The following is a 57,671-nucleotide window of genomic DNA, read 5'->3' as shown; positions in this document are numbered from 1 at the left end:
CTGCTGCAGCTTGATGGCCTCGATGATGCGCTTCTCCCGCTTGTCCGGATACTGAGCCTCGGAATGCTCCGACTCCGCGGTGTTGACCGGATCGCCATGGAACATCCTGCCCTTTCCCGCGAAAAAGCGCTGCTGGAAGCAGGACTGCGCGCAATCGAACGATTCGCGCAGCTCCTCGTAGGTCTGTGCGGCCGTTCCGATGCCGACGGTGACGGACACGCGGAGCGTGCTTAGCATCTCGCCCTGCAGCTCCTCCAGCATGCCCACGACATGGAGGGGAAGCCGGCTCTGTTTCATGGGGAGAATGATCGCAATGGTCCCGTCCCCTACCGTTGCCACGCTCGCTCCCTCCGGCTCCAGCATCTGCTGGGCCGCCTGAGCGACGGCCGCGGAGGAATAGGACTGCAGGTCCTCGTCCTCTCCCCCGGGCGAGCCGTCTAAGCTGTCGAGCAGAAGGACGACCGCCAGGAAATAGGGCCCCTTGCCTTCGCGGGCCAAACGGCGGAATGCCGTCTCGTCGCCGCCTTTCAGCAGCTGCAGCACATGCGCCTGCCGAGCGACGGAAGCCTCGGACTCCATCGACTTCATTTTCTCCGTCATTTCGGCGTAAGTGGTATCCAATATGGCAAATTCGTTGATTTGCCGCCGGTTTTCCTTCATTTTCGGTATGGTGCTCATTTTCTCCAGCAGGTGACGAATCGGGTTGTACGCATGATGCGTCAGCCAGATCGACAAGAACATGCTGACGACGAAACAAGCCAAAGCGAGAACCAGCGCCGACGTTCGGAGGGCCTGCATGTTGAACAGCAGATTTTGATATTGGCTTACGCTGATATACGTCCAATTCATATCCTTGGATTTGACGTAGGTAACGAGGCTCTTGCGGCCGTCGATGGAGCGAGTGAAGTAACCGCTTTCCGCTTCCGATTCCAGAATGGACTGGACATAGGACTCCTGCGATACATTCTCCATGAACCGGGACCGATCCGAATGGGTGATGATGGTTCCCTTGTCGTCAATGACGTGCAGCGAATCCACCGCTTCGTTGCGGTAGCCTCCGATCAGATCCTGGATGGTGTCGGTGCTCATGTTGATTACGATTGCGCCTTTGGAGCTTAGCGGCGAATAATAGCTCGGAAGGAGAACGAAAGTAAGGACGTCTTCGCTCCGGTTGGCCGAAGCGGAAGTGGCGGTAGATATCTTGCGAGGGAACAGGTGAAAATAAGATGTATTCTTGCTGTTGATCTCCTCCAACAGCTCCTTCTCCTGCTCCTTGGTAATCCCCTTCGTATTCAGATACGTATTATTCGAGCCGTTATAGATCCCGATCGAATGGATGAACGGATAGGTGGACTGTACTCGGTTAAGAGTGCCGAATACCCCATACTGTTTCACCGGATCGGCCTCTTTGTCCAAAAGGGCGTTCACGATCTCCTTGTCGCTGAGCAGCAGGTTGCCCACGTTATATACCTGGTCGCGGATGACGCTGGATACGGCGCTGTTCTGCTTCAGCATCGATTCGGATATTTTCCCTACCTCCTTCGCGGTGCTCCAGGAGAACATCATGTACAGGACGACGGTTACGAGGGCAATCATGGCTGCCGTAAGCAAAATAAAGCTGAGAAACATATTTCGGTACACCGCATAACGGAATAATCGCTGCCGGATCATATTCTCCCTCCCTGCCATTGGATCTGTATAGTTAAGTGAAATCTTCATAATTCACGAAAATCACTAACATAATATGTAATCTATATGTTAATTTAATGGTGTTTCCCTAACGATCCGATCACTTGGAACGGTTTCATATTTCACTCTCATCTTACATTTGCTCAGGGCATTCATCAATATGAAAACGCATTCTTTATTTTCCTCCCCTAACTTTCCTTCATAGGCTTCATCAGCTAAACCCCTTATAAAACAAGGCTTTTCCGGTCATTATTCAATCCTGTCGACACTGTCCGAAATACTCAAATTCGAAGTTTTTACCGTTTTTTAAAGCAGACGCTCCCCCCTTCAATCCGCTCAAACTCCATTTTCATAGTTTACTGCACGCGGCAACTCTCTTTACACTCGAATCAGAACTGCCAGGCTTGCAGCCCCCATCATTTACGAAAGGACGTGCCTACTCATGAAAAAAAGCCGCTTCGGCTTCCTGCGCGAAATCCGCTCGAACGGATCCGCCTACCTGCTCGTCGTACCGGCTGCCATCTATACGCTGGTCTTCGGTTATTTCACGCTTCCGTACATGCTCATTGCGTTTCAGAAATTCAACTTCAAGACGGGACTCTTCAATTCCGCCTGGGTCGGCTTTGACAATTTCAAGTTCTTCTTCTCTTCGCCCCGGGCTTGGGAGGTCACCTTCAACACCTTGAAGCTCAATTTTCTATTTATCATCGTTGGCACGCTCGCAGCCATGGCGCTGGCCATACTGTTCAACGAGCTCCGCAGCCGCTGGTTCTCGAGGGTGACCCAATCCACGATTTTGTTCCCGCATTTCTTGTCCTGGGTTATCGTGAGTTACATCATCTACAGCTTGCTGTCGACCGACTACGGTATCCTGAACCGGATCCTGGCGTTCTTCCATGTCGACCCCGTCAACTGGTACGCCTCCCCGCAATACTGGACGTGGATTCTAACGACCGCGGCCGTCTGGAAGGACCTCGGGATGAATCTCGTCATCTATTTGGCGGCCATTACCGGGATTGATGACAGTTATTACGAAGCCGGGCGGATCGACGGCGCTACCCGGTGGCAGCTCATCCGCCATATCACCATTCCGCTCATGCTGCCGACCATTTCCATCCTGACTCTGCTTGCCTTGGGCAAAATCATGTACGGCAGTTTCGACATGATCTATGCCATCGTGAAGGACAACGGGCTGCTGTATCCGACCGTCGACGTCATCGATACGTATGTGTTCCGTTCCCTCCGCACCATCGGGAATCCGGCACAAGCCATGGCCGTTGGACTGTATCAATCCGTGGTCGGCTTTATTCTCGTATGGGGCAGCAATAAAATCGTGAAGAAGGTGAATCCGGACCATGCCTTGTTCTAAAGCAAGCCCGGAATCATTCGGAAGGGAGCGAAACCTAGATGACGTCCAGACCTAAATTTTTCGACGCCGTGAATGCCGCGCTGATCGGCATCATCTCCATTCTCTGCATCCTGCCGATGCTGCTTGTGCTCATGGTGTCCTTTACCGACGAAGCCAGCATTAAACAATTCGGCTACCAGCTGTTTCCGAGCGAGCTGTCGCTGGATGCCTACAAGCTGCTCCTGTTCGGCAGCACGCCGCTGTACCGGAGTTACATGATCTCGATCATCGTGACGGTCGTCGGCACGATCCTTGCGGTCACCATCACGTCCATGGCCGGATATACGCTTGCCGCCAAGCATATCCGTTACCGCAACGGGCTCGGATTGTTCTTTTTCATTACAATGGTGTTTAACACAGGCCTGGTGCCATGGTATCTGATCAACCTGAATCTCGGCATGAACAACACCATCTGGGCCCTGATCATTCCGTCCCTGGTGTTCAACCCGTTCAACCTGTTTCTTGTGCGCAACTACATGTCCCAAATTCCGCCTTCCCTGACGGAGGCGGCCAAGATCGACGGCGCGAGCGACTTCTATATCGCGTTCCGGATCTACTTCCCGCTGTGCATGCCCGTTCTGGCCACGATAACGCTCTTCTACGGCATTGCCTACTGGAACAACTGGTTCAACGCTATCATGCTGGTTGACAACGAGAAGTTGTATCCCCTGCAATATCTGCTGTTTAAGCTCAACTCCGAAATCAGCATGATCCAGCAGATGCAGAGCAGCGGCGCCATCCTCGGCAGCCAGACGCTCCCTCAGGAATCGGTGAAGATGGCCACCGCCATTCTGACGATCGGGCCGGTGGTGCTGTTCTATCCGTTCCTGCAGCGGTATTTTATAAAAGGGCTGTTGATTGGCTCCTTGAAAGAGTAAGAGATTTCTCCACATGCCCCATGGTCTCAAGACATGAGACGGGTATCAGAATCTACTAAATTCAAAAAGGCTAACCGCTCTCCCGGTTAGCCTCTTTTTTATATGATGGATGTCTTTATGGATGTAACGTCTGCCGCTTCGGATGGAACATCGTCAACGGGGTTCGTTTGTGTAACCCTGATATTCTGCATGGGGCCAGTGACGGTAATCCGGTCTTTGAAGAACAGGATGAATGCTAAAACGCCCGGCTTTTGACTTCTCCTTGATAAGCCAATGCATCCTCGGCCCTTAACCGCTGAACGTCGCTCAGCTCCGACAACTCGGCCCATTTATACTCCGAATGCTCCGAACTAAGGATAATTTCCTCATGAAGAGGGATCGAACAGCGGAATATGCCGACCTGCACGTTGATATGACTGTGATAATAAAATCCGGTCAAGACCGCATCCTGCAGGGTGAGGCCCAGTTCTTCGCGGCATTCGCGAAATATCGCTTCATGGATCGTTTCGCCGGGGTCGACCCCGCCTCCGGGCAAACTCCATCCTTTGTTCCCGTAGGTCCGTTTTAATAAGAGCAGCTTGCCGTCGGCGTTCGATATGATGGCATGCACACCGAATCTGTACGTGTCATGAAAGCCCATTATTCATCCTCCTATCTCGGCATTAATATGCATTATCCAAGCAAGATTACTGCCTCTCCCCAATGTCATTACCGCACTTCGGACAATATTGGTACGTTTCATGTTTGATGGCTCTCCCGCAATATGGGCAGAAATTGAAATCGCCATCCTGTTTAAAACCTTCGTTGACGCTTTGCCTTGCATTCGCTTGAAGGTAAGGATCTAATGGATCCGGTTCGTCGTCGGTAATATCATAGACGGACATGCGGTTAGCTCCCGTAGCATTTTTAAGATGAAAAATCCCCTGCACAACCGCGACACCGACAAAGACGACCCCGAACAGGACAAAAAAGACGGGGGCTCCCATATTTGCTGCCGAAATCGTCCAGAATACCCCAAATACGCCAATTGCAGCACTGCCAACCGCTCCCATAGCCGAGGGTCCCCGACCTGGTTTGATGCTTCTCATGTAAGGCTCCTCTCGAAAGTGATAATGACCAAAATAAATACATGCTTGCTTGGTTCCCGATTGATCTTGTAGTCGTTTACGTATGAAACAATAGAGGTTTAATCATCCGGAACAACTGGTGCGAATCTACTTTCTCATAATTCCATAGCATGACAATCCGTAGATCTTGAACTGGATAGTGCCAAATTTCGGATCGAAATCCCGGAGTTCCTCCGGCAATTAACCGAAAGTCAGCCCCCAGGAACCATCCATATCCATAGTTTAAGTTCGGATCAAATGTTGTCGTATAGTACGGTGCAAACATTTTATCCATCGTTTCCGGCTGAAGGATTTCACCTTTGAAAAGGGCTTCACACCACGTATTCAGGTCTTGCACCGTGGAGTACAGCTCGCCTGGAGCTTGAACCGTGCTAAGCCTGTCATTGTCAGCGTTTATCAGCTGATTATTTTCCCATGCGTGTCCGTATGCTCTGCCTGAATTGATCTGACGAGGACAATCAACCCCTGTCGATCCCATGTGCAAAGGCGAGAAGAACCAGGAATTCAAAATTTCCTCATACTTCATCTCCGTCACGGCCTCTAGTATATACGCCAGCATGATAAACCCGGTGCTGCTGTATTCCCAACGCTCACCCGGAATGAAATTCTGTTTCAGTCCGACGAGGTAGGGTATAAACGCTTTCTTCTCCATACTTAATTTGCTCATCTCATATGTAAGATCAGGTACGGCATAAATATCATGCAGCCCTGATGAATGGCTCAATAAATGATGGATTGTGATCTTCGGATGGAGAGCCTTAAATGCGTCAACATAAGTACCCGGATGATCATCAAGACTAATCAGCCCTTGTTCATAGAGTTTGAGTGTGGCAGCTGCGATGAACATCTTGGTGACTGAGGCAATGTGAAATTTCGTATCCTTGTTATTGGAGACGCCAAGCTGAATACTGGCTTGCCCGTAGGATTTACTGAATAAGGTTTTGCCTTCTTTGGAAATATGAATGTTCCCGGATAAATAATGATCTTGTTGATAACGATCAATGAGTTCCTCTAATTGCTGCTCCATTCTAACCCTCCCCTTAAAACCGGTACGCATTCTGTAACCTGTCATGATGCAGCGCGGTCTAGAGATATTCGCCGAAAAAAAACTGCAGCGCTTCAGTGGAATATCCGTCGCTTCCCTGCCACTCCGACATCGAGAAGAAATCGTCGTCCCTTCTCGGACGCGTTCGGGGCGTATCCTCCGGATCCAGCACGCCGGCATATCCCAGTACTTCCATGAGCACGTCTCGTTCATGCTTGCTTGAAGGCAGAACATCCTTCAAACGCTTCTCAAGATGACGCGGGCTTTCTGTTTCGGCACATCCGTTGACGGCTGCAATCAGCTTCCTCAGAATGGCGATATCCTCCTCGTCCACCGTCAGGCCCTCCTCATGGCTCAACAGCTCCAGATCAAGCCAGCAGTAGAGCAGCTGATTCAAGCGGATGCCTCCCCATTTGACCCGTTCGAAATTCAGCACGTTCAGATCAGCATTCACGTAATCCCGGTCGGACTGCAGCCCGGCATGATTACAATCTCCGCAGCTGCTATAATTCGGCATGGCCGAGCGTCGTTCTTCGTACTGATGAAGAGGCAGGCGCGAGGTCAGCACCCAACTGGAAAGCGCGCTTCGCAGATGCACTTGTCTCGTGGACAGGCTGTGCAGAAATGCTGCGGCAACCCTTTCTTTAGTAACCGTCTTATGTAAGCGATGAAGCCGCTGGATCAGCTCATCATGTCCGATCGTGATGGGGTCGAACATCAGCCTCATGCTCTTCGCGTAATCAAAATCCTCCCCAACGAACGGCAAAGGACTGCTTTTCCAACCGCTGGATGACCAGAACGTTTGAAGTAAAACCTTTTTTGCCTTTTTGTCCACAGCTTCTCTCACTTCCCATTATTTTCTTGTCCCTATCATAACAAAATCCCCCTCTAATGCGAAGACGAGCGTAACTAACTGAAGCCATTGAAACTATGAAACTACGAGTTATGTCATGTAATGAATCATGATGATGAATTTATTCTTAAATATTTCTCTGAATAATCATTATAATGATATAATGTTTCAGATAACCCTATCGTTTTTGATCAAGTCGGATGTACGCATGACATGAAAAGAATGCAATGGAGGATGCACCCAAATGACCATTCACAAGCTCAAATCATTCATCGTATCCACCTTCACTTTCCGAATAAATTGGAATCACTTTAAGTCGAAGCTGCTCCTAAGATACGTTCTGTCTTATATTCTGATCTTCCTGATTCCCCTGACGGGAGTAACGATATTTGTTTATGATAGCGCTGTCAGCGGGCTTCGTACCGAGATTGAACAATCCAACATCAATCAATTGAACCAGGTGAAAATGACCATCGACTCCCGTATCGCGGAGCTTCGGGAGCTTTCCGGCCGAATCGCTTACGACAGACGCTTAACCCCTTATATGGTCCGTGATGATTATTACAGAGTGGAAGCCATACAAGCTTTGGCCAACTATAAGGCAAACAGCAGCATCATTGAAGACATCTTCATATACTATCATAACGACCCGGTTATCTATTCTTACCGCGGCCTGACGAATGTTAACGTTACGTTCGATTCCTTTTATCGTTATGAGAACTGGAGTCTGAAGGATATCATCGTTGCTCTGAACGAAACGAATCAGATGGTAATACGGCCTGCCGAGAATGTTACGATCAACGGCTCCAGGCAGGAGGCAATGCTGACCGTAATCGTACCTATTAAGCCCAATGCCCCGTATCCGTACGGAAGCGTCGTATATATGGTGAAAGAGTCCAATCTTACCGGGGTCATGGATTCCATTCTTAGCGATTTCACTGGGAGCAGCTACATTTTCAATCAACATGACGAAGTGCTTACAGCGAGCAATCATGGCGTAACCCTGTCTCAAGAGAACCTCGGGTCATTGGCTGCGCTTGATGCCGGCATACACAATCTTTCCCTGAATAATGACAAGTACTCCGTCGTATCCGTCAAATCCGGGGAGAATGGCTGGAACTACATGACCATCATGCCAAGCTACCAGTTCTTCAGCCGGGTCGCTCATGTACAGACGCTCATTCTGCTGGTGTTTGGCATCGCCGTAATTACCGGAGTGCTCGCCGCTTTTGTACTGGCTAGACGCCAATATCACCCGATTAAGGACTTGATGGAATTCGCCAAGCTCAGAGTCAACGATACCCCAGAGCCCAAAACGCGCAGTGAATGGGATTGGATTCGTCAGACCCTTCACGATTACAGTGCCCGAATCGATATGCAGGAGCCCTTCGTGCGCAATCAATGCATGCTGCTTCTACTAAAACACGGCAAGCCGGATGATCCCGAAATCGAGCGAATGATCGCCGGGGCGGGACTGGAGCTTCCTCAAGATCAAGTCATGTATTTCTGTGTAATTCTGTCCTGGGAAGAAACCGATGAGACCGAGGATGTCCAAAATGATCGTCAACAGATGCAAGCTTTGCTCAGCCATGTTGAACTAACAGAGCTTCATGCGAATATCCACGGCGTCGAATTCTCAGCCGATAATCAGTTCGCGCTGATCGTATCGCTTCCTGACCCAGGTCAAGATTCGCTGAAGATCCGGATGGAGCAGATCATTCGTGCGCTTCAGGGATTGATCGCCGAGAACACTCGGCTCGATCCGAGCATGGGCATAGGTACGCCTTACCGGGATTTGGGGCAGCTGAACCAATCCTTCATCGAAGCCGCAACCGCTCTTGAGCATCGAATGGTTGGCAGCAGCCGGATCACCTATTTCGCCCAGCTGGCAGAGCAGAATCATCCTGTTGCCAAAGGCGTGTGGCTTCCAAGAAAGTCGCTGCTCAAGCTGGAGCAAAGCTTAAAGCAAGGCAACGAGTCGGTGGCCGTGCAGATGATCGCCGAGATGATGGAGACCATTCGGGGCGAACCGCTGCAGATTCACCTGCTGCGCTGCATTTGCTTCGATCTGCTGAACGCGCTGCTTCGGTCCGCCTCCGAGGTCGGAATGAACGAAGCATTCAGCAGCATCTCGGACTATACGTCGTTTGAGACGCTGGAGGAATTTGAGGACAAGCTGTTGTCGCTGACGACCGAGATTTGCGAGAAGGTTGAGCGTAACCATGAGCAAGCAGCGCCTAAACTGATCGATGATATCGTACATTATGTAAATCAGCAGTTTGCCGACTACACGCTCAGCCTGGAGCATGTGGCCCTTAAATTTTCCGTCTCTACCTCTTACTTAAGCCGCAGCTTTAAAGAAAAGACCGGGATCAGCTTCTCGCAGTATATTTGGAAGAGGCGTATGGAAGAAGTCATTCGGCTGCTTGTGACGACAAGCGCTCCTCTGAAGGAAATCATCGAACAGGTGGGCTATCTGGATGCACCCAATTTCATCCGCAAATTCAAGAAAGAAACCGGACTGACACCCGGTCAGTACCGCAAACAACATTGCTCGAGCAGTCTGGATATATAAAAAAGAGGGCCCTTTTACGAGACATTGTCTCGAAAGGGCCCGGATGCTTCTATTTCACTTACTGCGGTTCGTTCAGGATATGCTCTACCAGCTCATCGACCGGCACGGTAGCCAGTGCAATGGCAGTGTCGGTCACACCATAATAGATATAGAGCAGGCCGTCTTTGACCACGTTTCCTGTCGGGAACACCACATTCGGAATTTGATAACCGAATTTCTCATAATAGGCCTCCGGTTCCATAATGAAATTCTTCGTTCTTGCTATGACCTTCTCAGGGTTGTTCAGGTCAAGAAGCATCGCCCCGATTCGGTAAACGACCTGATCATCAACGCCGTGGTAAAGGACCAGCCAGCCTTTATCGGTTCGCACAGGCGGGGTTGCTCCGCCGATTTTCCTGGATTCCCAGGCCGGGTTCTCAGCCTTGGCCAGAAGCTTCGGCTCTTCCCAATGAACCAGATCCTCGGAGTACGTAATCCATATCGCCGCGCTGTCCGTTCCGTGAGCTGCACCCACGTATTCCTCCGGACGGCGCAGCAATACATACCTTCCGTTAATCTTCTCAGGGAACAAAATGTTGTCACGGTCATTGATGTCGAGCGGTGTCGTATCGGCAACGAATTCCCAGTCGATCAGATTGTCCGACTTCACAATCGAAGAGCGGGTGAGCCAGTGGCCTTCCTCCTCCCCCCAGCCGTCCGGATATTTCGGAATTGAACGCTCCGGTATGCCCGCTCCTGTCGGATAGTAACTCATGGCGCACGGCCTAAGGGCATAGTTTAAATAGTACGTGCCGTCTATTTTGACAATCCGCGGGTCCTGGACGCTTCCATATGGGAAGCCCAGCATGTCTGGCGTCACGATCGGCTCGTCTGTCACGTGCGTAAAATTCACTCCGTCCTCACTCTCCAGCAGTCCCAAAACATTCTTGCAAGGCGTTAGGGAGCCTGCGGTACGTTCGATCATGTAAAACTTGCCGTTGTCTATAATAACCGCAGGATTGAATACAGTAACTTTACGCCATTCGTATTTTCCCGGAACGACGATCGGATTGTTTGGATGTCTCGTTATTTTCATAGGCTAGGCCTCCACACTTGTATGGTATTCAGAATCTATCAAGGCCCTCTTGAATTCATAGGTGGGCCTGAAAGAGAAATCGACTTCTCCCAGGCCACCTTTTCTTTGAAAACCTCTGTCATCTCGTATATCTTATCTTGATGGCTAATTTCTGCTAGACGCAATCTGCGTTTAGTTCGACTTCCAACGGTCATATGCACCTTGGTAGATTTCAACGACCCGGTCGGCACCCATTTTCTTCATCGTGTTCAGGTAGTTATCCCAATTGGACAATGGTTCTGCTCCCGTAACGAATTTCGCCTCCATCTGTTGTACATACGTGCTCAGATCCGAGTTCAGGCTGTTGATCTCGGTTTGCTCTTCAACGGTCAGGAACAAGGCAGGGAACGGCGGTCTTGCTCCGCGGTCAAGCAGCTTTTCCTTCGTTTCCTTTTCAACCCACTGATCAAAGTCGGTCTTCAATCCTTTATTAATATCGTCCGTATTGATGGTAGGAGCCGGAATGCCGTAGTTTGGCGTCAAAGTCGCACGGTAATCCTCCATCTCCATGCCGTCCGGCACAGGCAAATAGCGCTTCACCCGGTTGGCTTCATCCGTGTACTCCCACAGCTTGCCTTCTGGTCCTTTGTTGAAAAAGAGCGATCCTTCATAAGAATAAAGGTAGTCCACCCAACGCATCGAGGCTTCAGGGGCAGGATTGGTCACCGTGATGGCAAAAGCCCCTGTCGTGATCCCTCTGTTCTTGGCGATAGCCGGCTTGTCTACCAGATCGCTTTTTACCGGAGCGAACATCGGATCCTTGGTGGACGGTTCTCCCCCTTTGGTCATGTAGGCATGCCAGTCGGAGAACAGGGCCACCTGATTGTTCTGTGCCTTGGCCTTTTTCTGTTCTGCGGTTTGCGAATAGCTTTCGTGGTCAAGCAGATCCTCTTTCCATAGACGATTCATATAAACCAGATACTCTCGGAAGCCCTCTTCTATCGGGGTATAATGAACAACATCCTCATCGTCCACATAAATTTCGTCTTCATAGATGCCGAAAGCGCCAAGCAGCCAAGTACGAATATCCCGAGCATTAGTTGTAGCTGTCGAAACGGAAGAGATCGGGATTTCATCGGCGACTCCATTGCCGTTCGGATCCTCTTCTTTTACACGCTTCAGGAAGGCATAGAGCTCCTCGGTCGTCTCCGGAAGCTTGTCGATATTCAGGGCCTCCAGGAAATCACCGTTGTACCACAGCGGGTTGCGATACCAGTGCTGGCTTAAATCGATCGCTGGCAAGGAATAGATATGTCCATCCGGAGCTGTAATGGATTTACGGATCTCCGGAATTTCGTCCATCAGCGCCTTGAAGTTCGGAGCATATTCCTCGATGAGCTCCTCAAGCGGGATCAGAATTCCCTGCTCTCCATAGTTCATCTGTTCAGCCGCCGTCAAGCCTGCAGCATAGAAGACATCCGGGTAATCGCCGCTGGCAAATACGAGGTTCTTCTTCGTATCAAAACTATCCTTCGGAGCGTTCAAGTATCGGAATGAAATGCCCGTCTTTTCCTCCATCTGCTGCAGCACGATCATATCCTTCCAGTTCTGAACGCCGACATCAGGCGCCATCATGGTCAGCGTAATCGGTTCATTCATAATCGGGAAGCCTTCCTTATTCACGGCGGCTGCTTCTGTTGACTTTGTTCCGGCAGATTTCGTATCGCTGCCCGAACCGCATCCGGCGAGCAGGGACAGGGCTGTTATCCCCGTCAGCACCAGCTTCCAAGTTTTGCTTCTCATCTTCATCCATGTTTCCTCCCTTTGCATACTCAAGCTCATATTTTATAAAACGCTTTCATCATCCTTTTACAGAACCAATCATGACCCCTTGGACAAAGTATCGCTGTAAAAAAGGATAGAGCGCGACAATCGGCAGCGTCGATACGACGATAACCCCGTATTTGATCAGCGATGCGGTTTCGGCTTTGGAACTCATTGCCCTGGCGGCATCCCCGCTGATTGCGGCGCCGGTCGTCTCCGCCGTCATTTCCTGAAGAACCAGAATCTGCCGTAGCACCATCTGCAGGGGATACTTGCTCTCATCGTTGAGATAGATCAGAGCCGGAAAATAGCTGTTCCAGTGACTGACCCCGTAAAACAAAGCCATAACTGCAATAATCGGCGCTGACAACGGCAGAATAATGCGGACGAACAGCTTCAGGTTGGTACAGCCGTCCATATAGGCCGCTTCCTGCAGTTCCTTCGGGATCGTCGTCTGGAAGAACGTCCGGGCAACGATGATATTCCATACCGATGCAGCTACGGGAAGAATGAGCGCCCCCATCGTGTTGATCAGCCCCAAATTCCGGACCACGAGATACGTTGGCACAAGCCCTCCGGTAAAGAACATCGTGAACAGGATAAATCCCAAGAACAATAGACGACCGACCAAATCCGACCTGCTGAGCGCATAGGCTGCAGGCAGTGTCACGGCCAGGTTCAACAGCGTTCCTATCCCAGTATAGACGATCGTGTTCAGATATCCGTTCCAAATCTTCGGGTTTTCGAACACCAGCTGGTATCCGGCCCAGGTAATTTCCTTGGGAAACAGCCACATCGCACCCGAATTCACCTGCTGCGGGCTGCTGATCGATGCGCTGAGAATATAAATGAGCGGATAAAGAACAACAATCAGAGCGATGGATAAATAGATATAGACGCTGCCCAGAAAAATTTTGTCCCACTTCGATTCCTTCATAGCGGTAACCAATGTACTTCCCTCCTTTCTACCATAGGCTGTTCTCGCTGGTGCGTCTGGCAATCCGGTTGACTGTTACCAGTAAAATAACGTTGATCACGGAGTTGAACAGGCCAACGGCTGTCGAGAAGCTGTACTGCGCGTCTACCAGACCGGTCCGGTAGACATAAGTTGAAATGACATCGGAAGACTCCATATTCAGGGAGTTCTGCAGCAGCAGTATTTTTTCGAAGCCAATCGTAAGAATGTTGCCCATGTTCAGAATCAGCAAAATGGTGATCGTTGGGAGTATGGCCGGCAGGTTGATGTGCAGCAATCGTTTGAAGCGACTGGCTCCGTCCACAATCGCGGCTTCATGCTGCTGGGGATCGACACCGGACAGCGCAGCCAGATAGATAATGGTCCCCCATCCGGTGCTTTGCCAGACTCCGGACAGAACGTATACGGTCTTGAACCAGGCCGGATCCGACAGAAAGTTCGGCGCATCGAAACCCATCCATTTGATGAATTGGACCAGTATGCCGGTGGACGGCGATAAGAAGGTAATAATCATACCGGCCATGACAACAACGGATATAAAATGAGGCGCATACGTAACGGTCTGAACCATTTTCTTGAAGGGACCCGTACGGATTTCGTTGAAAGCAAGCGCCAGGATGATCGGCAGCGGAAACCCGATGATCAGCTCGTAGAAGCTGAGGTTGAACGTATTCCAGAGCAGATCCCAGAAATAGTAGGAATGGAAGAAACGCTCGAAATGATCGAAGCCCACCCATGGGCTGTCCATGATTCCTCTGCTAGGGATAAAGTTCTTAAAGGCAATTTGGATACCGTACATGGGCGCATAGTGAAATACAAGGAAATACAGTGTGGCCGGCACCAAGAACAGATAAAGCTCCCAGTTCACCCTGATTCTTTTACCGAGAGACGTTGGGTTTACACCTGGATGAGGCGGCTTCGTTTCACGATGGATGGAACGTCTTCCGGATATCACAGCAAGTAGTCTTTTTCCCCTCATGCTTCCCCTCCTTTCTTACATATCGATTCATGTCAGGTTATCTGGCTCACTCACGTACATCACGTTTCAGTGGTTAACAGGTAACGCTTACATTCCAAAGTGTAGAGAAGACGGCATGACATCGTAAATGTGTAAGATGTGCATTGTCATCCGTCTGCCCCGCGCGATCCCGCTGCTATCATCATTTTTTCATCCGGATCACCGCGATCCCTGTTGAAGTACGATGCTGAGAATGTGTAACATATGAACCTGTTATCAGGTTTCATATGTTACACATTGTGCTCCATCAAGCTGTCCAAGTCAGGAGGAGAATCGTCATGAACCTGCCCTGCTAGACTAGTAGACAAGAGGAAAAAGTCATCCGCCAATACGACACGCCGAGAACGATTTCAGAAAAAATGAAACAACCGTTCCCCGGTGGAATACCGAGAAACGGTTGCTGCTTAAGGCTCTTTTTAGTTTTGTCTACTTGACAGGGGTATGACCAAGAATGCGGCTTATAAGTTTAAAATCTTGGCATATGGCAACTTACATTCCTTACCCTTCTACGATATCTGCCCGTAAATCAGCTGCAATTCCGATCATGAGGGGTACGATTTCTTGATGGGAGACGGCTATGTACAACTCCCCCATATAGTGTCTAAATGGAATAAGGGCTTCTCCATGTTTCCACATAAAGAAATCCCCTTCAACAGACATGGTGCTCTCCTCCCCTTTCACAGTCAGCACCGTCTGATAAGTGAAATCCGCCTTGGATGAAAAATAAGCTTTGCATTCCTCCAATGAAATCTCTTGATCACTAGTGTTTGCATTCATGGATCTTGTAATCCGAAAACGTTGATTCATAAATATCCTCCAAAAATAAAATGATGGGCTGGATCATTGAAAAAAACCATGCAGGGAGCGATTGTAAGTCAATAGCTATATCGATTGCCGTACAATGATGTGATAAGGAATCTCTACCTTATCCTTTGATTTTTTAATTGTAAGATCAAAGGCTTGTTCACCGACTTTCACCAACTGATGATCAACCGTAGATAGGCGTAACCCAATTCCAACAGGCTGATTCTCCTGGCCAATGATTGCCAGATCCTCTGGCACCCCCAGCTGTATGCTCCTTGCATACTGATAAATACCTGTCGCAACCTCATCGCCGTTCGCATAAACAGCGGTTGGTCTAAGATCCATATTAAGTAGTTGTCGTGCCGCTCTTACCCCGTCATCCATGCTGTAGCAATCCCTGATATGGTATGCTGACGGCAGATCGCCAAATATATACTGATACGCTTTTATCGTCAGCTGTGTACTATTGCTCTCTTCTCCTCTTGCTGTCGTAAAAGCGACTCGTGAATGCCCTTTATCCTTTAACAGCTGAAACGTGTCTACGTAAGATGCATATCGATCCATGTAGGCACAACCAATCTCAGGATGATCCGTAAACTCGCATGCGACGATCGTCCCGTACTTGGTATATGGCACAATGGCATCCCAAGTGTTTGAGCGAGAGGTAATGATGATGCCATCCAGTTGTTTATTTTTCAGCATATTTAAGCAGCTGAGCTCTTTATCCGGATCGTACTTTGTAGGCAGAACCATCACGGAATAATCACGCTCGACCGATCGATTAAGCACACCATGAAGCAGTTGATCAAAGGCTTGATTGTTGTTGTACGGCATGATCACACCGATACTTCTTGTTTCCTTACGAATTAAATCGACAGCTGAGCGATTTGGCGTATAGTCCATTTCATCAATCACACGCTGCACAGCTGCCCGCTTCGATTCAGATACATAAGGATGTTGATTCAGCACCCTTGATACTGTTGATACGGATACTCCTGCCCGCTTTGCAATATCATTAATATTTGCCATTGTCACCTTCTCCTATATCCCACACTTCATACTCTAGTCTTACACCAAATCAGTGCGTAAAACAACAATAAGCTTCCCACAAGTGTAATCACACTAATGAGGAGCTTATTTATTTCGACTCTGCAGCTGAAAGCAACCACTAATAATTCATTTATATTTCTCGTATACAATTGCCGTTATGGATAGTATGCTAACGATCCATTTCTTAGGCTATAATCTCTTGACCATTTATGCTATCCACTATCGAAATAAGTTAATAAAGAAAAGTCCCCGTAGATTTAGGGGACTTCCGTTTCACAATTACATATGAGTAGTACTGTAGTTGTGTGCTGTCATAATTAATGAGAATGCAGCCGTAAAAAAACTAATATTATCAAGGGGCGTTTTCATAATTATTGAGAAGGACTGTTAAGAAAACAAGAGTAATCAGTAGTAATTCATAATTAATGAGAATACCGCAATTGCGAGAATGTATATTTATGCATTATTTTGTATGTATGCAGAAATGATTTAATATCCATATGCGATTATGTGCAAAAAAACTCGATCAGTTATGATCGAGTTTTTTTGCTTAGCTTGTTTTTACAGTACTTTTTGAATCCTACTATATCTAGCAACTTTTGATGAAAACTCTATAATTCCAGTGCCTGCGCAAACAAATTTCACACTAATTTTCTCTGAGGTATCTTGAATATTCAAATAGCTCAAAACTGTGTCTACTAGATTTAATTTCCTGAACGTCATCGATTATCAAAAGGGAAATGTCTTTGTTACGTAGCACAATCTCTAAATAATCAAATAATTAGCGAAGTCGTGCATAGGGAACTCCTAATATTTGATGTATATATTGTAATATAGATTTGGGAAATTTTTAACGTTAGGTAAGGTAGACTCATATAGAAAGCTCTCGTAATATCATGACAGTTTCTCTTCAATACAAAGGTATTTCCCGTTTCCAGAAGCAGTTATAATAAAGCAAAGCGTTTTGTTACTATCTTGCTAGAAGTCCAAAAATAAGAGCCTGAGTTTCTCATAATTTGTATCATTCACTTTATTTACCTCAAAATAATCTCTAATATTTAGAAGTATCGTCAAAAAGGTCGACTTTTATACAGATGTCATTAACAATAGTAGTTGATTCTTGCTTAGTCGAAAATATTATACTTAAGCATGGAAGCTGTTGCAACAATCTGCCACTTCTTAATTCTTGTCTAATCGGTAATCGGCTCATGTTCTTGTCCTTTTCGGCAATCGTTACTAGTTCTTGACTTTGGCTTGGGGCAAGAACTTGTACCGAGAAAGATAAAAAAGCCGCTATATTAGCGACTTTCAATGGGACTATGTTCTTGTCCCTCGAAAAATTCCAATAAATATATATGGATCGTATGACCGGAATTGTTTCATTCATAGGTATAAATAATGAATGACGCGTTCCTTTTTACAAGCCCCAGATCCCAGTACCTGGTTTACGCATCGCCTTAACCCAATTTCGAAGAGTCTCACGATTGGCTTCGGCGACTGGATATTCTCGTGTCAAACATAATGTTTTCGATCCCGGTGAAAAGCTACTCGAGGTAACGATCAATCCTTTTTGGGCTTGTTCATGGAGCACATCAGCATATAGGGCTTTTACAATAGTTTGTTCGATCACACTCTTTTGTCTTTTACACTGAATGAGAATTGTTGGTGGGCCAGCAAGCTTAGGGTCTTCTGTCCAAACTCTAACATCAATACCACCATCTGCTCGTCCAGGACCAATTTCAACAAAGTATCCTTGTCTTTCAAAAAATTCAGCTGTTAGACCTTCAAATTTTCGCCAGTGAATACTTCCTATCTTTTCATCGAAATTTGCTCTTAAGTAATCAATATACCGCTGATCCATAAAAGTCCCGTGTTGTGTTTTTAAATTCTCGCTAACAAACAAATCATTCAGTTTAGCTACATCATTCCATTCGGTTTCCCGAATGCTAGTCCAAGGACTTTTATGAAGATGACCATTTAATCCATCTACGAGCTCCATTACGAGATCAGAACCTTCTTTACCATACTTCAATGTCGCTTCAATTAAAGGTGACACTATTGCCTTTTTTGGATCCTCACCTTGTTGAGCTGCAGTATTGAAATTCTCCATCATTTTAAGAAAAAACGGAAATACGTCATCCAGTAGTTTTGTTTTTTTAGCGTTGTGCCTATACTTATGACGTAAATGCAATGTAAACAATCCAGGACTTGTCGACTCGATATTACCAAGGCGCTGTAATAATTCCTTAATCAGTCCTTCAAATTCTTCTGGATACAATCGCAGATAAACTTCTGCTGGTCCAAACCAAATTTGATGATATTCTGTCGGAATAATATCATCAAACTCTTCCTTGTTTAAGCCTAAGCCAGACTTATAGCCTATAAGCTCTCCTGTTCTTGTTATTACTTCTTTACGACTCACACTAATAGCCATTACAATTACCCTTCTCCTTGAGCTGCCCAAATTATATTTTCCAAGATTTTCACCAAACTCATAATCATTGCAAGATCCACAAAATTAGGTTTAATTGCGACATGCTCTAGCATGTTCTTCTAAATTCTAAATATTTAAATACACCAAAAAAAGCTGTTATTCGACGACCAATACCTATAATAGACTAGCAAACCCTGCCAAGCAGCCTCATACACTTAATATAAATCACCGCTTTCAATCATGTCACCGAGAGCCCAGATGTACTGTGGATTATTTCGATTAAACTGAGAAATATGAGAATGTAGTAGAGATAAAACGACCCCTTCTTCATCTCCAAGATCATATCCCAATAAATAAAAGTGATCTAAGAAAGAATAAAGTTCTTTGTCAGATACCTCTAATTTATTGGCTGTTTTTAATGATAGTTAATGACGTTAAACTTTTCATCACTTTTAGAAGGACTGAAATTAGCTCTCATCACTTGACGTTCAAATTCCTCAAAGTCTTTTGTGTGTCGCGCCTGATTTAACAACCATTGTACATTATAAAAGTCGGTTGCATTCAGAGGTCCTGTGATAAGTGCAAGGATGTCTTTTTCTCTAGTGAACACTTCAGGATTATTAAAATCACTCCAAGCTGCTCGAATGACTTCCGAGAATATTTCACTCCTCGAGTTATTCTAATCCAATGTTTAAACTGACAAAGTAACTTCCGTTTTTTCTTTGAAACAGGTTCTTCTATTTTGACAATAAAGTCATCAGTGTTAAACCCATCAATTCTTCCTTGTAGTTTCATTTCAGTTATGGGCCGAGGAGAAACAAGGTGCAACTCCTCCTGAACTCATTAAAAAACAAAGAAAGCTTGAACATGAGCCTCAAAATGTACTCCTCCGCCTCCGGAAGAAAATGGATTACTTAGATGCTTATCTTTCATATTGATTTGTCCTCCAGACTCATCAACATAGCTAAGGCTATACATTGTTTTGTATTCCCACCAATAATCCTCATTATTCTCAATAAGATAAAGTTGATTCTTGGGCTATTCTGGTACCCGAGTTCCTGCAGAGAGAACAACAAACAACGTAATTCATACACCCCTCAAATGAAAGTCAGAATGAGTCGGAGTAAAGAGAATCACAAGCGTCGGCCAAATCTTACTTGTGCCTTGGTCCACCGCATCTAAATAAAGTTTACTGATAAGTTTTTCAAAAGTCTACATATTAACAATAATCCACCTGCAGACAGCGGCATTCTTGGCACTTCTCGACCCACACGTGTGGCGAACGGTCCGTCTTGTCCCCACAGGCTGTGTTTCGAGAATAGTTTTTTTGATACTAAAAGTTAAAATGGCCACAAATGGAATAAACCCGGCTTATGGTTCGGGTCGGGTCAGATTAAGATTATAGGTCATGAGAGATTGTCTCCCTCTTCTTGTTTTACTTATTATTGGGCACCAACTTCTACGTTTGATGTACATGCTCTTATAATCGAAAACTGCCCGTTAGCTTAAAGTCGCAATGAGTCTAATACTATTTTTCCTCAGTCTAACACTTAAATTTTTCAGTATAAAACTTTATTTTCTTTGGACACTTGAACCTCCCATTTAAGCTATCACAATCCGCTTCTTCAATGATTGTTTTAAAAAAACTATGGTACATAAAAAAGGACCCGTCTTCATCGAAGCGGGGCCCTATGCATGTATTAGGATCTGGTTTAGAAAACTAGTTGGTATCCCCAAGTCAGAATAACTTTGCCTTTATCGTCTGTCTCTTTTTCAATTAAGTTGTTTACGACATCGAGATCTACACCGAATTCATCAAAGATTTCAGCCTCTTCCTTGAAGTCCAAGGCTGGATGTATTCATTTATCCGCTCTTACACATCAGCAAGGCCAACAGGTTCTGTTCAATCGTATGGTCGTACGTCACCAGTTGATTCTCTTTGGCATTGAAAGCACTGGACATTGGTGAAGGAGATGAAGTTATTGAGTGATGAAGCAGACGGTCAAGGATGGCTGTCTATAATACTGTATCTCCAAATATTCAAGAAATCCTATGGCTTTTCCATTCGTACTTAAAGGTATAAAAAACGGATGGTTTGCATTTTATGCAACGATCCGTTTTAACATTCACTAGTTGTTGACCTACAGTAACTGAAAACAATAGAAATGCATCATTCTTTTACTTTGTTTCCAATAGTTATTGTTTGAAATTTTATATAATCAGTCAATTGATCTTTTAGTGTCTCTATCTTAAATTCGAATCTACTTAATCTTTAATGATATTTCTCTAACTCTTGCAGGTTCCACTTATTATTTTGAAGAATATTAAACAAATTTCTTCTTTTTGAATTATTCTTAATTTCTTAAAGGATATACCTCCTGTCTTCTTTAGATATTGATAAACAATGAGAAGAACCACTCACCATCGAAAGTGGAAGTCTGGAAATATCTGAAAGATGTAATATCAATTGAGGATTCCAAACTAATTAGCCAAGAAACTGATTTAGTGACTTGCAACATGCTTGTTTACTCAATAGAAGCAATTTCCCATAGCAACGCACTCCACATTTCTCATTTATCGGTACCCGTTACATCATTCATACGGATAACAATTTCTTTGGTACCATCTGCATTCACATCAATTTCTTTAATAATAGGCGACGTAAATATCCACTGAAGTTATACATTCTTCTGTTCCTTCAACAATAATTTTGTACGAAAACGGTTTCCTTTACATAGAAAAGCTGCAACAAATTTGCTCTTAACACATACTCAGTAATAACTCAAGTACGATTTACATAAGAAGTAAAATATAAGTTTTTGAAACCTCTATTTTTTTAAAATTCGTGCTGCTTTCTTGATCTTAATAAGATCATCAGAAAGGTGGTTTTGCCAAACAAATGGAAGCCGGCCTAAGGAGATATTAATTGAGTCAGGGATTTTTCTGATAATCAGATGCATCTCTTATATCCAGTAATTTGTAAGTAACAGGTCACGTTCTCGATTTGAAATACTCTCAAATTCAATATGTTTAAGATATCTTGTAGGTAACAATCCAACAAAATAAGAATAGTGGCTGGAACACTTTTTAACCTCCTCTTAATAAATTAAATTCTTTTTAAGAATCTGGAGGATATTATGTCGTATTGATAGCTTTATATTCTTGTTAATTATCCTGGAAAAAATTTTCAAACTCCTCATTCTAACTATAAGTGATAAAATGATATTATTATAAATAGCTTTTGTACCGAGTGTCACTTCTGCTTGCATCAACTAAACAAAGTATAGATTTTTCGAATAGAGTCAAAATCTCTTGATCTTACCGTTTTCTGTCTTTGGTAACTCTAGGGCATTTTCTATGTTAAAAGGAATTTTCCATGATCGCATAAATTTTTCACACTTTGATAAAACGATTTCAACAAATGCAGGATCATTATTCGTTGTCACAATATAAATCTGCAATTTTTCTCCATAAATATTATCTTCTATTCCTTTCGCCATACACTCAGCAACTCCATCAATGGCTACCATCATCTCTTCAATTTCCTCTGGGTATATGGTTAAACCACCACATATAATGATGTTCTTGATTCGTCCTTTAACATAAAGTTTTCCTGAATCATCCAAAGTTCCAATGTCGCCGGTTTTTAGCCACCCATCAATTAATGACCTAGATGTTTCTTCTTTGTTATAAAGATATTCGATCATATTGCCAGGACTCTTAACCCATATTTCTCCAACATCTTCATCCAGAGCTGATGCTGACCTCTTTATTTTTATATTGACTCCTTCAAGAGGGACACCAGAACTATCATCTTTAACCGTAGAGCTAGGTGAGCTGCAAGAGACCCTTGGGCCTGATTCGGTTAAACCATATGCCCGTAAAATAGTAGACTCGGGAAACAAAGACTGCGTCTTTTTTACTAGTGATTTTGGTACTGGCCCCCCCGCAGTGATAATATAATTTAAAGACTGAACGACTTCACTTTCGGGAGGCTTCGACAAGAAGAGGTGCAGATGCGTAGCTACACACCCTATGGATTTGACTTCATGTTCGAACACTTTCTTATATATAGCAGCAGCGGTTATAGGTTGCTGAATAAAGACCAGGGTGCCACCTATTATCAATTGAGAGAGAAACTGTGTAGTATGTGCAAAAGCGGAAGTAAGTGGTAGTATCACTAAAGCTACATGACTTGCATCTAATTGTAAAAATTTATTATGGGCTTGAGCATTCCAAACTAAACCATACTGTGAATGCTTAACGACTTTGGGGTTAGATCTTGAACCCGAAGTTTGAATATATATATATGGATGCTCATCTTGCATGTGACTACTGAGATCAATGCTATGATTTTGTTTAAAAGTTCCTGTATGTATAACACCATCCATGCCAGTTAGATCTGAACGATCTGTAATAATCTTTGGACAACGAATAAAACTCATTTGTTGTCTTATTTCTTCACCTGGTTTATTTGCAGAAAATAGTACAACAGAACAGTTCGCCATTAATAAAGCTAGATAATTGATAGTAAATAAGATAGGATCTTTGATACATAAAGCCACTCTTGTAGATCCATGAATTTGTTGAGAAATATCTCTGCTTTTCTGCACAAGCTCTTTATATGTAAGCCTATCATTATCCTTAATGATAGCAAGTTTATTGGGTTGATTTAAAGCTGCACGTTGTATTTCTTCAACAATTGTCATTGTTACCTCCATGTTGATTAAATGAAATTAGGCCAATAAAGAATGTTCCTCAAATATTTATATTTAAGATATTTACATATCTTATTTATAAAAAATTCCAACACAGAACAGATAGAAGCAAGCCTATAACCGTACGAATGTACGTGTACGGTTTGACTTGCTTCCTTAGTTGGTCCAATTAGCAAGGAAACATCTATCAAAAGTCAGAAATAATTCTCAATGCTAACGACCTTTCCATAACTGTTATCTGATTTTAGATTCAAATTTAACAAATGTAAATTTACGCTAAAACAGTGGTTGCTGTCGGGGAAATATAGGTTCCTGTGTTATCGCCTAGGCATATACGTTTCATGATGCCTTTTTCATTAAAGTCAAAAATGTGGATTGGAAGGCCATAATCACGAGCTAAGATAAATGCAGACTGATCCATTACTTTAATATTTTCTCTAAGAACATCATCGTAACTAATAGAGGAATATTTTTTAGCATCCGAATTAACTTTAGGATCAGACGTATATATACCATTCACGCCATGTTTTGCAACAAGAATTGCATCACTATTTATTTCAAGTGATCGTTGTACTGCAGGGTAGTCGGTAGTTACATAAGGTTGTCCTGTTCCTCCTGCAAGAACAACAATATATCCTTTTTCCAAGTGATGTATACATCTTAATCGAATGTAGGGTTCTGCAATCGCATTCATAGGAACAGAAGTCATTACTCTGACTTCGCTTTCTCCTCTACTTTTCAAAACACCACGCAACATTAAACTGTTAATAACAGTCCCCATAACACCAATATTGTCTGCCTCTGCTCTTTCAATTCCCCATCCCTCAGCAACATTACCTCTAAAGATGTTGCCTCCTCCGATAACAATAGCAACTTCTACACCTAAGTTTACTACCGAAAGAATTTCACTTGCTATGTGCTCCAATGAAATTGGGTCAAAACCAAAATCCTTTTCGCCGGATATTGCAGCTCCACTTAATTTTATGAGTACTCTTTTGTATCTCAGTAAGTTCCCCTCCCAGAAAGGATTATTTTTCAATATATGAATATTTTATATCATAGTGACATTTTTCTCAACTGAATTGATATTAATTTATATTGGAATGACTATGCTTGAATCAAAGAAGTTATCTTCATCAGGCACTACTCTCACAAAGAATAGAAGCGTTTTCATAATCATTAACTTATATACGTTTTACACAGGTTAGCTACCAGTATATCCATAATTAAACTTTTTTACATCACAGCAAATAAAAATGGTTTTAAACTCGCCGAGTTTATTGGCATTTAAATATTTAGTTGAGTTAATAGATAGTGTAAAACTTGCTTTTCTTCTTTCACTAATTCCCTAATTTTACTCTTAGCACTACCAATTAGATCCCTATCTTGAGTAAGCATAAACTTAATCATGATATTTTCAATATTTTTAGTTATTTTAGTAATGTTCGAATACCTATCAATGATGTAATCAGCATCAGATTTTATATAATTATTCTGTTTCATAAATTTTATTCTACTAAGCATTGTAACTTTATGCTGATGAAGAGTGTAGAAAGTACGCCTACCGAGTTTCCTCTCTCCTGTAAGCAACAAATCAAGATATCTTTCTAATGATTCAGTAACAGCAATGCCAAAAGTTCTCGTTGACTGATTCACATCTCTATGATTAGCGTTTACGTAATCCATATTTTGTCTTGAGTGAAGATAATCTTTAATGGTATCTGCAACAAATTGTATGTTAAAACCATAAAAATTAGCGTATCTATTCGCATGTACTGTATTTTTAGGAGTTGCTTTAAAAAGGATCAACCCATTTAAATCATCTTCTTGGGGATCAACTGACTTGAAGGAATCTACCAACTCCTGTTGAGTAATTGATTCATTATATACAAATTTACCCTGAGTACCAAAAAAGCCAGCTATATGGAATATCCCTTTTTCTGAATCAAATCCATGTATTAGAATATTGTGAGGGAAATTTCTTTCTTGAAAAAACTCTGAACTTGGAATAAAGTATTCATCTAAAAACAAGTGAATATAATACCCCTCCATAATTCCCTTCATTATAAATTCTTCTATTTTAAGATCTAATTTCACTAAAAAATCTCGTTGAATATGTGTGAAATTCATCCATTGAATACATCTTGGATCGCTATAACCCGGTAGATCAAAATCAATATAGAAACCTTCATCACTAAATATTTGGATATAATTATTAAAAAACCACGGCTCAAAATCTTTATTATGTAAAACAGAAGCAAGTAAATAAGCATTTCTTGCTACATTATCGATTGGTGGATGTATAATAGGTAAATTAACCTTCATCGATTGATCCCTCCATTAAAAAGCATATAAGTTGTCTAATTGTTGAGGAAATAGGTGAACTATAACGTCTTTCATAGAACGTTTCAGTGCTAAGAAAACCGAATTAATTAATTGTGCCAACTAATTCGAGATTAAGGAAGTACCCCCATCGACAATAATTGTTGACCCCGTGATAACATCTGAATGAATCACATTCATTACCCATTCAGACAACTCTTCTGGTGCTAATAGTCTTCCCACGGGTGGACTGAATTGAGAACCATTCAGAAGATCACGAAGCATTTGTGTATCAACAGCGCCTGGAGATATTACATTAAATTTTATTTTTTTTGAAGAAAGTGATTGTGCAAAACTCCTTGAAATGTATTCCAACGCTGATTTCGTTGCCCCATAAACAATATTTGAACCATGAGGTCTTATTGAAGTTTCCGACGAGATATTAATGACGTCAGCTTTCCCTGCAGCCTCTAGTAAATTTAGTAGAGAATTAGTTAAAACAAATGGAGCTACTGTGTTAAGACTAAACATTTTCATAACAACGTCATGAGTAAAATCTCTATAATCTCCACTTTCTATCATAGCGGCATTATTTACTAACACATTAAGCTGTGGAAAACGTTTAGCCACTGTATATTCAACTTTATTTATACCCTCTTCAAGGGATAAATCTGCTACGATAAGTTCTGCACTTCCTCCCTGATTTGAGATAATTTGCTTCGTTTCCATAAGAGGTTGCTCTCTAGAACCTACTAAAAAAACGTAGTATCCTTCTGAAGCTAATCTTATTGCTATCGCTCTTCCTATACCGCTCCCTGCTCCAGTTACAACGGCATTGTTACCTTCCAACATATTATTTGGCAAATGGATCATTCTTCTTTTTCATCCCCCACTCTTGTAATTTCAAACTTCTTGCATGGTTAGAGACAAGAGGATCAGATGAAGCTAAACTGTACGCTTCTTCGTAAGAATCGGCAATATACACTATCGCTCCACCAGATCCATCAAGAAATGGTCCACAAAAGGCTATTTTATTCTCTTCAACTTTCTTATCAACATATTCGTTGTGTTCTGCTTTGTAAGCCTTATTCTGTTCTTGATCCACCACTTCAAGTACCGCTAAATATAATTTCATACTTTACGACAACCTTTCTGTTAATGTTTTTAGAATATTATGAATTAAGTCTGTACTAACACCATTTGCCTTATTTGTATCAATTAGCACTAAGATCCAATAAATGATTGATGCAGTTTCAAGATGGTCTAATTCAGCTTTTGAGAGTTGAATAATTTCACTGTATCCGCTTAACAAACCATTTTTGAATTCAATTGGAACCTCTTCTACTACTTTGTTGTCCTCATTAATTTGGGGAGATAACAGGGTTGCTAAGTCAAATATTCTGAGGTCGTATCTTGAGAATTCAAAATCTATAAACATAAATTTACTCATGTTAGTCCAAATAATATTGCCGAAATTTAGATCTCCATGAATAAATGAACGAGGAAATTTGTTTATTCTATCAATATCAGATAAGAGGTTTCTGTTATACAACAAATCTCCATAACCTTGGTTTACTAAAAAATCAATATTAGTCCTAATTTCATTTGCACGGGTAAGCTTAAGTGAGTCTGAGTCTATATCCAAAGATAAACTATGCAACTCAGCAACTGTACGTCCTAATTCCGCACCTGTAACAAAATCTTTAATCAGATCTTGTTTCGGAATATATTGAATCACACACCAATAAAGTCCTGGAAGCTCACAATCAGCTTCAATAAATTTCTTATTAATTGATGTTACCGGCTTAGCATATTTCTCAAAAGTTGTTGTGGACAACATCTGAAATATATCAATTTCATTGAACAATCTGTTAACCTTGGCTTGACCGCTTACACTTTTCAAAACGTATGCGCCTGTCTTAGACTGTAAATAATAAACAGTTAAATTTGTTTTTTTCACGAGAGTCTCTACCGATAAGACGCTTTCAATCATAAAAAGCTTTAATATTTCCAACGTAATCCCCATAAGGTACCACCTTACTGATTTTGTAGTGTTACAAGTCGACTATAATGGCCCTCCATTTGATCAAGTAAATCGGCTGCCCCTTCTTCAACAATAGCCCCTTTATCCATAACAATAAGATGATCCACCAGTTTCGCTGAATCAAGGCGGTGCGAAATAACTATCGTTGTCAATCCTTTTCGATACTTTCTTAAATTAGTTAGAATACTATTCTCGGATTCAATGTCTATCGCTGAAGTTGCTTCATCTAGAATAAGAACCTCGGGGCTGCCGATAAGGCTCCGAACTAAAGCTAATTTTTGTTTTTGTCCGCCTGAAAAACTAACCCCTCTTTCACCAATGTTAGTATCTAACTTGTCAGGTAATTCCAATATGAAATCTTTTATATCCATCCACTCAGATATCTTGAGGAGTGTTTCATCAGATTCAGATCTGCCGAGCAACAGATTATTTCTAATTGAGTCAGGAAAGAAATAAGGCTCTTGTTGCAAGATTGCTACTTTTCTAGTTAGGTATATTCTGTCGATTTCTTTAATAGAATGTTGATTTATTAAAATATCTCCAGCTATCATATGGGTTGAATCGACAAAAAGTTCAATCATGCTTGATTTTCCACTTCCGCTTTTTCCTAGAACCATACTCATTTTTCCTATAGGTATGGACAAATTTAAATCCCTCAGAATCATTTCATGACTATCTGAGCGCTTTGTCGATATGTTACTAAAAGCAATACTCTCAATTACTACGGGAGTAAGACCTTTGTCTTTGTCATCATCAACTTTGCTATTGTTTATAATAGTACTGATTCTGTGTAAGGGAACACTTAATGTTGTAGGCATATCTAGAATAAAATCAAAAGTTCCTTTCAAAGCCTGAGTCATTTGAATAGCAAATTGATATAAAACAATGTAGGTCCCGATGGACATTTCACCTTTGAGTACTTGAAAAGCTCCAACTCCCAAAACCAATAAAGTAGTTAGCCATTGTAACGGATCACAAACTAAAGATTTAATGTTTAATATACGGGATTCTTTTCTTACCTCAGTCATGTAATTATCGAACAAATGGTTAATACGCTGAGACTCCCATGCAATACGATCGAAAATCAGTACTTCCCTTGTTGAAGAAACACCCTCATCAATTGCACTTACATATTTAGCTTTTGATTCTTGTACTATTTTCGAAGTTTTGAATATTTTCTTGATAAAGAACCTTCCTAAGAAAACATAAATAATCGTAATAGTTATAACACCCCATAATATGACAGGGCTAATAAAATAGATCATTACACCTACAAGCAAAATATTAATAAAGAAAGTAAACCCTTTTGAAAGATGGAAAGACAACGTGAAGTTTAACTTATTCAAATCGCTAGCTAAATAATTTACGTAATCAGTAGTTCGTTGCTTTTGAAGAGTCCGTAGTGGTGTTTTGGATATATAATTTAATAGTTCTTCTAGCAAAGTGAGATTTAACTTGTAACTACTAATTCTGATTACATGAACCGAAAATAAATGAATTATATTATTAAGAATGTATAAAATAAAGAATACTAGGAGAAGCCATAAGAAATTTTCAAATAACCCCTTACCGAGCACATCATCAATAATATATTTTTGAGTATTGGCCATCATTAAGAAGAGAATGCTCTCAGTTAGAATTAGCATTCCGCCAAATATAAAACCTTTTTTGTATACTAATGCATGTTTAATAAACCACGGACCTATTTTCATTATTTTCACTCTTTTCATTAACTAACTGACTGAATGCGCCTCCAGTATGTTGCAAAGTATCAAAATTACCAACTTCCATTACTTGCCCGTTCTGCATCATTACAATCGTATCTGATAGACGCATTATTTTTAACCTATGGGCTACATTAATAATGGTGTGATTCTCCCGCAATTGCATAAGATGTCTCAGTATCTCATCTTCACTTTCCGTATCTAATGCCGATGTGAATTCATCCATCAAGATTACATCAGGAGATCTAATAAGCATTCTGGCAATACAAATACGCTGCTTTTGCCCTCCAGATAAATTTGTTCCTCTCTCACCTACTTTAGTATCGTAACCTTGCTCTAACTCCATTATAAAATCATGAGCATTTGCCATTTTAGCAGCTAGGATTACTTCCTCTCGAGTTGCTTCAAGTTTTCCGAAAAGAATATTATTGAATATGGAATCATTGAATAGATAGGTATCCTGAAAAACAAACCCAATTTTCTTTCTCAAGATGTCTGTGGGTACATTTTGAATGTCCGTTCCATCGACAATTACTCTTCCTTCAGTTACGTTATAAAGTCCACCAATCAGCTTCAAAATCGTACTCTTTCCTGAACCATTTTTACCTACAATTGAAACAAGTCCTCCTTTTTTGAGGTGTAAACTTGTTTTATTAATAAGACTTTTAGTTGAGGTATAAGAAAAAGATACACTATCGAGTAGAATTTCCCCTGGAGCTGAAATCGGATATGTTTGGTGACAAATCAATGGTTCTGTTTTCTTCAATCTGAAAAATGATTGAAGAGCAATGACATTGTTTCTCAGCATTCTAAGCTCAATCAGTATAGTAATAAGGTGTGTAAACGATCCCACAAACAAAATATAGTTGACTAAGTATGCTGAGATTTCTCCAATGGTTATATTGTTATTCATTATTTGAAAACCAGCATAAATAAATATAATCAAAATGCCATTAGAAATGACCAGCCTTCGAATAACAAGACGCGCGCCAATATAAAACCATTTTTGTAAATCAAGATGATTAAATTGTTCTTGTATTCGCATAATTGTTTTTTGATTCCAAGATTGAGAACCAAAAGTCTTTAGTTCTTTATTTCCAGCAATGTGGCTATAAACTTTCTTGTCAAACTGTGTTTTGATGGTATGTAGCTCTTTTGCAAGTTTATTGGTCATCTTGTCATATTTTGCCCCCCAAGAATAAAAGACCAGAAAAAATGCGATAGATATACATGTTAACAGAGGATCAATAGATGACATAAAAATAAGTGATGCTATTGCAAATAAAGATCTGTAAAGTACGTCAGGCAATAAATCTCTAAGAATTCTTTGTACTTGAGAGACATCATTATTAAATACAGAGAATAATTCTCCTACAGATTTATTCTCAATGTAAGGTATACCTAGCACTCTTAAGTGACCTAGAGTACGCGTCTGAATCAAATAACAACTTCTTTCAGATATCTCACGTTGTAGAAATACTCTTAATACGCTTGCAAGAAGAACGATCCCATAGATACCGAGTAATAGCAGTATGAATTCATAAAGTTTGTTGAAATTATTGCTTGGTAGGATATCATCAATGAAACTTCTAACAAAAATAGGTGTTAAAATATCACCAGCTGCAACCATACTCGTTGATAAAATGGTGAATAACAGTAAATACTTATAATGAAATAAATATTGAGTTAACCAAAGGAACCAAGAATTTCGTAATCGATCCGTAAGGGTATGAAACTCATACATAATTGTATACCTCATAAATCTTTAACATATTTTATTTTTTCGTTAAAGCACTGAATAACTTGTGAAGCATGATAAAACGAATCCTCAGAAAATAATTCGCCAAATAGGTATTTACGCACTCCTGCTTGGTCATATTTCAACAAATAATCAGCTACTTCCTCATAGTCACCAACTAATATGGGATCATTTCCTCCAGACTTTATTCCTCCCAACCAGTAAACTTCATCGCAATAGGAATCTCTCTGCATAGATGATAACTTAGCTAAGGTTTTCGTGTTTTTGGACACACTATTTCGACGCATTCTGAGCTTCACATTATCAACCAAACTCTCTTTGTAATGATCATTTGCAAAACTTTTAGCTTCATTTGATGAAGCTCTAGCTATCAATGACAGCCTTATTGCACAATTTTCCTGTTGAGGATTGAGTATTTTGTTTTCAAGGAATGCTGTGATTGGTTCTGGACGGATAAGCAAGGACCCATTCAAATTAGCAGAAATTTTCTGGCCAAAACTTGTGAAACTAGGAACAAAAAAATTCGGCATTAATTCTTCACTAATTCGAGGTGTCACTTTTAAATTTTGCATACTGTAGTACTTGCCTTGAAAAGAAAAGCCATTCTCTGAACGAAGAATTCCGTTTACCACTTGACTGAATTCATTTAACTTTTCAAATCGATCTTCATAATTTAATTCCTTACATATTTCATTAATTTCTGATTCTCTAGAACCAGAAATTAAATTAAAGTCCACTTTCCTGTTGTATAGGTTTGCAATAGTTTGCACCATTTTGGCTGTAGAGAGTGGCGATGTATAGTATGGTTGTACAGCTATTAGTGGCGTAATTCTATTCGTGTGTTGGATAATATATGTGGCTAAAATGTAAGGATCAAAAGTATGATGATTAAAGAAAGCAAGAATGCCATCAAAATTATATTTCTCAGAAAGTTTTGATACTTTAACAACTTGGTCAATATAGGATCGGTCACGAATATGAGGTATCTGACTTATAAATTGCCTGGTTTGTTCCATAGACATAGTTCTATTCCTCTTTTTTTAGTATTCTGTTTACAAATTCAAATATTGTAGATAGAGAGCTAAAGTTTTCGTATAACAATTTGTCATCAGGTATTTTTATTTCATATTCCTTTTCTATATTTACTATTAAGTTTAATAATAGTACGGAATCTACACCTCATTTCTCAAGGTCAAGTTGTGTATCTTCAGGAAATCCAATGCTGGCATTTTCAAAAGCCCCCTTCTTCTTTATTTCCATTTCGGTATTCATATAATTTCTCCTCATTTCTATTAAATTTTAATTTTGGATATAAAGGAGTAGCTTTTCCCATTAAATGTTTCATTATTATCCACTTTTTTATCAATATAGTTACATTATCCTGTTCTAGAATAATCATTTTGACCATACCGAGTGAGTCAATGAGCAATTGTTCAGAACAACACTTATTGTTTTGAATCAACAATGGTCTACAAGATGATTCATTTCGGGCGAAAAATGGGAAATAAGTTGTTGTTAAGTCATTTTTCAATCAACAATTTTAATTGTTCTTTGTCAGTTTTCCCATTTAACGTTGTTGGAAATTTATTATGTATTGTTATGAAATTAGGAATCATATACTCAGGAAGTTTTTCTTTTAGATGAATCTTGAGTTGATCTTCATTTGTATAATGATTTAATTTTGAAAGGACAACATGGCCAGATAGAAAAGAATTGCCATCAGATTCGTGGTACAATACAACTACAGCTGAGACAGCTTCGTTAGATAGAAATGCATTTTCAACTTCTCCCAACTCTAGTCTCATTCCTCGGATTTTTACTTGCCCGTCTGCCCGCCCAACGTACTCTAGATTACCGTCTTTCAGTTTACGAACTAGATCTCCCGATCGGTATAGTCTAGAATACGATGGTTCATTGTCATGATTATAGGGGTTAGGTACAAATTTGATATTTGTTAAATCAGGATTATTAAGATATCCACTTGAAAGACAAATACCAGTGATACAAAGTTCTCCAGTATCTCCATCTTTAACATAATCAAGTCGTTCATCCAAAACATAGAATTTTGTATTCGTGATAGGTTTTCCAATCGGAATTTTTCTATTTGGATAAGTTTCTTCAAATTTCCAGTAAGCCACTCCAACCGACGCTTCCGTAGGGCCATATACGTTGTAAAGTTCTACATTTAGTTTTGTTAAAGTCTTCACCCCAAGAGAATACGACCATTTTTCCCCACCACAAAGAATTATTTTCAAAGATTGACAGTCTCCGGGCTTAAGACAATCCAAAAACAGATCAAGCAACGGTGGAATGAACATAACCATTGTTACTTGATTATCATTAATCTCTGAGATAAGTTTACGAATATTATTACTACTGTCCGGCTTAGCTACACACAATACTGCTCCACTTATTAAAGGATAAAATATCTCACACACTGATACATCAAAGCCAATCGGGGTCTTATGAAGTAGAACATCTCCTTGTTGTAATTTATAAGTTTCTTTCATCCATAATAGATGGTTACAAATACCTGAGTGTTGAATAGCTACACCTTTTGGATTTCCAGTTGTTCCCGAAGTATATAAAACATAGGCTGTATCGTTAGGATCATATAATAGATTCATTCTTTGATTATCAGACAATGGGCTATATTCTCGTATTTTGTTAATATCTAAAACTATAAGTCCATTAATATTCTTGAATATAGGCATTAATTTCTCTTGAGTAATTACTATAGAAATTCCAGCATCCCGTATAATATATTTGATTCGTTCCTCTGGATATTCTACCGAAATCGGAACATACACTGCCCTACTTTTTAATATGCCGAGTATACACGAGATTAAATGAGATGACCTCTCCATAAATACCCCTACGCATTGATTTAACGGAATATCAATATCAATAAGCTTTCCAGCCACACTATTTGCTTCTTCATTTAACTCCTGGTAAGACATTGATTCTCCATTAAAGAGAACGGCTTTTCGAGTTGGGTGATGTAATGCTATTTCTTCGAATAACTGTGGTATGCAAATCGTTGATTTACTCATAGAATTGAATTCTCCTTTTAATTAGGAAAAATGTGTTTTAGAGATACGATGAAGGAGGCTAGCATTTGGCTCTGCCATGTTTCTTTATAGCCGCATTTTACAGGTTGGTTAGCTTGTAATAAATCTGATGAATGGAATTCAGCAAGTAAATGATATAAATAACTGACTTTCACTTTTAAAATGTTATATTTAATTCCTAAGCAAGAAGCCATAAATACTGTAAAAAAAACTAACAGAATTCTAAGTAGCTATATATTACTTTGTGAAATTGAGTCAACTACTTCAAAAATTTTTACACCATTCTTTTAATTCAATGCATAATTGGAATTCCTCATTACTAAGTAAGTTGCAATTTTTTATTACTTTTTTTACATCAATTTCTGTTTTCGTATAGTAGTTTCTCAGAGTCATATTTTCAAGCATTTCTAAACATTTAATAATTGGAAAAAACTTTTGATAAATACGTTCCGGACATCCGATTTTAATTAAAAATTCTAAAAATAAAGATCTCAAGCCCCGTATTAATGCAAATGTATTTGTAAGTATTAGAATCTCATTTGTAGACTCAGTTCGGGCTTTATTTAACAGAAAATGAATAATACATTCGTAAGAGGAATTATCCTCACTTACATTTGCTATCCAGGAACTAAAATACGATTTAATTGTATTTTTAATCTCATCGTAATCAATTTTATTTTCGTTATTAACAGTAATAATTGTATGAGATGATGCTGAATAAGCATCGCTTATTATACTTTTATTTAATCGATATGGTGTATAGTTCTTAAGGTTTTTATTTTCATCGTATATTGTATATTCATTTAGATAATCATTGTATTCTGCTAGTATAATATAATGTCCACCAGCCCCGTATTTGGTTTTGAAGTGATGTATATGATGTTCCAAAAAGAATGTTTGAGCAGTTAATAAAACAATATCACCTTCTTTTAATGTCTTAATTATCATTTCTTCAACATCATCAAAATGAATTGAATGATTAATTGATGTTGTTAAACCTAACATTGATATATTTGCAAGAAAATTGGGTTTGTACCCCCTTCTTATTCTTGTGTGGTCAATTTCATCGACCTCACTAATGTTGTTTGAGAAATGTTCGAAAATGTCTTGAATCTTTTCTAATGCATTATAAAAAATAAGATCAATAGGAAAACCTTTAAATTTATAGAAAGATAAAATATGTGCAGAATCACAGCCTAACCAATAATTTCTTTTATTAAACATTGGTACTAGGACTTCCACTTGAACAACTCCTTTATTTGTAAAAATAAGAATCAAGGGAAAATTAACTTTTACGATAATTTGTCACTAATTAATTTGTTTATTTTATCAATTGTTAGAATGTTATCCATTTCCATTTCCTCGTCTGTAATAGTAATATTGAACATAGCTTCCAATGAAATTATTAATTTGACTGAATTCATTGAATCAAGACCTTTATTATCGAGATTTTCACTAAAACTCAACTTGTTTTTTAAATTTAATATTGATCTTACTTCTCTTTCGATTCTCTCTAAAAAATCAAACTGAGATGTTTCTTCATTATTCAATTGTTTAACCTCACTTTTTTATGAATTATTACAAATAGCTATTTGCCTATATATGTGCCGTTCCAATTGAGTCGAAAAGTAACAGGCTGTGGGAACAATATCCTGAGGAGGAATCTGTTTGTTGGAACGATAGCATTCATGGGTATGAAAATCATTACACGAATCTCTCTTTTACTTCTACTTTTCAACACACCTCTCAACAACAAACCGTTTATAACGGTYCCCATTACACCAATATTATCAGCTCAGCCCGGTCCCAGCCCTCCGCCACGTTCACCCWAAAAATGTTTCCCCCGCCAATAACAACAGCGACTTCCACACCAAAATTGACGACAAGGAGAATTCGCTTGCACTGTGCTCTAAAGCTTGATGGTTAAAGTCGAAATCGTTGTTACCGGAAAGCGCCGCACCGCTCAGCTTGATCGACACACTATTTCGATGCATTCTTAGCTTCACATTATCAACTGACTTATATAAATTGCCTGGTTTCTTTCTTCCATAGACATAGTTCTATTCCTCTTTTTGTAGTAATCTGTTTACAAATTCATATATTGTAGATAGAGAGCTAAAGTTTTCGTATAACAATTCGTCATCAGGTATTTTAATTTCATATTCCTTTTCTATATTTACTATTAAGTTCAATAATAGTACGGAATCTACACCCGACTTCTCAAGGTCAAGTTGTGTATCTTCAGGAAATTCGATGCCAGCATTTTCAAAAACCCTCTTCATTTTTATTTCCATATCAGTATTCATATAATTTTTCCTCATTTCTATTAAATTTTAATTTTCGATATGAAGGAGTAGCTTTTCCCATTAAATATTTCATGATCATTATCCACTTTTTTTATCAATATAGTTACATCATCCTGTTCTAATCTACGCTTTGAAAATTCACTGAAATTTGTTATGAAGTTCTGGTTTAGCTCTCCTTCAAGGACTAGATATACTTCGAACAGTTTTGGCTCGCTTTGGATTACTTTATACCGACTAATACCAGAATAACCTTTCGAAAGCATGTCCCAGAGTACTCCTTTGAACAAACTCACACCATTAGCTATTTTGTTTGAACTTTCAACTTGGTGAATTAAGTTTATTTTTCTTGCATCATGCAGTTCGATTACTTGACTTTTCGATCCACAAGAGCAATTACTAGTTTTTAATTTTGCTAAATCACCCATTCTATACCGAATGAAGGGATATTCTCGAAGAATTAAACTCGTAACGACTACTTCACCATACTTATCACTATCGGTCTCCAAAATTTCATCCGAATCCAAACTAGCTATCTCAACATGCACGTTATCTGATAGGTGTAATAAACCTTCAGTACATTCATAAGCAATACTCCATACTTCTCTGCTACCGTATGCATTCACTACTTTCGATTGAAATGCAGTTGTTATTAATTCTTTATCACTTTCTGTTAAAATCTCACTATTCGATTCAATAAATGCAGGCTTCCAATCTTTCAGATCTATATTGTTATCCAGAATGTAACCAGCATATTTGACAAGATCACTTGGAGTACTGTGTAGTAAAAGTGGCTTACTTTCAATTAGATAATTTAGCACTTCTTGGATAGCATCAGGATGCAGATTTCTTGTATCCTTTATGATCTTCTTTTGATTATGAGGCAGGTGAATAAGACAAAACATATTCTCTTGATTTACTCTTTCGTCTATTAATCTTCTTTTAGCCCAGAGGTCTATGGCAAGCTGAAAACGCTCCAGTTTACTTTTATAAATTATGATAGGAAATCCACTGGACCCCGATGTACTTTCTGGAATGAGAAACTCATCCATCGAAAAGAGATCTACTCCTTTTATCTTCTCCTTAGCACGATCTGAAAAAAGGTGATCCTTGTGTTTCTTTACTTCTTCTTTTGTTAATATAGGGAACTGATTAAGTAAATCTGTTGTTGTTATTGTTTCTGACCGGTGAACTCTAGTTCTGAAATATTCTACATTATTAATGGCATCGTTTAGAATATAATTAAGTCTTGCTTCGCTGGGATACAATCTGCACATACCTCCTTTATCTAAATAAATTGGCAAGATGAGTTCTATTCACTTTCCCATTTTTACTTTTTGGAATCTCATCAACAATATAAATTCGCTTTGGAAGCTTACTTTTAGCCAAGAATGATGATAAATAACCTTTTACCTCATCCTCAGTTAAACTTTCGCTTAAAACTATTATAGATATTGATGCTTCTCCTAAATAATCATCTGCTATCGGGCATGATACTGCATCTGTTATTGAAGAATGTTGCAACAATAATCTATCAATATCCTCAAGGGATACCAAAAGACCACCTGTTTTAATTATATTTTTTAGCCTTCCTGTAAGCACTAAATAACGATTTTCAATCGAATCAGCTGTAAATCTACCTAAATCTCCGGAATGAAACCATCCATTGCTAAAAGCCGATGATGTCGCATCTTCATTGTTATAGTAACGAAGCATCACATTATGGCCCCTCATTACAACCTCTCCTACTTCGCCGTCTCGCAGAATTTCACCATCTGGACCCATAATGGCTACTTGATTTCCAAACAATTCGCATCCTACACTAGGGATATCAGTATTAATAAGATATTTTTCATAATTGACAGAATCGATATTAGAAGGGATTTTCAGAGAGAAATTTGTAGTTTCTGTAAGGCCGTATCCCTGAATTATTTTTTTATCCCACTTAGTATAGACTTGTTCCGCGATTTGGACCGTCAAAGGAGCTGCAGCTGAAACGAAATACTGGAACTGTTCTTTAAACTTAATCCTAGTATCAAGCAAAGATTTGAGAATGCTAGGTACTACACTAGAAATATTTACTCGCTGCTCGTTTATAGTTTTACTAAATGTGAAAGGATCAAACTCATCACATAAAATTACAGTAGATCCAGCCATTAATGTAGTGAAAATTGTGAATTCTAAGCCGTTTGCATAGTATATAGGCAATACGCACATCAATCTGCTATGATTATCAAGTTTATGATGCTTTAAAAGAGCATAACAATTATTAACAATATTATAGTTGCTTTGAGCTACTGCTTTAGATGAAGATGTGGTTCCCGTAGTAAACAAAAGAATAGATGGAGAATATATATCCAATATCTTTTTGGATTTGTCTACAATAGTAGGTTGATTTTTTGAGTCGCTAATGATTTTTTCAGCTTCAAGGACGACTAAATCCTTTACATGACCCGCATCAGAAATGATAACCTCACACTTAACGGTCTCAAGCTGGTCTTTAATTTTATTTTCCGGTTCACTAGCGTTGATCATCACTACAGTGACGTCTAATTTTATAAGAGCAAGTATGATTATCACTGAATTAATAGAATTTTTAGGAATAAGGGCTACTTTATCAAATAAGTTGATTTGATATGTTTTTTGAAGTTCTAAACATACTTTGTGGACCAGTTGATAACACTCTCTATAAGTAATTGTCTCGTCATCTCCATCAGGGCTTATATTCACTATGAACTCCTGATTCGGACTATATTTATTCCACTTCTCTAAATAATCAGTTATTTTCAGATTATCTAGTAAAGGCATATTATACGGTCGACCATAATAATCATGTACTTTATCAAATATACTTCTCACAATATTAATTCTCCCACGCTCATTTTTTATACTTGAGAATAAGTTCTGTTACTGTACCAAAAGTTTCAAAATTCTTCGAAGTTAGGTCTATATCTTCAATTTCTATCTCAAATTCAGATTCAATTACGCCAACAAATTTAAACAAATAAAGGGAGTCGACTCCCGAGTCTTTTATCTTTGTATCTGCATTAACCCCTTTTATTTTCAGCCCAACTGTCTTCTCAACACATTTAACAACTTTATCTAACATAACTGGTTCTCCCATATATCCCCCTCCTTAACTATGCATTTCTATCCATTTTTCTAATGGCCCCCAAACTTCATTAATACTTTTTTCACTTGCAACAACTTCTGTGTGGCTCCATTTTTCTAATGCAAGAATACTTATCTCTTTACTTGAGGTATAACGTGCAGAAACAACTCCTCTGTGAAGTTCTATCTCCTCCATTTTATCTACAGCTGCTACACAATAGATGGGTAGAGTCATAGCCCTAGTATTCTGGTCATACATAAGTACGGGATGGGAATCATAATCAGCAATACTATTCATCTCTGCAACTTGTCTTGCAGGCCAATTGCTATTTTCAATAAGTAGATACCTTATTAAATCATCGTCAAAAGTCTTTTCGAAGAACGAATTACTAAATTTTGATGATAGTTTTTGTATGGCATGCCGCCTAAATCTTTTATCGTGAGAAGGATTCAAGATAATACCATTGTGAAGAAGTTCGAACTTGTGAATTTCTTCATTTATATTCTTCTCTTGAAGTCTTTTGTGATGCTTATTTCCACCATCAAGTGAAATAAACCCATTTACTTTAAAATCAAATTTATGATATGGTAGCATGTATCCTAACGCAGCCCCCATACTATAGCCAGCTATAAATAATTGATCTATTTGTTTCTCTTCAGAAAAGAGGTTAATACAGTACTCAATGTCTGATAAGAAAATCCCTGTATCCCAGTCTTTACATATAGAAACTTCATTTCTATTCAAAAAACTTGTCCGGTAATCCATAGAGCACACGATATATCCGCGCATTGCGAAATAGATCCTAAGATCTCTTTGAGGATTGTCCTTTGCCCAAAGTAAAGAGTTCTGCCATCTTCCATTAATAAAAAAAATGGCAGCGTTAGTTGGCTTTACATTAGACTGATAGAATACTCGAAAACCAATTTCACTTTCATCTTTGAAAAAAGAATATGAGTCAACAAATAGCTCTCCATAATTCAATTTTCTTGTAACTTTACGCATCTATTTTTTCCTCTTCAGACAGTTCTTTTTGTATTGATTGAATCAGCTTACACTGATCTTCAACATCAAACAGAGCTACATCGATTGGAGAATTTGAACTAACACTCCGCCCTACCTCAATCACTGTTTTAAACATTAGTGAAGTAAAATCATCATATTCAGGTTCACTGACCCCTTCACTTAAATGCAAATTAACAGCGTGACCATGTGCAATCATAAAAATCTTTTTTCCAGAAATCTGATATAGATCACCAATTCCTTCTAAAGAGTCAAACTTCGCATTCTTATTTAAATACTCAATTAGCCCTTTAAAATCCTGAGAAGACACCGTTACAAAGTAGCTCTCATTTCCAAGATATAAAACTTCACGCTCCGAAACCGTTCTTGCACCGGAACAACCAACTATTAGTTTATGTCTTTGGTGGGCGAAAGCATCCTTAGCACTTGAAAACACAGTAAAACCGTCATCTTTTGCTTTGTTTCTAAGTTTTTCGGAGACTTCAGATATAGTTACTTTTAAACCTATTTCACGAAGCAACGAAGCCATCCATCTTCCTATTTTTCCGTAACCAATAACATGACAATATTCGTCTGATAGTTTTTTATGACGTAATATGTCTCTTATCCGTATAACTGAACTAATAGCGATGTTTCTGCTTTGGTTTACTTTTATAGAAGAGTTAGCTAAATCTATAACTTTCAATAGAGGGAACTTGGATTGGATTAATGATATTCCTTTGCTAGTCGTTTCAATCGGAAATAATTCCATTTTGAACTTTTTAGCAATTCTAGCCAAAGAAGCAATCATGTCACCACCATCGTCTAAGACGATAATTTTCTTTTTCGAATATCTCTGAGAAATCTCTTCAGTGATATCCTGTGTGATTTTTTGTGATTTAATTACTCTTACGCCATGTTCACTTAGGTAAGATGCAACTCTGTTTACAAACAATGTTTTGTCATCTTTAGCTACAAAAAAGCAATTTTTGGGTTTTAAACCCAACTTAAATAGTGACAATACTAGATTAAGCTTTTCAAGTAGCAAGTGTTCTCTAATGACTATAACAATATCTTCTAGACAAATATTGTCTAGAAGATATTGTTTAGTAAGATGAGAAAGTAAAGGATTTAAAGCATTAATTTGTTTAATTTCTTTCTTGTTAAACACATTAAGCGCTTTAACTAATTGATTCTTTAAAGCGTTAATATATATTGGATTTACTTGGTTATCACTATAAATTAACAAGACATCGTAATGACATTCAGATGATGACGTGAAAAAGGTAGGGAGACTATTAGGCGTTTGAAATAATTTGATTGTAAAGCAGGCTTCATTTCCTACTATGTTGCAGTTAACTAAACGCTCCCTACTGTTATCAACCGATATTTTCGCAGAACGATCATCAGTACGAATTAAATCCTTGATAAACTCATGTACTTCTTCCACCGAACCTGTAAAACAGCCCACTTTCTCTACTTGAATTTGATCGGTAGAATTGATGAAATCTATCTGTTGTAATCCACATTTATTCACGTTTATCTCCCTTGTATCAAAGTACGGTTAAGCATAGGATGATCACCATCAGTTGGACCCCAATCACTATCGGGATGGTATGCAACAATGGCCATTCTAGAATCATCTGTAAAGAAGCAATGCTGAGACATTTCGCTAAGCTTAAATACGTAACCTTCTAGCAGAGGTACTTCTCCTTCAGGTGTAACGCATCTTCCATGTCCATGAATTACAAAACCGAATCGAATCGTCGGGTGTATATGCATTGTTTGGCGAATTTTGTGAGGGAACCAAAGCACATTAAATACCGGGTCTCCTAAACGAGGAGGATAGATTAGTAAAGAATCACTACAGCCGTCAATGTAACTCAAACGTCCGCGATTTTCAATTGGGCCACCGATGGTGAAAACCCCTCTAAACCCTAGTCTTTCTACTAGTGTAATTTTACCGGTTCCTCTTAATGCGAATTCGCCAACGACACTAAAATATTGACCAGCAGTTAACTGTCCTTTCTCTTTATCTCCTTGTTCTAAAACTACCTCTCCCTCGTATACAATTCCGTATACTGTAGATGTTTCACTACCAAAATATTGTTTTGAATCCCCAACATAACCCCACATTTTAGTAGGATACATTCCGTGAGATTCATCGAATAATAATCCATTCGTTAATGGACGAATCTCAAATCCACCTAAATTGGTAACAATCTCTTGAGTTGAATTCATTTTTTTTCCACCTTTACTTTTTTTATTTACAAATAATTGTAAAATTTTTATCTCCAAACCCTTTTTCGTAAGTCTTTTTATACGTATTAAGGGTTATAGATTCATAGTTTAAGTTTAAGCTACGGTCAGAAACTATATCATGTACCAGGTTCAAATCCTTAAATGCCAATGCTAAAGAGAAATCTGTTGAATAATCCTCTTCGACAACTTTTCGGCCAAACCGTTGCATCATTGCACTGTTAGCTGAAGAATTGCTAAGTGCATCAACTAAAAGTTGAGGATCAAGTTTGAAAGCATTCGCCATCATCAATCCTTCTCTGATTATTGCCATATTGGAAAGATGAATAAACTGATTGATTAGTTTAGCGTAGTTACCTTTTCCTGGAGAATCAAAGTAATAGATGTTCTTCCCAATATATTTGAGTAACTCGTCAAGTAAAGCACTTCTCTTTTCTTCATATCCTACAAAAACCGTAAGTTCACCATTTCTCGCATTCTGTTTAGATCCAGATACAGGACAATCAACAAAAAGTGTATCTTTATATTTATACTGTTCATGAAGAGTATACGTTACACTAGGATCAGCCGTTGTAAGATCAATTATCAAGGGAGGTAAATTATCTCCAAAATAATCTAATACCTGAAGTACGTCCTCTGATTTAGGAAGACATAATATTAACGCATCGATCCCTGTACATTCAGGAATTTCCGATCTTACAGCTCCCTGTTTAACCGCCTCAGTAATACTCTTCGTACCTCTGTTAAAGAGTTCAAATGCAGTTAAATGGAAGCCTTGTTCAAGTAGATTCAATGCGGCTGGTAAGCCAAATCTACCAAATCCTACCCATCCGATATGTTTTAAATTACTCAATTGTATTTCTCCTTTAAACTTTCTAATATAGATTCCAGCATTGAAGAATCTGAATCTATATTTTGAGTCATTTGATATAACGAAGACTGAAGTTTGTGTGTTTCTTCTATTGGTCTATCAATTACTCCTTTAACATAGCTTTCCTTAAATAAATCTTGAACATATTTATCCCCGAACCATACTCGGATTTCCCTATACCCTTCGAAAGGCCCTGATGAAAGGTGAAAAGCATTGTTACGAAAATTGATATCACCAATTATTTGTAAGTTCCCACTAGCAGCTTCCCATCTTAGACTCTTTGAATCAGCTACAAAAGGATCTGTAGAACCTAAGAATTTATCTCTCATAAATCTCCAGTCCATTGAATTTTCGCATTTTGAACAGATATGAAATGCAATTACATAGTCTGATTCTTCTTCAAAGTCTCTAATTATACTCGGGATATGCCCGTTAATAATAATTTCATCTTCAGAATCCAATGCCCAGAGAGAATGTTTTATATTTGCAGGTTTTTTTTTCTCGTCATTCCATACTTTATGTATCAAAGAGATGTCCTTTGAATATTGATATGCTGAAACGATAGTTTTACCCTCGAAGTTCTCTGTAGGGATTACAAGGTCTCCCCATTTGGCATTTATATAGTGCAAATCGAAGTGTGCTTTAAAAATACCTGACTTTAAAACTGATTCTTTATCCCAACAAACTATTGCTTCAATTCCATATCCATGTTGTTGCAATTTTCGTTGGACATATCTATATACTGATTGCGGATAACTCAAGCAGGGTTTGAAAAGCAATAACATGTTATTTTTAGAAAACGTTTTCCCTTTATGTGTGTTTATCACATTGTCAGTTCTATAGTACGTTGGTTTATGAAGATCTTTGGATGTTTTAATAAGGCCATTAACTATTTCCCCTATTTCTGTATCACCTAAGTCAATATGTGCACTTACATTATTAGGATATATCTCACTGTTCTCTAGATTATTCAGCAACATATAAGAGAGGGCTTGTGAAAGAACCACTTCTTTACTTCCGTCACCATCGAGATCATAAATCCCTATTTTTTGATCAAAATATTGATACAGTTTATTTAATTCCCGTTTGTATAATACAGTCCTCGAGTTATATAACTTAATTTGATCATCAAATCTTTCACCTTGTTGTTCTCTCTTAGAAAAATTCTCTATCCTTTTTTGATCTGATACATGAATAAAGAAGACTGCATTAATTGATAAATTCATTCTTTCAACCACTTTGTCAAATGGAGGACCCGCATCAATAACAACTGAATCATATGTTTTCTCGTTAAGAGCATGATTTAATAAATGAATAATTAACTGTTCATCAAAAACTTGCTTTCCTTCAAATGCAGAATAATGTTCTTTCTTTACAACCTCATTATTTAAAAAATAGTCTCTTATTAGATCTCCTATGCTTATATGTTCTATCTGAAGAGCCTGTGCGAGTTTCCTTGACAATGTCGTTTTCCCGGTGCATGGTAAGCCTAATACTACGTTTATCTTGATATTTTCAATCAAATCGTTTTTCCCTCCATAAGCTCACTCCACTTACTCGAGGGTTTAGGATAATGTTTTCCTAATTTAAAAAGTTTATTGAACACATCTTCTGGCGAATAACTCTCTCTATCTAAACTCGTTGAGCGACTCTTAAGCAAGTTTAAGCCCTCTGAGGTTATATCCGACGGGAACACAATATTCACTAGTTCCATTGAATAAATACATTGATTATATAAATTCAATTCAATAGCTCTTTTAAAGAATTCATCAAATAGCCCCATGTCATGTATATAATGGATAAACCGATCTAGATCACAAAATTTAATTAAGTTCCAGTCCATATTCCATTCTTTGAATGAGTCTTCCTTTGTTTCTCTATACAGATGTAAGACCAATTGTAATAATAAATCGACATCGGAAACGGTTTGTATGCCTTGGTTATCATTACTCTGAGTTAGAATCAGTTCGCTCGGTATAGTTTCTTTTGTAACAGTTGTGCCGATTTGATACTGCACTTGCACGATTACGTAACGCATAATATCTAAATTAGTCATTTTTACGAAGTTCGGAAGCCCTCTGGTATGTAATAACCATTTACGTACTTCATCTTTCGGTAACGGGATAAGTTCTTCAGTACTATGTTGATAGCTACCCATTTTATACCCAATATCATTAAATAGTTGAAGAATATCTTTGTGTTCATCACGTTTACCTATTAAATCAATATCGTACATTTTGCGGTTGTTCATCGTATAAATTTTACCTATTAAAGCGATTCCACCTTTAGAAACAGCTAAGCTCAGTGATTCTTGGCGAATCTTTTGAAACAATTCCTTCACTTCTTTAAAATGAATATCATTTCTAATAGAATTGACATGCATTAGCTGCTTCCAATGATTCAGAATCATTAAAGGTAGATTTCCATTACGCAATGCTTTATCCGCTAAACCACTCGTAATTAAATTCTCCAATACTATAAACAAGACTTTGTGCCACATGGAATCAGTAAAAATTTGAGTCCAATCCAATTCATCAGTTATCATTTCTTCAATCTCAGGGGTTGGGTTAAAGGATCTATCACACAAAACTAAGATTAGCCTTCGCTCTTTCGATAAATTGTATGATTTAAGATCACTTCTATAAGTAAACTCTATACTCATTTCTCCTATTTCACCTCGTATTACTTAATTTATTTGTTGTAACATAGTGATTACCATTCAAATACATACTGCGCTGTGATATAAATACGAGTTCTACATTAGTGACCACCCTCTACCATCGCGCCCGCCAAAGCCAATTGGTAGAGGGTAATTATATTCCTTAAAGTTTTCGCACTTCACGACTGTGAAGACTCTACTGTTCTTTTCTCAATATCAGATTTTAATTAACGCAATAAGAATTGTTGTTTATTGTAGATTTTCTCTTTTACTAAAGGATAATCATTGAACTTGTTACATTATTACATAACATCCCGTCTCCTCTTATTGCTTAATTTTACATACTTATCTGCTAAGGATTCTTTCCAATAAAGTATAGTCAGCTTTTATATTATAATGTAATACCTGGTGATATCTTTTGTAAGCTTCACAGTAATGTAAGTCGAAACTAAATTACGAATAAATATTTATTGTTTTTTAATCAGTTATAAAATAACGAAAAGTTGTATGTATTAACATTTCACCATTTTTCATTAGAAAAGACGTAAGATCTGAATTTTCTTTCTTTGATGACTTCATTTGAATCAATAATGTTACCATTGGAGTCATATATATATTTGTAGAAATCTAAAGAGCGTATTAGCTTTTGGGTTTGGGACTCAATATAACTAAACCTATCGCTACTTTGGCTAAGCAGCAATTCTGCGGAATCTAACAAGAATTGAGGGTGCAATGATAAATAAAGTGTTGGTTTATACTTTTTTAAATAATTTCGCATGGTTGGTAATACTTTGTACTCGCCTGCTTCAATATCCATTTTTATAAAATTCACATTTTTTATTTCATAATCTATGAGAAGTTGCTCGAATGTTATTCCTTTAACCTCAAAATAATCTCCTTTTTGTTTATTCGGTAATATACTCGACATTGATTCACTTGGGTCAGTTCGTATATATAGATTTATAGAATGATTTTTAGGAGACAAAGCAGCATCAATACAAGTAACCTTTGTTTTTATTGATGAATTGAGTGAAATATTACAAATTAATTCTTCAAAGGCTATCTTATTTGGTTCTAAAGCATAAACATGGTTACATTTATGCGCCCCTACCAATACAGTTGGTCCGATCCATGCACCAATATCAAGGTAATTATTCTTAGTATTAAGAAATCTTTCGAAAATATTAAATGTTTCTTCTTCCCATTTATCGTAATATATAGTCCAAAAATCATAATGTTGACGATACTCTTTTTTTAGATTAATCTTCAGGTCAATCCCTTTTTTTGATGTTTCTATTATTGTCAAATCCATTATAATCTCCCTTTAAAAATAATTAGGTTAGAATGATAGCTATATGCAAATTAACTTCTGATAGAAACTCTCAAAATTGGATTTGAAATATGCTTCACGTTCCCCTAGATCTCTGATCATTGGCGAAATTCTGGCGATTGTTGGTATTTCTCTGCTTTTTTGAAACAACATATATTCTTTTGATATAATATTATGAACTAATTTCCACCTGATTGTGATGTCATTTAATTCACTTCTTATTTTTTTCATATCCCTTAGTATGTTAGGATTAATTGATCCTAAATAATCTAATCCTTTAGAAAGGTATTGATGACCAAAAATTATCTTCACTAAATTAATATTTATAGGAGCATCACTTAGTCTAGGAAAGTCTATTATTTCCCTTTTGAAATCAAAGGATTCCCCTACCTCCAATGCGAACTCCTCGATTGCAGGAGTGTTAACTTTTTTTAAGGTTTGATTTACTTCTCCGAATATTTTAATTATGTCTGGCTGTAGTGGATCCATTTTCTCAAAATAAGCATACGATTTTGTACACCCATTAATAAAATCAGTAAAAGGTAATTCTAATATCTCCATACTGTAAGTTGGGTCTAAGCAATATAAAATTTTATCCCTTTCATTGATTCCAATAACCAGACAATAATGATTAGCTTTAATTTTTTTATATGCAAAGGTATTCCATGGTGTCCAAAAGGAGTTGAGTGATACCACTACAGGGTGATTATTTCTTATATTTGTGATAATCATATTTATAATATTTGTTTCCTCTGTTATATCTGAGATGATGATTTTCACACCATGATATTCTTCAAAATAATTATATGCATTGAATCTAGATGTTTCTAACCGCTCTCCAATTAACCTAAGATCTGAATTTTTTGAGTTGAAATTTAAACTACATGATTTTATAAAAAGTAGTTCGTATCTTCGGTTCCACCATTCTGCGACTGTAATTAAAAGGTGCTGTTTGCAATCAGTATATTCCCCTTTTTTTGGTATAATATTTAATATCAAAGTGAGACACCAATCCTCCCTAAAATTCCATAATATTGTAAATGTGTGTATTATATATATCATAATTCATGGATGTCAGAATGTTTTTACCTTTTTTGGTAATTTGATTACTCTTTTTATTTTTATGCCACTAAAAATGCCACAAAGGATATTCTTTATGGCGATTTCCTTGACACACTATATCAACTGAATAATTTGAGGAGTTAATAAATACTGGTATTTGGGTCTACGCTTAAAATAAGAGGTTGGGGTAATCTGACCTTTTGCCTGATGAGGTCAGCTTACAGCTAGATTTTTCGTTCAAAGAGAGGATCGAAGGAGCCAAAATATTTTTATTAATTTACTATATTGCAGTTTGGTTCTTGTCATTTTAGACGCCGACGGTTTTGGGAGATTAATTTAAGAAATATTTTCGGGTCTGAACCAGGTTGCAAACACATTTTAAAGGACGAAGTAGAACAAATACTTCCAAACTCTGTAATACGATAAGAGAGACTCCTGAGTTACTTAAACCTAAATGGTGGTGAGGAGGCCGGCAGTAATTGTCCTCTTGAGCTTTGATTTTAAAGATGGCTATTTTTATATATAAGTGTAGATCGTTTGAAAATAAGTGGAATCCTGTGGTGAGTATTTCTTGCTTTTCAATTTGAAAGTCTAAGAAATATTAGTTGGGTAGTGATGCAGTCAGAGCAATATTTGTATACAATTTTGATTTTTTATATTTACGAGTAAAGAAACAACGCACTCCATCAACTGAGGCCAACGTGTAGCGGCGAGTGAATAGTCAAATTCATTTTCCCGCAAAAATCGAGCAAATTCTGTGAGTTGCAGGCATTATCTATACAGCTTTAAATCCGAGCGAAATCATAAATCAGTCGCATAATGTGTTAACACATTATGCGATCATCTTACAATTGTATAAAATATAACTTGTAATAGAGACTAAATGAAATTCACTCATATTCATTTAAATATATGATTTTAGGGGGTTCCACTCAACATTCAAATGACATTGCCTAAAAAATCAAGTCTAGCTCTTTATATAGCAAGCAAACCCAATATCTTTTGATCTTTTTCTAAAATATTGTTTAATATTGCTAATAATCTTGACACAATTTCTTTATCTTTTGTTACTTGATTTTCTGGTATTAACCATCAGTTTTTCTTTAAATCTATCTTCTGCGTCATTCTCACTACTAATAGCTGTTGCTAAATCAAAATGTATATCCGTAAAAGGATTAATTACATATGGCCTAGCTACCTGTTTTAGTTTTGGCAGTGCCTGAGCCATATGAATTTCTGAGATTTGATCAGCGCCTTGCAGAGCTGCAAAGTAGGTAGCCCTTTCCATCAACTTCATGACATAAAATGGAATCCCCTTTGAGATGTAATAAATCTTAGCGGCCAAATGTGGATCTGCTATGTTCGAAGGATTAGGAAATGGAAGATCCATATCTATTTTCTTTAAAAAAGCACGGAAGGTAATTATCTCTTCAACAGTTCCATACTTAAAGGGCTCAAGCATCACTTTATTACAATATCTCCGATCCAATTGCGGGTTACTTAGAAATACACTTACTGATTCAGGCATTCCGCATAACACCACAGCAATTCGAATTTCTTCCGTAAATGTCTTCACCCAATTTGAGGCAGTGGTGAGGACGTGATCTGTATCCGCATCAATTAAATGTTGAAACTCATCCAGAATAATCATTCTGATACCCAATTTGCGTACAAAATGATGGATACGACTAGTTAAATCAGTCAAGGTCCCTTTATGATGAAGCGGATCCCCCATCACTTCCAGAATTTTGGATGCAAGCATTTTAGGCGTTGCTTTCGGAGGAACTCGTACGTGCAATACGGTAATATGTGTGTACTCCCCTTCTACCGTCTTTACAATCTCTCTTGGGTAGCGAGCAGTAAATTCTGTTGTCACCGTACTCTTCCCTACTCCTGAAGGGCCATATATATACAACCCTTCTGGACTTACGGAGTCCTCGGAAAAGAACAGCATCATATTTAACTCTTCCAAAAGCTCTCCATAGTTAGGGTGATGTACGATAATCCTCTTCACATGCTCAACACGTCTTTTAAGTTCTTCCATGCTAGCTTTCTTACCCTTTAAGCTTTCAAAACTCATTCTAACCAAGCTCCTTTTGGCCAGAGCCCCACTGAGCAGCATAAAATTCGAGATCAATATCATCTACAAATAATTCTCCAGGTTTAGGGCCCTTGATCATATCGTCTTTAGTATTTTCAAGTTTTGAAGATTCTCTGCTTTTTGTTCCCTTGGAATCTTTGATATTTTGGATATTTATAGATTCTGTTATCCCTGGAATCTGCTCACTCGGTACGCCTATGGCTGCACTTACAATAGTTTGTTGTTTCGCTTCTTCTCTTCGACGTCGTTTCTTTATTCCTTTGTATTCCTGTTTACAATCCTCTTGGATCTCCTCAATCGCCAATCTCGCCGCCCCAAGATGGGTATTATCAAATTCATTGTAGTTGTGGCCATCTTTGTTAGTGAGATATTCAAGCAACTCCGAGTGTATCGGAAAGTCTATATCGATTTTTTTCCTTTCGAGGCCTGCATTTTTTATATACGCCTCAACGTAGCACTTATTTTCCTCATCCCTAACATATATGGTCCTCATATCTGAGCCATACCTAACAAGTACTAAACGACTCTTTCCTTGCTTCTCTAGACGCTTCCGTAGTTCATTCAATTCTTGACTAAAAAAGAGATGGCCTTTTAATTCAATCCCCTTAGGCTGAATTTTACGAGTTTCGCTCGAAGTAGAAAAAAGTAAATGTAAATATTGTGGATTTTGTGGCAATCTAGGGTGAACTTTCATTTCCCTTATACCTGCTTTCCAAAGATGTTCCGGAACCCTTTTCTTATTTGCTCCTCTGTTAAAATTGTTGGCCACCATATCAACTAAAGCTATATGTACAATATGATGTAAATTCTTAATATCAATCGTTGCTCTTGCCTCCGCATCATATTCTCCTTTTTCATTTACATTTGAAAATAGCGAGCCGAGCAATCCTTGAAATGCTTTGTGATTTAGGTTGCCTAGCGCGTGTTCCACTTGCCCTTTATGATGACCCGCTTTTACAGATGCAAAGCGTAAGCCTATTCCTAATGCATTGCAGACCTCAGCGACTTCAGCAGAATCATTAACTGCAGCATTATCTAACACAATTTCCTGCGGGATACCATATGCCGACCATTCCTTTCGGACTTTAGGATATTTCTCCTTAATATAGGATTTGGGCAGTATACAATGTAAAAGCAACTGTTTCCAATCACCGGCATTAGGTGTTTCCTTATAAATGATATGGTAACCCATTGGTTCGCCTGTTGCTTGATCTTCCCCATACAAAATGACCGGGCGAAAGGCTTCGTCCAAATCAAAATCAACAATTAAACAATCAACTGGGGTCCAATCTGCCTCCATAACTTCTAATGGCCGAGTTGCTCTGATATAATCACGTACACCATTATGTTTTAGATCGGCCAGATTGGTTCCCAGGATTTCTTTATCACGTTTTGTAGAATCGCTATCTCTTTTATATAGTCTTCTAAATGTAGATTCCGACATCGGCTCTAACCTTTTTTCCCTTGTTATGTTCAGATCCTCAAGGCATGCAGTATACACGTCATACTGGTCTTTTACAGTAATGTATTCAATCTTGCTATTGTACTTAAATATAACTCTAGAAGCTTCCATCAGCACGTCTTCATGGAGACGAGAACTTTTTGGACCTGTTCTTTTCGGGATTAAATCAAATTTATTGCACCGTCTTTTATATAACAGAACCCATCTATAGAAAGATGCCTGAGATAATGCGCCTTTAGGTCTGTCTGTTTCAGGGTAATTATCCAGGTGATTTTTTACACCGCTAGGTTTTATGTCCCCTTTAATATAAGGCTCTATTACCTTGTATCGTTTTTCCATGATGTCTATCTCTTCTTTGCTGTAATCATCAAGATGGTTAGGAATTTCCTTTTCCCCCTCATCTCTTGATTTAAAAATCAATCGTCTATTACGAGTCTCATTATAAGCATTCAGAAGATCGTTCAATGGCAGAAGTTCTTTGCTATCATCTGATAGGTTTAGTACCTCTAAATCCTCCCCTCTTTTTCTAAGTACTTCATACTCTGTTTCACCTATCTGAAATTTTTCTCCGTATCTAAATTCACTAAACACACTAATCCCCCTCGTAGGATAATAGAGATTCATCCGTTACTTTTTTATTGATTAGATCAGTTTGAATTTCCTGCAGATAAATGAGGCGATAGGCAGCTGCATAAAAAGTCTCATCTTCAAGTTCCTCGCAGCTCTCCCTTAGCTCAAAAAACGGAATGTTATCATTCACTTTTTTCAACTGATTTAGAATAAATTCTTCTACTCTTTCTGGAACATCCTGTGTTCCTAAATGCCGAAGCAGAGAAAGATTCGACTGTAAAAAACCAGGATTTATCTGCCGTTCGGTAAAAACTTCATATTGCCAGCCTCTTTCTTCACAATATCTCCTTCCCACTTCGTACTTGATTGCGTTCTTCTCAGTATTAAAGAATCGTTCTGTCTTGACTTCAACAATACATACCTTATTACTTTCCAAGATCATTTTGAAATCTGGATAATACCTAAACTTCTTACCATTTATCTGATAATTAATCTCCAATGGTTGGTAATATAGTTCATCAACTGAAAGATCAAAATCAGCCAATCGAATAAAATTACGTTCAAGAAAACTATCCCAATGAATCATATCTCCTGTTTTGAGAAAGGGTTCTTTACCTCGAAACCCTTTTACTTTTGGTCTTATTTGACGTGCCGGTTTTTGCACTTAATCACGCTCCAGTTTCAAAATTATTGATAATTATTAATATCTTCGTCCAAATAAAATTATTTAAACACGAAAAAGCGCCTATTCTTTAATAGACACTTCAGATTCGCTATTCGATTTAGCTTCAGAAGATGCAAAGTTTATAACTATAAGCGTTTGTGTTCCTGAGTAGTTCAACCCAAGCTCACGTACTTTATATTGAAGCTCGTTAAATTAACTTACTGTCAATTGATTTAAACAATTATAATATCAAATCTCCGCATTATCACCCGTAAAGAAAGGGAGCCACAACAACTAAGCATTCAGAAAAATGAACTCCCCCCCAGATTTCTGGAAGGGATTTACTGGTTAATAAATTCCAAATATTTAATTTGTAGTTAGGTTATTATTAAGCTGCCCATTATATGTGTCTTTAAGCATAGAAATATATGCTGTTACTTCTGGTGCTACACTTTTTAGGTAGGATTGCTTCACCCCAAGATAATTATAAATATCTTTAGTATATATCCTCCCACCACGATATCGATTCTCAATGTATTCTTCAATCAAGGCATACCATTTCGATACTCTTTGGCTTTGTAGTTTTTCTCTTTGGATTTCCTTCATATCAGTTATATACTTATACCCATCTTTCCAATTCCGCAAAGTTACGCTGGAAATTTCCAACATACTTGCTACTTTGTTTTGCGTAATTATCACATCGTTATCTAATAAAGTTTTTACTATTTGGTATAAGCTCTTCATTTTCATCGGATAATCTACTTTTTCCCTTCCTATTTTCTTTGTATTAGCTTTTCTTCTCAAAACATTTATATGATATCGATATATTAGAAAGTGGTCTAAGGACTCCCAGCATGGCCATGATTGTATCTTCATCAATCCAATATTTTGATCAATAGCAGTCTCAAGTTCATTCAGTAAAACAAGGTCAATGTGGCTTTTTTCTATTGATATTCTGGTTTTAAAATACGCTATAATTCTACGACACTTAGAAAGAGACATCGTTGTGTTCCTAACAAGATTATAGATAGAAATATCATTAGAATTTAGATAAGAATAGCCTTCAATAAATCCTTCCTTCTCATTTTGTTGATTATGCTCGTCTAAGTAATACGTGCATCCACAATCCTGACAAAAATAATAATGCTTTTTAAGTTCTCCACTTTTCAAACGGTTATAGTGAGTTCCAGTTTTACTTAAGCTCTCACTTTTATTGTAACTTATACACCAAGGAGCGAGACATTTCACGGTAACCTGTTGCTCATTTTTGCTATGGAAATTCTTTAAAAACTTGCTTGGTACATTCAAGGACAAAAACGTGTTTATCTCCAATTTATATTGATATAAAAGTCTCAACAAATCGCTTAAGTGGATTCTCCCTTGTTGACTTAATGTATCTCTTACATAAGGCAATAACCTTTCAAAGCTGAACCCCCTTTTTTGACAAGAATGCTCTAAGGCCCCCATATCTACAATGGAATTTTGTTCGTTTAAGATGTAAATGATTTTTTGTCCAACTTCTTGCGGAGATAGAATCACCGTATGGTTACCAAGAAGTTGATCCCATGCATTCTTTAACCACTCTTGTTGAACAAGTACAGTGGGATCTGTAACAGGAGTAACAACTTTTCTATCGATGGAAGAATTACACTCCGAACAAGGACTTTTTGTTTGGATTAATGGAAAAGGACAACCACAGGTTGAGCAGGCCTGCAACAGATACATCTGATGTTTCAGACATACATCAATACCCGCAATCTTCCAATGAAGTCTAATATAATTCCCCTGCTCAAGACAGGACGGACAAAAATGTGCCACTTTTCTAACTAATCCCTTAATGAATCGCGATAAACCCATATTATCACGATGAGAAAATTTTCGGTGAGCATAATAAAATGTCATCGATAGTAGTGATTCTTTTGATATTCCGGTTATCTCCATTAGTTTTTCGAGATTTATAGAAGAAGTTGGAGTCGTTTCAATCAAATTCAGCTCACTTGCTGTTACCTTCTTAAACTCTTTTGGCTTAATATGCCCCCAGAACTTCTGCAGACTTATTCCATTTTCTCTTGCGTTACGACTCATAAAGCTTAACAAGGACTCATCTTTATATGGGGTTAGTCGGCTAAGAAACATTAATAACCTCCAATATTATTTCTTGAAGTGCTCAAGTATTAGGTATTGCTTTTGCGACAATATCCTCTGCAAGTATTCGAGATCCACTAATTCCTTTAAGGTATTTCAAAGGACCTTCGGCACTCCACTGCATTCCCTTAAACCGTTTCACACTTTTTATTATGAAGTTGTAATCAACATTCACTTGTTGCTTAGATGCGGCTGCAGAAAATATTTCAGAACCCGCTATAGCGAGTGCATTAAGGCAAACAATATGTGTGATCCGATACTCTTTATAATTGAGCCACTCCGAATTAAACTGTTCCTTAATTGCATTAAAATAGACGAGACTAAGTGCAAGCTTTTCTTCTTTACTGAGGCTTGATATTTGTTTTGGTTTTGTAAGTAATTCAAGTACCTTATATAAATTCTGAAGAGTAACATGCCTACCAGCAACCCGTTTACCTGTCAGGGTTCCGATGAAATGAAACGGACTATCTCCTCGTGTAATAAGCTCTGTTGCAATCCAGCTATTATCATCAGAATTACGGTGTAGGTACTTACTTAATGATGTTCCTATTCCCCTCGCTTTCGTGTTTATCGTGTCAAACAGTTCGATCTCCTCATCTTCATCCAGATAGTGGAATGCTAAGAAAGGAACGTTTATCTCAGAATTGGTATCTTGCGTATAACGCTTTATTCCCCCTAAACGATGCTGCCCATCCATTAGTGAAGCTTGACCTTTACATATTAATCGACCAAGCGAGATCCTTGATTTGTCATAAGGATTGAACTCCCACTTCGATTCTGCATTTAGCAATATAGGCGTGAAGAGAGCATTCTCACCCTTAGATAGGTATAGTGCAAAATCATTACAACGTTTATTATCAACCGGCCTTTGATACCCTTTTCCTGAAGGATGATCATATGGTTTAACATAGGTTACTTGTAATGCAGATGTAGCAGAAAAATTACCAAGGTACGCTACCTTCCCACGCATTTTGTATTGCAATACATTTTCTATAACTTGATGATGTGGCAAAGATGTCATTAGATTTCTCCCCTTAAAATTATTAATTTAATTTTAGGTTATATAACACCTATTTTCAATTGGAATTATGTAGTTGACTACTCTTCAATATCCCAATTTATTTGCCTACTCTTAAATAGAGGTGGCATAATGTCAAATCTATATCTCCAAGTCGGAAAGAAAATTAGATTGTATCGAAAAGCAAGAAAGCTAACTCAGGAAGAGTTAGGAGAACACCTGCAAATTGATCAGTCGTATTTGGGAAGGATCGAACGGGGAGAAGTTAATATTACTTTAGATACACTTTACAAAATATCTTCTGCACTCCAAGTACATCCAGCTCGGTTTCTTGAGGATGAAAAAGACTCGCGAATAGGCCATGTAAGGTCTGAGATCTTAGATAATATCGATAGTTTAATATTGCCTTTAACAAATGACGAGTTACTGGTTGTCCAACGTTTACTGAAAGAAGCGTTATCTTTAAGGTTGATAATACAAAAAAGGACTTAGATAAATCTAAGTCCTTCAGATTGTCGAGAAACCCTGTACTTTTTTCAAAGTACAGGGTTTCTCACATTTCAAATGGTCACTTCAAAAGGGGGAATGGGGTTTACCCCCTGTTTTAGAAACCCTGTACTTTTTTCAAAGTACAGGGTTTCTCACATTTCAAATGGTCACTTCAAAAGGGGGAATGGGGTTTACCCCCTGTTTTCCAGGCGATCCAGGTGGATCGCCATCTTCTTCATATTCTGTACGGCTGC

At 38.6% G+C, this 57,671-nt stretch carries 45 protein-coding genes and 1 pseudogene (1 of these 46 running past the window's edge); 4 read left to right on the top strand and 42 right to left on the bottom strand.

What is annotated here, in order from left to right; genetic code table 11:
* Nucleotides 1-1,671 carry the 5' portion of a helix-turn-helix domain-containing protein gene (locus tag ACPV3A_RS22245; RefSeq protein WP_426201190.1) on the bottom strand. The gene continues 615 nt to the left of window position 1, outside the view, so only the first 1,671 of its 2,286 coding nucleotides appear in the window; it begins with the start codon at nucleotides 1,669-1,671; its stop codon lies off the left edge, out of view.
* 460 nt (nucleotides 1,672-2,131) lie between these two features.
* Here ACPV3A_RS22245 and ACPV3A_RS22240 point away from each other — a divergent pair, with 460 nt between their 5' ends.
* Both ACPV3A_RS22240 and ACPV3A_RS22235 read left to right on the top strand, forming a co-directional pair.
* Nucleotides 2,132-3,058 (top strand): ABC transporter permease, encoded by a 927-nt coding sequence (locus ACPV3A_RS22240; RefSeq protein WP_194543795.1) that lies wholly within the window; start codon nucleotides 2,132-2,134, stop codon nucleotides 3,056-3,058.
* Nucleotides 3,059-3,096: 38 nt separating this feature from the next.
* Nucleotides 3,097-3,975 carry a carbohydrate ABC transporter permease gene (locus ACPV3A_RS22235; protein WP_009590031.1) on the top strand — a complete coding sequence of 293 codons (879 nt, stop codon included), beginning with the start codon at nucleotides 3,097-3,099 and terminating at the stop codon, nucleotides 3,973-3,975.
* Between the two features lie 235 nt (nucleotides 3,976-4,210).
* Here the strand turns inward: ACPV3A_RS22235 and ACPV3A_RS22230 are convergent, their stop codons facing one another.
* From ACPV3A_RS22230 to ACPV3A_RS22215, 4 genes are all read right to left on the bottom strand, one after another.
* Nucleotides 4,211-4,615 (bottom strand): NUDIX hydrolase, encoded by a 405-nt coding sequence (locus ACPV3A_RS22230; protein WP_113057716.1) that lies wholly within the window; start codon nucleotides 4,613-4,615, stop codon nucleotides 4,211-4,213.
* Between the two features lie 46 nt (nucleotides 4,616-4,661).
* Nucleotides 4,662-5,063, bottom strand: a complete 402-nt coding sequence (locus tag ACPV3A_RS22225) for a zinc ribbon domain-containing protein (RefSeq protein ID WP_216530108.1) — start codon at nucleotides 5,061-5,063, stop codon at nucleotides 4,662-4,664.
* Nucleotides 5,064-5,139: 76 nt separating this feature from the next.
* Nucleotides 5,140-6,129, bottom strand: a complete 990-nt coding sequence (locus ACPV3A_RS22220) for a serine hydrolase domain-containing protein (protein WP_426201186.1) — start codon at nucleotides 6,127-6,129, stop codon at nucleotides 5,140-5,142.
* 58 nt (nucleotides 6,130-6,187) lie between these two features.
* On the bottom strand, nucleotides 6,188-6,982 hold the full coding sequence (locus ACPV3A_RS22215; protein WP_426201184.1) for a hypothetical protein: 795 nt from the start codon (nucleotides 6,980-6,982) through the stop codon (nucleotides 6,188-6,190).
* Between the two features lie 262 nt (nucleotides 6,983-7,244).
* Between ACPV3A_RS22215 and ACPV3A_RS22210 the strand changes: the two genes are divergently transcribed.
* On the top strand, nucleotides 7,245-9,575 hold the full coding sequence (locus tag ACPV3A_RS22210; RefSeq protein WP_194543800.1) for a helix-turn-helix domain-containing protein: 2,331 nt from the start codon (nucleotides 7,245-7,247) through the stop codon (nucleotides 9,573-9,575).
* Between the two features lie 58 nt (nucleotides 9,576-9,633).
* Here ACPV3A_RS22210 and ACPV3A_RS22205 read toward each other — a convergent pair whose 3' ends face one another.
* From ACPV3A_RS22205 to ACPV3A_RS22025, 37 genes and pseudogenes are all read right to left on the bottom strand, one after another.
* Nucleotides 9,634-10,650, bottom strand: coding sequence for a glycosidase (locus ACPV3A_RS22205; protein WP_426201182.1), 1,017 nt, complete (start codon nucleotides 10,648-10,650; stop codon nucleotides 9,634-9,636).
* Between the two features lie 171 nt (nucleotides 10,651-10,821).
* The gene (locus tag ACPV3A_RS22200) at nucleotides 10,822-12,438 is read right to left on the bottom strand and encodes an extracellular solute-binding protein (RefSeq protein ID WP_426201180.1); all 1,617 of its coding nucleotides are present in this window, start codon (nucleotides 12,436-12,438) and stop codon (nucleotides 10,822-10,824) included.
* A 52-nt stretch (nucleotides 12,439-12,490) separates the two neighbouring features.
* Entirely contained in the window at nucleotides 12,491-13,402 is a 912-nt protein-coding gene (locus tag ACPV3A_RS22195) for a carbohydrate ABC transporter permease (RefSeq protein WP_426201178.1), read from the bottom strand.
* A gap of 16 nt (nucleotides 13,403-13,418) precedes the next feature.
* The gene (locus ACPV3A_RS22190; RefSeq protein WP_426201176.1) at nucleotides 13,419-14,408 is read right to left on the bottom strand and encodes an ABC transporter permease; all 990 of its coding nucleotides are present in this window, start codon (nucleotides 14,406-14,408) and stop codon (nucleotides 13,419-13,421) included.
* A 537-nt stretch (nucleotides 14,409-14,945) separates the two neighbouring features.
* On the bottom strand, nucleotides 14,946-15,254 hold the full coding sequence (locus ACPV3A_RS22185; protein ID WP_426201174.1) for a hypothetical protein: 309 nt from the start codon (nucleotides 15,252-15,254) through the stop codon (nucleotides 14,946-14,948).
* Between the two features lie 75 nt (nucleotides 15,255-15,329).
* Nucleotides 15,330-16,280: a LacI family DNA-binding transcriptional regulator gene (locus ACPV3A_RS22180; RefSeq protein WP_426201172.1), complete on the bottom strand. Its 951-nt coding sequence runs from the start codon at nucleotides 16,278-16,280 to the stop codon at nucleotides 15,330-15,332.
* Nucleotides 16,281-17,718: 1,438 nt separating this feature from the next.
* Entirely contained in the window at nucleotides 17,719-18,735 is a 1,017-nt protein-coding gene (locus ACPV3A_RS22175) for a restriction endonuclease (protein ID WP_426201170.1), read from the bottom strand.
* Nucleotides 18,736-22,037: 3,302 nt separating this feature from the next.
* Entirely contained in the window at nucleotides 22,038-23,444 is a 1,407-nt protein-coding gene (locus ACPV3A_RS22170) for a class I adenylate-forming enzyme family protein (protein ID WP_426201168.1), read from the bottom strand.
* A gap of 280 nt (nucleotides 23,445-23,724) precedes the next feature.
* Nucleotides 23,725-24,459, bottom strand: coding sequence for a UMP kinase (gene pyrH, locus ACPV3A_RS22165; RefSeq protein ID WP_426201314.1), 735 nt, complete (start codon nucleotides 24,457-24,459; stop codon nucleotides 23,725-23,727).
* Between the two features lie 281 nt (nucleotides 24,460-24,740).
* Nucleotides 24,741-25,778, bottom strand: coding sequence for a hypothetical protein (locus ACPV3A_RS22160; protein ID WP_426201166.1), 1,038 nt, complete (start codon nucleotides 25,776-25,778; stop codon nucleotides 24,741-24,743).
* Nucleotides 25,779-25,898: 120 nt separating this feature from the next.
* Nucleotides 25,899-26,648: an SDR family NAD(P)-dependent oxidoreductase gene (locus ACPV3A_RS22155; RefSeq protein ID WP_426201164.1), complete on the bottom strand. Its 750-nt coding sequence runs from the start codon at nucleotides 26,646-26,648 to the stop codon at nucleotides 25,899-25,901.
* Nucleotides 26,629-26,910 (bottom strand): YciI family protein, encoded by a 282-nt coding sequence (locus ACPV3A_RS22150; protein WP_426201162.1) that lies wholly within the window; start codon nucleotides 26,908-26,910, stop codon nucleotides 26,629-26,631. The genes ACPV3A_RS22155 and ACPV3A_RS22150 overlap by 20 nt, the downstream gene beginning before the upstream one ends.
* 3 nt (nucleotides 26,911-26,913) lie before the next feature.
* Nucleotides 26,914-27,801 carry a phosphotransferase gene (locus tag ACPV3A_RS22145; protein ID WP_426201160.1) on the bottom strand — a complete coding sequence of 296 codons (888 nt, stop codon included), beginning with the start codon at nucleotides 27,799-27,801 and terminating at the stop codon, nucleotides 26,914-26,916.
* 11 nt (nucleotides 27,802-27,812) lie between these two features.
* Nucleotides 27,813-29,531 (bottom strand): ABC transporter ATP-binding protein, encoded by a 1,719-nt coding sequence (locus ACPV3A_RS22140; RefSeq protein WP_426201158.1) that lies wholly within the window; start codon nucleotides 29,529-29,531, stop codon nucleotides 27,813-27,815.
* Entirely contained in the window at nucleotides 29,506-31,287 is a 1,782-nt protein-coding gene (locus ACPV3A_RS22135) for an ABC transporter ATP-binding protein (protein ID WP_426201156.1), read from the bottom strand. The genes ACPV3A_RS22140 and ACPV3A_RS22135 overlap by 26 nt, the downstream gene beginning before the upstream one ends.
* An 11-nt stretch (nucleotides 31,288-31,298) precedes the next feature.
* Entirely contained in the window at nucleotides 31,299-32,324 is a 1,026-nt protein-coding gene (locus ACPV3A_RS22130; RefSeq protein ID WP_426201154.1) for an LLM class flavin-dependent oxidoreductase, read from the bottom strand.
* A gap of 4 nt (nucleotides 32,325-32,328) precedes the next feature.
* Nucleotides 32,329-32,469 (bottom strand): annotated as a pseudogene (locus ACPV3A_RS22125) (hypothetical protein); the annotation flags it as partial.
* A gap of 353 nt (nucleotides 32,470-32,822) precedes the next feature.
* Nucleotides 32,823-34,355, bottom strand: coding sequence for an amino acid adenylation domain-containing protein (locus ACPV3A_RS22120; protein WP_426201152.1), 1,533 nt, complete (start codon nucleotides 34,353-34,355; stop codon nucleotides 32,823-32,825).
* A 282-nt stretch (nucleotides 34,356-34,637) separates the two neighbouring features.
* Nucleotides 34,638-35,615 carry a hypothetical protein gene (locus ACPV3A_RS22115; protein WP_426201150.1) on the bottom strand — a complete coding sequence of 326 codons (978 nt, stop codon included), beginning with the start codon at nucleotides 35,613-35,615 and terminating at the stop codon, nucleotides 34,638-34,640.
* 50 nt (nucleotides 35,616-35,665) lie between these two features.
* Entirely contained in the window at nucleotides 35,666-35,923 is a 258-nt protein-coding gene (locus tag ACPV3A_RS22110) for an acyl carrier protein (protein WP_426201148.1), read from the bottom strand.
* A 510-nt stretch (nucleotides 35,924-36,433) separates the two neighbouring features.
* The gene (locus ACPV3A_RS22105; protein ID WP_426201145.1) at nucleotides 36,434-36,679 is read right to left on the bottom strand and encodes an acyl carrier protein; all 246 of its coding nucleotides are present in this window, start codon (nucleotides 36,677-36,679) and stop codon (nucleotides 36,434-36,436) included.
* A gap of 20 nt (nucleotides 36,680-36,699) precedes the next feature.
* A complete protein-coding gene (locus ACPV3A_RS22100; RefSeq protein WP_426201143.1) occupies nucleotides 36,700-37,944 on the bottom strand; it encodes a hypothetical protein in 1,245 nt (414 codons plus the stop codon).
* Nucleotides 37,945-37,960: 16 nt separating this feature from the next.
* A complete protein-coding gene (locus ACPV3A_RS22095; RefSeq protein WP_426201141.1) occupies nucleotides 37,961-39,535 on the bottom strand; it encodes a class I adenylate-forming enzyme family protein in 1,575 nt (524 codons plus the stop codon).
* 19 nt (nucleotides 39,536-39,554) lie between these two features.
* Complete coding sequence (locus tag ACPV3A_RS22090; RefSeq protein ID WP_426201139.1) at nucleotides 39,555-39,800, bottom strand: phosphopantetheine-binding protein; 246 nt, start codon at nucleotides 39,798-39,800, stop codon at nucleotides 39,555-39,557.
* A 12-nt stretch (nucleotides 39,801-39,812) separates the two neighbouring features.
* Entirely contained in the window at nucleotides 39,813-40,790 is a 978-nt protein-coding gene (locus ACPV3A_RS22085; protein ID WP_426201137.1) for an alpha/beta hydrolase family protein, read from the bottom strand.
* Entirely contained in the window at nucleotides 40,783-42,324 is a 1,542-nt protein-coding gene (locus ACPV3A_RS22080; protein WP_426201135.1) for a hypothetical protein, read from the bottom strand. The genes ACPV3A_RS22085 and ACPV3A_RS22080 overlap by 8 nt, the downstream gene beginning before the upstream one ends.
* Before the next feature lie 2 nt (nucleotides 42,325-42,326).
* Complete coding sequence (locus ACPV3A_RS22075) at nucleotides 42,327-43,028, bottom strand: hypothetical protein (RefSeq protein WP_426201133.1); 702 nt, start codon at nucleotides 43,026-43,028, stop codon at nucleotides 42,327-42,329.
* Between the two features lie 22 nt (nucleotides 43,029-43,050).
* Entirely contained in the window at nucleotides 43,051-43,899 is an 849-nt protein-coding gene (locus ACPV3A_RS22070; protein ID WP_426201132.1) for an NAD(P)-dependent oxidoreductase, read from the bottom strand.
* The gene (locus ACPV3A_RS22065) at nucleotides 43,896-45,440 is read right to left on the bottom strand and encodes a nucleoside monophosphate kinase (protein WP_426201130.1); all 1,545 of its coding nucleotides are present in this window, start codon (nucleotides 45,438-45,440) and stop codon (nucleotides 43,896-43,898) included. The genes ACPV3A_RS22070 and ACPV3A_RS22065 overlap by 4 nt, the downstream gene beginning before the upstream one ends.
* Nucleotides 45,437-46,579, bottom strand: coding sequence for a nucleotidyltransferase family protein (locus tag ACPV3A_RS22060; protein ID WP_426201128.1), 1,143 nt, complete (start codon nucleotides 46,577-46,579; stop codon nucleotides 45,437-45,439). Before ACPV3A_RS22060 ends, ACPV3A_RS22065 begins: the two co-directional genes overlap by 4 nt.
* Nucleotides 46,580-47,096: 517 nt before the next feature.
* Nucleotides 47,097-47,888, bottom strand: a complete 792-nt coding sequence (locus ACPV3A_RS22055; RefSeq protein WP_426201126.1) for an FkbM family methyltransferase — start codon at nucleotides 47,886-47,888, stop codon at nucleotides 47,097-47,099.
* Nucleotides 47,889-47,927: 39 nt separating this feature from the next.
* A complete protein-coding gene (locus ACPV3A_RS22050) occupies nucleotides 47,928-48,905 on the bottom strand; it encodes a C39 family peptidase (RefSeq protein WP_426201124.1) in 978 nt (325 codons plus the stop codon).
* Nucleotides 48,906-50,025: 1,120 nt separating this feature from the next.
* The gene (locus tag ACPV3A_RS22045) at nucleotides 50,026-51,048 is read right to left on the bottom strand and encodes a TniB family NTP-binding protein (protein ID WP_426201122.1); all 1,023 of its coding nucleotides are present in this window, start codon (nucleotides 51,046-51,048) and stop codon (nucleotides 50,026-50,028) included.
* 1 nt (nucleotide 51,049) lies between these two features.
* A complete protein-coding gene (locus tag ACPV3A_RS22040; RefSeq protein ID WP_426201120.1) occupies nucleotides 51,050-53,122 on the bottom strand; it encodes a Mu transposase C-terminal domain-containing protein in 2,073 nt (690 codons plus the stop codon).
* A gap of 1 nt (nucleotide 53,123) precedes the next feature.
* The gene (locus tag ACPV3A_RS22035) at nucleotides 53,124-53,765 is read right to left on the bottom strand and encodes a TnsA endonuclease N-terminal domain-containing protein (RefSeq protein WP_426201118.1); all 642 of its coding nucleotides are present in this window, start codon (nucleotides 53,763-53,765) and stop codon (nucleotides 53,124-53,126) included.
* Nucleotides 53,766-54,131: 366 nt separating this feature from the next.
* Nucleotides 54,132-55,901 carry a TniQ family protein gene (locus tag ACPV3A_RS22030; protein ID WP_426201116.1) on the bottom strand — a complete coding sequence of 590 codons (1,770 nt, stop codon included), beginning with the start codon at nucleotides 55,899-55,901 and terminating at the stop codon, nucleotides 54,132-54,134.
* 31 nt (nucleotides 55,902-55,932) lie between these two features.
* Nucleotides 55,933-56,931, bottom strand: coding sequence for a DGQHR domain-containing protein (locus tag ACPV3A_RS22025; protein WP_426201114.1), 999 nt, complete (start codon nucleotides 56,929-56,931; stop codon nucleotides 55,933-55,935).
* A 129-nt stretch (nucleotides 56,932-57,060) separates the two neighbouring features.
* Between ACPV3A_RS22025 and ACPV3A_RS22020 the strand changes: the two genes are divergently transcribed.
* The gene (locus tag ACPV3A_RS22020) at nucleotides 57,061-57,420 is read left to right on the top strand and encodes a helix-turn-helix domain-containing protein (RefSeq protein ID WP_426201112.1); all 360 of its coding nucleotides are present in this window, start codon (nucleotides 57,061-57,063) and stop codon (nucleotides 57,418-57,420) included.
* The last annotated feature ends 251 nt before the right edge of the window (nucleotides 57,421-57,671 follow it).

It is taken from the genome of Paenibacillus sp. Dod16, assembly GCF_049893405.1.
In the GTDB taxonomy this organism is placed as follows: domain Bacteria; phylum Bacillota; class Bacilli; order Paenibacillales; family Paenibacillaceae; genus Paenibacillus_AQ.
The sequence above is the reverse complement of the archived record's forward strand: the minus strand, read 5'-3'. Positions and strand labels throughout refer to the sequence as shown.

Coding starts and splice junctions, on each gene's coding strand:
- ACPV3A_RS22240 (WP_194543795.1), top strand. CDS start 2,132: ATGAAAAAAAGCCGCTTCGGCTTCCTGCGCGAAATCCGCTCGAACGGA.
- ACPV3A_RS22235 (WP_009590031.1), top strand. CDS start 3,097: ATGACGTCCAGACCTAAATTTTTCGACGCCGTGAATGCCGCGCTGATC.
- ACPV3A_RS22230 (WP_113057716.1), bottom strand. CDS start 4,615: ATGGGCTTTCATGACACGTACAGATTCGGTGTGCATGCCATCATATCG.
- ACPV3A_RS22225 (WP_216530108.1), bottom strand. CDS start 5,063: ATGAGAAGCATCAAACCAGGTCGGGGACCCTCGGCTATGGGAGCGGTT.
- ACPV3A_RS22220 (WP_426201186.1), bottom strand. CDS start 6,129: ATGGAGCAGCAATTAGAGGAACTCATTGATCGTTATCAACAAGATCAT.
- ACPV3A_RS22210 (WP_194543800.1), top strand. CDS start 7,245: ATGACCATTCACAAGCTCAAATCATTCATCGTATCCACCTTCACTTTC.
- ACPV3A_RS22205 (WP_426201182.1), bottom strand. CDS start 10,650: ATGAAAATAACGAGACATCCAAACAATCCGATCGTCGTTCCGGGAAAA.
- ACPV3A_RS22200 (WP_426201180.1), bottom strand. CDS start 12,438: ATGAAGATGAGAAGCAAAACTTGGAAGCTGGTGCTGACGGGGATAACA.
- ACPV3A_RS22190 (WP_426201176.1), bottom strand. CDS start 14,408: ATGAGGGGAAAAAGACTACTTGCTGTGATATCCGGAAGACGTTCCATC.
- ACPV3A_RS22185 (WP_426201174.1), bottom strand. CDS start 15,254: ATGAATCAACGTTTTCGGATTACAAGATCCATGAATGCAAACACTAGT.
- ACPV3A_RS22180 (WP_426201172.1), bottom strand. CDS start 16,280: ATGGCAAATATTAATGATATTGCAAAGCGGGCAGGAGTATCCGTATCA.
- ACPV3A_RS22175 (WP_426201170.1), bottom strand. CDS start 18,735: ATGGCTATTAGTGTGAGTCGTAAAGAAGTAATAACAAGAACAGGAGAG.
- ACPV3A_RS22170 (WP_426201168.1), bottom strand. CDS start 23,444: ATGACAATTGTTGAAGAAATACAACGTGCAGCTTTAAATCAACCCAAT.
- ACPV3A_RS22160 (WP_426201166.1), bottom strand. CDS start 25,778: ATGAAGGTTAATTTACCTATTATACATCCACCAATCGATAATGTAGCA.
- ACPV3A_RS22155 (WP_426201164.1), bottom strand. CDS start 26,648: ATGATCCATTTGCCAAATAATATGTTGGAAGGTAACAATGCCGTTGTA.
- ACPV3A_RS22150 (WP_426201162.1), bottom strand. CDS start 26,910: ATGAAATTATATTTAGCGGTACTTGAAGTGGTGGATCAAGAACAGAAT.
- ACPV3A_RS22145 (WP_426201160.1), bottom strand. CDS start 27,801: ATGGGGATTACGTTGGAAATATTAAAGCTTTTTATGATTGAAAGCGTC.
- ACPV3A_RS22140 (WP_426201158.1), bottom strand. CDS start 29,531: ATGAAAATAGGTCCGTGGTTTATTAAACATGCATTAGTATACAAAAAA.
- ACPV3A_RS22135 (WP_426201156.1), bottom strand. CDS start 31,287: ATGTATGAGTTTCATACCCTTACGGATCGATTACGAAATTCTTGGTTC.
- ACPV3A_RS22130 (WP_426201154.1), bottom strand. CDS start 32,324: ATGTCTATGGAACAAACCAGGCAATTTATAAGTCAGATACCTCATATT.
- ACPV3A_RS22120 (WP_426201152.1), bottom strand. CDS start 34,355: ATGAGTAAATCAACGATTTGCATACCACAGTTATTCGAAGAAATAGCA.
- ACPV3A_RS22105 (WP_426201145.1), bottom strand. CDS start 36,679: ATGAATACTGATATGGAAATAAAAATGAAGAGGGTTTTTGAAAATGCT.
- ACPV3A_RS22090 (WP_426201139.1), bottom strand. CDS start 39,800: ATGGGAGAACCAGTTATGTTAGATAAAGTTGTTAAATGTGTTGAGAAG.
- ACPV3A_RS22085 (WP_426201137.1), bottom strand. CDS start 40,790: ATGCGTAAAGTTACAAGAAAATTGAATTATGGAGAGCTATTTGTTGAC.
- ACPV3A_RS22075 (WP_426201133.1), bottom strand. CDS start 43,028: ATGAATTCAACTCAAGAGATTGTTACCAATTTAGGTGGATTTGAGATT.
- ACPV3A_RS22060 (WP_426201128.1), bottom strand. CDS start 46,579: ATGAGTATAGAGTTTACTTATAGAAGTGATCTTAAATCATACAATTTA.
- ACPV3A_RS22055 (WP_426201126.1), bottom strand. CDS start 47,888: ATGGATTTGACAATAATAGAAACATCAAAAAAAGGGATTGACCTGAAG.
- ACPV3A_RS22045 (WP_426201122.1), bottom strand. CDS start 51,048: ATGAGTTTTGAAAGCTTAAAGGGTAAGAAAGCTAGCATGGAAGAACTT.
- ACPV3A_RS22030 (WP_426201116.1), bottom strand. CDS start 55,901: ATGTTTCTTAGCCGACTAACCCCATATAAAGATGAGTCCTTGTTAAGC.
- ACPV3A_RS22025 (WP_426201114.1), bottom strand. CDS start 56,931: ATGACATCTTTGCCACATCATCAAGTTATAGAAAATGTATTGCAATAC.
- ACPV3A_RS22020 (WP_426201112.1), top strand. CDS start 57,061: ATGTCAAATCTATATCTCCAAGTCGGAAAGAAAATTAGATTGTATCGA.